This window comes from Micromonospora sp. NPDC048930 (assembly GCF_043197935.1).
GTDB lineage: Bacteria > Actinomycetota > Actinomycetes > Mycobacteriales > Micromonosporaceae > Micromonospora.
Genome location: NZ_JBICUB010000005.1, coordinates 450,452 through 494,936, shown reverse-complemented (window position 1 = coordinate 494,936; position 44,485 = coordinate 450,452). Strand labels below are relative to the sequence as shown.

Here is a 44,485-nt window from a genome sequence, read left to right as displayed (position 1 = left end):
GCCGCCCGGTACGACAAGTTAGCCGTCCGCTACGAGGCCACCATCCACGTCACCGCCATCAACGAGTGGCTACACGCACTTCGAGACACGCCCTAGTTCAACCGAACCAGTAGAGGCGTCGGCACCTTCGATACATGCTCAAGGCGGCCCGCAACGGGCCGCATGCGCCGCCGCCTGGGCGCGCGCCGGCCGCTGCCGCTGTCGCTCTGCGGCCGACACGCCGGATGCCCGGCGGCTGGCACGAAGGGCGGGAGGCCCGGAGGGCCGCCGCAGAACGGCAGGCCGTCGACGAGTGGTGTGGGTGAGCCGGCAGCCGGCCGGGCCGCGCGGCCAGCAGCCCGCGCGGCGTAGGGGAGCGCACGCCGGCCGCGTCGGCGAGCTGGCGGCGGTCGCGGGGTTGCGGCTACTGCGCCTCCGGCGGGCGCGCTCGGGCTCCGAGATGATGGCTAATCTATATCATTCATGATCGTCAGCCATGTGTCGCCATGGGGATTGTACTGAACTGGAAGTTGGTCGTGGAAGGCGCGCAGCATCGGGTACCCCAGCTCTGGCTCGACTGCCGCAATGTAGCAAGCCCAGCCCATCAGGCGCTGAGGAAACATGTCGGCGTTCTCTCCGCCGAAATCCGTCATATAAGTCTCATAGCCGAACTTTGAAATGATGTGCGCGATCCATCGCATGCGACGCTTTGTTGCGCGAGGAATGCGAGGACGATCCGCCGCCCCCACATAAAGCCCGGTCACGTACTGGGGGCCGCCCTTTCGCATGTAAGCGGTCTTGCTCGCATTAATGGACCAGCCGGCGTCGTCCAGAATTCTCTCGATGGCCGTGAAGTGACGATCAGTCACCTCACCGGAAAATGCCAGGTCATCTACGTATCGGGTAAAGGTCAGGCCCTCCGCTTCGGCGTACTGTGCGAGAAGCCGATCGGTGTCTTCGAAGACGAGATTCGACAAGAATGGTGACGTACTGAGCCCGATTGGAAGCTTGCCGGCTATAGTGACAACGCTAACGGCGAGGCTTGCTGCCTTCTCGTCGTATCCCTGGATTTGCAGAGCAGACTCTAGCTGCTCCGAATTGATCGAGGGGAAGAAGTCTTCAAGGTCGACACGCAGTATGCAAGATTTGTCAAGGTGTGCAGACGCGTTGCTAAGTGTCGACCGCCCCTGAACGAATCCATGCACGTGTCCGGGTGGGCTATACGGCAGCAGCGTGGAAAAGCTGCGATGGAGGCTTTTGGTGACCATGTCAAGCCCCGGACCGGGTGTGACTATCTCACGCAAGCCTCCACGCTTCTTGCGGAACGACTGAGTCTTGAAGAGGCGTCCCGAACCAGTGGGAAGGCGCTCGGAAAGCATCTCAAGTAGCCGAAGCGATACGCCTGAGTGTTGCGCGAGATCGTGGATCGAGAAAGGCATTATTCGGCCGCCCTTCAGAACAGAAGCAGGGCCGCAGTCCCTGTCCAAGAACTATGCTGCAACGCACGCGGACTCGCGCACAAAGTTGACTGCGGCCCTGCTTAAGCGGGAAGCTTACCACACGTCAATGAAGTGGCAGTTTGCGGCTGGAGATCAGGCCGCGTTCCAGAGAGTATAAAGTTGAGATAAACGGCTCAACTTCGCGGAAGCCTCGGTAGATCCGATCTGCTGGGTCCGTAATCTGACCCTTCCGGACCCACCTGCTTACCGCCATCATAATATAGTCAATGATAGCCATCGACATGGCCTGTGTTTTGGCCGCCATCACGACGTCAAGTCGAGGTAGGCGTACCGGGCGCCCGAGCTTCTCGTAAGCTCGACGGGCCGCAGTCTCAGGTAGCTTTGACACAACCTGGCCGAGGCTGTCGTTTTGCTCAATGTAACAGACCAATTCGGATCGTTCTCGATGGCGAATCAGTATGTCGCCTAGTAGGTGCTGGTACATAAACTCAAGCTTCTCTAATTCGGTGCCTCCGGCTCGAGGATTAGTCCTGTCAGTAATTACGATATACGCCCTAAAGGCAAGGTCTTGCATGAGTTCTAAGAAGGGAACCGAAATCTCGATCGGGTCGCTTGAGGCGTGAAATCCACGCTTCCGAAAGTCCTCGAAACTAGATAGCCCGTCAAGGCTCCGCCGAGCAGACAAGCGGCGGAAAAGCTCCTGGATGCGCTGTTCTATCTCCTCAGGGTCTTCGTGGATCTCGACCGCGCCCACGATCAGTGGCTGCGACGCGTTTCCATTCCCCGACTCGTCCATATACAGTTTCACGCTGTAGACCGGCTCAGCTTCCTAGATCCTCGACGACCATGCGAGCCCGGTACCGCCCTCGCTCGTCGTCCACGGTGCACTGCACGTCTGGGACGTGGCTGCGGAGCTGATCGAAGAGGTCCCGCAGCCCCGCAACGGCCCGTAGTCACCGAGTTCCACAGGATGGGGACCTCCAGCCTTCTTCGGTGCTTCCCTTATGCGGTCGACATGTTGGTAGAGCATCCACGGCGCTTGATAGTGAGCAGGCCGCTCCTACGCCGTCATCAGCGCTAGAAACCGCTTGTCGTGATCTCCGAAGCGCTCTCCAAGGTGCTGTGCCGCGTCCTGGAGCTCGACGTCAGCATGGGCTCGTCGTCGTAGTCACGCGTCACGTCAGTCACATGACCCTCCACCGGTCAGTCCTGGCGGCACTATGCCATGATCTGGCTCGGGCGGGGCGCCCGCGGGCGGCGAACTGGCCCCACACCAAGTGACGAGAATCCGACAGATGCTCGGCGGGTTGCAAACGCCGTCTGCATCACTCGCGACATGGTTCCTCCTGGGTTCAGAGCCACCTCGGGCGTCGGAGGCGCATCCTGCCCCGCATCACCGTGTAGGCGTCAGGGTTTTCGAGGAGAAGCCGGAACTCCTCCTTGAGGAACTCGCGTCGCGACGATGCCATGTCGTTGCAGGCGTCGAGCGCTGGCTCCCATCCGACCGCCGGCAAATAGAACTCACCGTGGTTGAAGATCGTCAAGGACGGCGGTACAGCGAGAACCTTGTACCCGTTATGACGCTTAGCGACCGTCGAGTAAAGGACGCTGTGCTTAGTGGGTGTCAAGCTGTCGAAGGAGAGGAGTCGTTCATCCTCACGGGCCAACTCGGCGCGCTTTTCCCGACGTCGTCGGTCAGCGTTGTAATCCCCGCTACGTCCGTAAATTAGGACGAAACGAGGACTGAGTTTCCGGTCCCTGAGTTGTGACGGAAGTTCATAGTAGTCGAGGAACGCCGCTCGGTTGTTCCCGCGGTTAAACCAAGCCCGCCACTCGGCCAGTTGTCCTTGCGCATGTGTAAAGTCGCTGTGGATCTCTGCGCGGTCGCCGTAAAACCACCGCTTATGCGGCGTCTCGATCTCAATCAAGATAGGGAATATCTCAGTGCTGTGAGTGGCCAGCCACATGAAGTCCGGCTCGCGGTCACTCAGCCCGGGAAGCTTCGGTTTCGAGATCACTGCCATCGGAAAAGGCGAGTGACCTGAATCCACGTCAAGGGTGTGGCTGCCTGGCAGGAGCGACGGGTGACGCTCTAAGAACGTATGAACCAAGCGCTCATCCCTCGACGCGTCATCATCCAGGAGCGCATCCCACCGCTCCATGAGCAAGTCATTATAGATCTCTTCGCTTGGCCGGTCCGGCCCGGTCAGCTCGCTCTGTGCCAGATAGCCCGGCAAGTGGCCCACAAATGGCTCTCGAAAGTCGGTAGCCACATCGGAGCGTGCGGCGTCAGTCACGGTTGTAGCCCGATGCTGCTGCGGTTGCTGAGGTGGCTCACTGGACGTGGCCCGCCCTCGCCGCGTTACTGCCGGTCAGTCTCATCGTCAAGAAGAGCATAGTCCTTGCGTAGCTTGACGAGGTGGTATGTGGGTGCTTGCTCAATGCCGAGGTGGTTAACGCGCCTTTCTTCACGGACTCGCACAGCAATGTTTTCTCCGAGTCTGAGGCCGAGCTGGACAAGTCGTTCTTCTCCATCGACCTGAACCTCATAGCGCTTCGAATTCCGGGCGGGAGTGACTTTGACGTCGAACCGACCGGACAGATCAAGCTTTACTACGCGACCTGAGACGTCAAATAGGCGCGTAACTGATTCGACTTCCCACATCTGCCGGATGTGTTGACGCGCGCGTTGAGAGAGATGTGAATTGCGATGCCTACCGGTCGCCGAGCGCCAGCCTACCTCTAATTCGAGATCGTGGTTGTCAAGGGCAAGTGCGAGAGAACGCAGCCCGCGAACGAGACCCTCGTGTCGTGCGAAACGTCGGAGGTCTCCTTCCTCCTCGGCCGTTGCGTGAAGGTCTGTGATCGTCGAAAGGATTTCGTCGAGCGGGTCTACCGTAAGGTCCAGTTGCTGATCGTCGGGGCGTTCTTCTTGCGTCGATGGCACCAAATGCATGACGGCGCTGCCTTTAGAAACGCCGGCCAGTTCGAAGGAGACGGCACTTCGCACCGCGTTGGCTTCCGCAGCTCCATTCACTTCCTGCGAGAAGGCGTGGAAGAGCTCGTAGGCGATCCCGATATCAAGGCGGCCAGTATGTACCGTATTGCCCACGACGCGGAGTTGCAGACGACGACTGAGTCGGGCATGAGGATCATGATCGGTGACCGCGTCGTACAGGTGGCGGTCAAGGATCTCACTGGGGGACTCTTCGACGTCTGGTCCTTCGTTGTACTCCGCCCAGAGATCGTCGACTCGTGCGCGATCGACCTGGATGTGGCGATCGAAGGCTGAGCCCTCCTGCCTAGTCACCGCGCACCACCTCCAGGTAACCCCGCCGCCACTCACTAGTCTCCACGGTTGGTGCTTGCTTGTCCTCCCCTGCCTGGCGGAGTCGACACCACCAGTCGTCAAAGCCGCCGCGCAGTTGCTGGTACTCGGCCTGCTCCGGCTCGAACCCACCAGGGAAGGGGCTCCGAAAGTATGTGTACTTGATGATGATGGGAGACACCCTGAAGTCTTTTAGGGCTTTCTCCCGCGCAGACAGCGACTTCAGGGGCCTGCTCGCGCCTAGGCCCATCCGTGCCGCCCTAGCGAGTATGTCTGCTTCAACGATCAGGGTGACGTCGATGTTGCTGGGGTTGATCTTGTCGCTGATGAAGCTGCCGGCCAGCCACAGGCACTTCAGCAGGTTGCGTCCCTCGCAGGCTGCGTCGATCTTTTCCTCTAGCCTGCTCCACAGCTCCAAGTATGTTTGCAGGCCCTCCCAGCAGGGCCGACGGCTCGTAGATTCGGCAAAGACCGGGGCGTCTACGAAGGCTTCCTGGACCTCGGTCATCGATGCGGGGTGGCGACCTAGCGGCAGGTGTCCGTTCGGGCCGAAGGCTGGGACCGGCATGAGCAGGCACGGCTCCTTTCACCGCGGCGAAACCAGCCGCCGGAACGTATCGCCCCAGCCACACGCTGTAAAGACCGTTGACCATGATCTTGCAGACTCTCGCCGACTCGACCCGTATGGCCGCCGCTGTTGGCGCCACAGGCCGCCTGATCGACTACCCCGGGGCCCCGACCTGGATGACGGACGTCATGGGGTGGCCCGGCAGGCACTAACCATTCCTAAACCGCGTGTTGTAGCTTCGGCATCTATCGGTTGCCAACGGGGGGCCTGAGTCCCCAGCGCTGCCCCTCACGGACGCCCCTCGCCTGCGACCACATCACATGCCTGTCGTGCATCAGGATGGACCACCCTTCCTGTGCTGTACGCGTCAGCTCTCCGACCCGAAACTGGCCGAGCAGATGCGCGAGCAGCTCCGCCCTGCCGATGCCGCCTTCCCCGTTAGAGAAGGGCTCGACCAGGGACGGACATGCGAGGATCGGCAAGCGTCCGTACCCGGCCCAGTCAACATGCGTGTAGTCGACCATCTGCGCAGCCCAGGCTGTGTACTCACGGGTGTCCCAGGAGTGCCGGCAGGCCAGCTTGAACTCGACGCCGAACGCGATATCCGGGTCGCGCCAGAGGTCGCGGTCGCGTGGGCACAGGACCGCGTCGATGCGGACGGCACGGCCGCCACAGTGTCGCCCCGGCACCTCCCGCGCGATCGTGAACCACTGGGCGAGTTCGCCTAGAGCCCACGCCGAGAGTTCTTTCTCCGTTTTGTGAGCGGGGGTGGGCAAGCGCCTCTTGAACATGCTCAGCTACCTTCGTTCCCGTCGCGGGTCTAGGGGGACTCCTCGTAACTCTCGCGCCACAGTCAGCACCGTAATTGGCGCCTCCGACAAGACTGACGTGGGCGGGCTACGGAGCAGGACCCTGTGGCTGTTGCCGCGCGGGGCGTGGACAGCAGCGCTGACAGCAACGAGCCCGGACGAAACAGCCGTCGGGCACCGATCGTGAACAGTGGCCCGAGGTGACGAACGTGGGCGGCCGGCGGCGGACGAACCGCACAGAGCCTGTTAGCGAGATGTCAGGGCCTCACCGAGGGGCCGCTCCCACCTTCAAACGTCTGCTTCGCGTCGACCAGCCCGCACCGTCGTCGGGAACCCGATCACTGGCAACCTTCGAGTAGTAGTAGGTCCGCCGCGACGGCAGCACACGCACAGTGCCCAGGTCCTTTGCGCGCATAACCCATAGGCGGTCGCCGCAGCCTTGGCAATGCTGGGCCCACCGTGCGTGCGGGTCGGCGTCGGCCGGTTCGATGGGCCGTAGTTGAGCTTGCAGATCCCACCGGTCTCGCACACCGTAGTCTTGGCCGTCGTCTGCGGTTATCGCGCCGACGTGCAGATGCCCCGAAGCCGCATAAAGCTCTGCCCACTCCCGGACCGTGTGCTCCACCGGCAGCCGGAATATGCCCTTTTCGCCGGGGCTGAGGACTACTTCGCCGACCAGTTCGGCAGGTAGTGGGAGCACCGCGATCTTGGCTTCGCCGACAGTCCCCGTCGTGTTGATAACGAGTTCCTCTGAGCTGACGATGACATGTCGGGAGGAGTGATTTACAACTTCTATGTCGAGAAGCACTGCCCAGCGGAGATCACCGTCGTCGGGGCGGGTCGTAGAGTGCTGTGGGGTTGGCGGCGGCTGCGCTCCAGGCTTGGTGAGGCACCAGGGTTTCAGGAAGGGCCCACCTTCAATCGAAGCGAGTGACCAGCCAAAGTCACCTGCTGGGTCTGTGCGCTGGCGTACGTCGGGGACCACAGGCTTGACGACAACGGTGACCTCCGGGGCTCGCTGGTCCAGCACGTTGCGGGTAGCGGCCCTGCTTGCAGCCCTACTAGCGATGACCGCCGCCCAGGCGGCGACAACCGCAGCTAGCGCCGACAGGATGGCCGCAAGGGCAGAAGCGATGTCCCACACAGTCGCTCACCGTACGTCCTTTCCGGACGCTGCTGCGCAGCAGGGACCGGGGTGCAGACTGCTAGAAGCAGCAAGAAGGCAGCAGAAGCCGCAACCGACTCCGGTAGCGGTCATCAACAGATGGTCCGGCACAGCAAACGTACCGCGGCAGTTCGGCAACGCTTCACACGAGGTGACGACGTCTGTCCGGCTCCCCGCCGGGAGTCGGCCTGGCATCGCCCGCCGATATCCCGGGGCAGCATCAGGCCCTTCTCGCCGATAGGCTCATATCCATTTCCATCATGGAGGAATCATGGGCGACTTCAGCTGGTGGAACGTCGTGCCGTCCACGGTGGGCGGTCTGATTGGTGGCGGCTTCGCTCTTCTCGCTGGGGCCCTAGCAGGCCGACGCGAACGGAGCAAGGCTCGTGAGGCTCACGAACGTGAGGGCCTTCTTAGCGCTCGTCTTGTTCTCCTGCGCCTTGAAGAGCTCTATATCAAGTACCGCAGCGGAGAGAAGCCGGGTGAACTGACCGAGGAGGGTGAACAGAGCCAACATGCCCTCCTTCGAGACCTAGAGACCTTGGCCGCGTCCCTGAGGACGACGCACGTTCGTGAAGTGCTGGAGTTTGCCGCACGCGCCATGGGTCATAGCGGCATTACAACATTCCAGGGTCACCACAATTGGCTCGTGACTCGCAACGTCTGCAGCTATGCGATTGACGTGATTTCGGCAGAACTGCGCAGCTCGCAGTCGCCAACGACCCCGGCCTTTGTCGAAGTGTACCGATCCGCCATGGACGAGGCCGACGAGATCGCCATGCAGCAGTACGAACAGTGGGAAGCCGAGCAACGACGAGGCCAAAGCGATCGGAGCTAGAGCCAACCCTTGATCGGGCGGCAGCCGGTGGGGCGTGGGGCTGCGCTACCTCACGCCTCACAAGGTCATCGGGCACACAGCGGGCACAACTGACGCCGACAAGGGCTGTCAACCGCCGTAAGTCAACGGCAGACGCCGCCCAGGTCAGGACGCCGATCCGCCCGATCCGAGATAATTTAGAGACCGCCGGAGGGGTTCAGGGTTCGACTCCCTGACCCAGAAGCCGTGGCCCCAAGGCCGATCCACGACGGTCGAGCAGGTGTGCTGCCTAGGTGTGCCGAGTCCCACCTGATACTTGACGTTTCCGTCCCAGCTGATGCTTGACGTGGTGGCCTAGACAGTTAGGTCGACCTTGCGGGGTCAGTAGGTGTCGATGGTAGGGGCTCGTGGGAGTGCATGGTCCGGGTGGATGAGCGAGGGCGTGCTGGGTCATCCGTAGGCGTACTCGTCGATGTCGAGTTCCGCGCGGGTGCGTCGCAGGAAGTCCAAGGCTCTGGCGTCGAGGTGCCAGCCGAGGAGCTGGTGTTGCCCGGGTAGCTTCTCCAGTCCCTCGACTGGGCTGGTGAGATCTTCGTCCTCGCCATCGGGGTGTTCGAAGACCCGTACGACTTGCAGAACGCTTGAGCCGGGGCTGCCCTCGATGTGGTCGAGTTCGGCGGCCAGTTCACCGATTCGGTCAGCATGGGCGTGCAAGCGATCAAGAATCTGGTTGATCTGCTCGTGCACCGTCAAGCCGGGCTTCCGGCAGACGATCCGCCAGGTGTGCGAAGCGGGTATGGGCGGCTGGGTCCGGCGGCTGCCGAGGATCTTTACCTCGTCGGGCTCAATGCCTAGGCGGGCGGTGATGTCGGCGGCCGGAACCTGGCGGGAGGCCAGCGCGAAGTAGACGTACTGGTGCACGCGCATGGCGGGACCCTATCGACGATGACGGCCGAGTGGCGCTGTCATTTAGCGGCAGCAAGCAGAACGCCCGGCCCGACATCATGTTTGAGCTGCATGTTCGACCTTTCGAGGGCGGTGGGCTTTGATGCTGCGGACCGGTTGATCGTTGGTCCGCCGGAATGTGCGGGGGCCATCGTCGCACTCGACGGTGAGGGTGGTGTCGGTGACGTCGATGGCGACGGTCTTGCCGGCGTGGATCCGGCCGAGGGCGATCTTTTGGCCGACGACCATGATGACTCCGCTGTTGGAGGCCCGCCGCTGCACCCGGGTGGGTCCGGTGGCGGGTTGTGGGGGTGGTCCGGCAGGCCGGGCACCTCGCAGCCGGAGGATCTCCTCGCCGGTCAGCGGGTTGGGGCGGGTGCGTAGTAGCTGGTGGGTTTCCAGGTCGAAGAACGTCAGGGTGGTGGCGTCGACGCGGATGCCGACGCGGCGGCCGCCGAGGATCTCGGCGGCGAGGACGATGTGCTGGCCGAGGGAGATGCTGCCGCTGCGGCTGACGGTTCGTTCGACCTCCACCACGCCGGGGCGGTCTGCCGTGTCGACGGGCAGCGGCGACGGTCCGGCCGGACGGCCGCCGGTGCGGGCCAGCGTGGCCAGATCGGTCACCGACAGGTGTGAGCGCACGGACTTGATCCGGGCGCCGGCGATGAGCAGGTGGATGACGTCGGTGTCGGCCCAGAACGTCACGGTGACGCCGGAGCGGGCCGGGCCGAGCCAGAACTGTTTGCCGGCGACTTGCAGGTTGCCCGAGGGCGGCACGACCCGGTCGAACTCGACCGGCCCACTGCGGTAGTCGACGGCTGGCTGCGGCGGTTCATGGTCGTCGACAGCCGCCATCGCGGCCAGGTCGACGGGCGAGGCGATCGGGGCGGGGTCGCCGACGGCGTCGGCGAGGAAGCCGGGCAGCTTCACCGGCATCAGCTGCTGGTCCGGGCCGGTTGCGGGGCGGAACCGGTCGGCAGGGAACGCCATGTCCAGGGCCTGGTGCGGCCGGTTGGTGTTGTATTCGTGCCGGAACGCATCCACCGCGGCCTGCGCTGCCGCCAGGTCAGCGAACACTCCGGCGTCGTCCAGCAGCTCTCGGCGCAGCGTCTGGTGAAAGCGTTCGACCTTCCCCGTCGTGGTCGGTGAGGCGGGCTGGGTGAGCCGGTGCACGATCCCGTTCTCCCGGCAGATCCGGTCGAACAGCACCTCCCCGCCCTTGCCGAACCGGTCGGTGAACTGCTTGCCGTTGTCCGTCAACAACTCCTCCGGCACCCCGAACCGTGATAGCCCTTCGGCCAGGGCCAGACACACCGTACGGCCGGTCGCCCGGCGGACCACCTTCGCGATCACCGCGAACCGGGAATGGTCGTCCACGCCGGTGACCACCTTGGCCTCGGTGCCGTCAGCGAGGGTGATCCCGCCGACGATGTCCATCTGCCACAACTCCATCGGCCGCGACCGTTCCCACCGCACATAGTCGGCTCGACCACGGCGGCGTTTGACCGCCACGTGCAGCCCGTGCCGGGCCAGGATCCGATAGACCGTCATCCGCGACGGCACCGGACCCGGGCAGCCGTTACGGCCCAACTCGAACGCGATCCGCCGCGCACCCCACCGCGGGTGTTCCCGCCGCAGCTCACACACCGCCGCCTCCACCTCCGGCGACGCCTGATGCGGACACGAGTCCGGCCGATGCGACCGGTCCTGCAACCCGGCCAGACCAGCATCGTCATAGCGACGCAGCCACGCGTGAACGCTCTGCCGCGTCACCCCCATCTGCGCGGCAATCTCGCCAACCCGATCCCCGGCCTTCACCGCGAGCACCGCCCGATACCGCTGCTCCACCACCGACATGTGCATCAGCGCCAATCCCGGCCTCCGACCTCGCGATGCCCGCAAACATCACGCGATCAACAAGCCGAACACGGCCACTGTCAAGCATCAGGTGGGACGCAGGTGTAAAGCATCAGCCGGGACACGACATGTGCTGCCTAGGTGTTGTTGCCGATTTTCTCTGTTCTGGATCAAGACGCCGCGCTCCGCGCGGCGCGGGGGCGGTGAGCCGGCCGGCGGCAAGCCGCCCCGGCTGCCTTCGGCGCCGGGGCGGAGAGCCACCGACTGCCGCCGGGCCGCCGCCCCCGAACCGCCGATCCAGTCACGGCACGATCACGGCCAGACGGTATGGAGGCCGAACAGGTCGGCCTGGTCGACGGTTGGGGCTTCCGGCTGCCGCGCCAGTCCAAACCCCGGGACTGGCTTGCCCCCGGCCCATCTCCCGCAGCCGGCCATGCCCCCGGGCGAAGCCCCTCAGCCATCGCTACACGCACGGTCCGCACCAGCATGAGGAAGAACCCAGCGCCAGCGCTCACAGCCTCAGAAGAGCCATCAGGAGGCAAGATCGACCCGCCCACGATCCGCCCACAACCAGTCGTGAACTGCTGGACGCAGCCGGACTCCGTCGGACAAACGACAACGGCCCCCGATCAGCATCTCTGCTGGTCAGGGGCCGTTTTCGCACCTGGTGGCGGGTAGAGGATTCGAACCTCTGTAGCTTTCGCGACGGATTTACAGTCCGCTCCCATTGGCCGCTCGGGCAACCCGCCAGGGCGTGCCACCACGTCGTAACGCGGCAGCGGAAGCAAGGATAGCGGTTGCCCCCGGGGCCGCCGCAACCGGGTACCGTCAGGGGGTCCCACCGCTGGTCAGCGGGGGACGGAACAGGACAGACCGCCGGACAGCAGGAGCATGAGCATGGCAGCGAACCCGTCCTTCGACATCGTGAGCAAGGTCGACCGGCAGGAGGTCGACAACGCCCTTCGCCAGGCGGAGAAGGAGCTCGCGACCCGGTTCGACTTCCGCGGCACCGGCGCCGAGATCTCCTGGTCGGGCGAGGAGGCGATCAGCCTCCAGGCGGAGACCGAGGAGCGGGTCCGGGCCGCCCTGGACGTCTTCAAGGAGAAGCTGGTCAAGCGGAACATCTCGCTCAAGTCGCTGGACGCCGGCGACCCGCGTTCGTCGGGCAAGGTCTTCAAGATCGACGCCAAGGTGATCCAGGGCATCGACTCGGACAAGGCCAAGGCGATCAGCAAGAAGATCCGCGACGAGGGCCCGAAGGGAGTCCAGGCGCAGATCCAGGGCGACCAGCTCCGGGTCACCGGCAAGAAGAAGGACGACCTCCAGGCCGTCATCGCGCTGCTCAAGGGCGAGGACTTCGGCGTCGCCCTCCAGTTCACCAACTACCGGTAAGGGAATCCCGGCCGGCCTGGTCATCGGGCCGGCCACGCCTTGTCACCTGGGCAGACGTCGTCACCAGTGGTCGTCGTTGGTCGCTCACGATCGGCCTCCGACGGCCTGGTGACGGCCTGAACCCGGGCCTCGTCGACCAGTCCCGAGCCGGCGCCCGCCTATGGGCTCGGCTCACCGTTTCGTGCCGTGCACGCAGTTCTGGGCAGGATAATCGCCGGCCACGATGAAGTCCTCACAGGTGAGGAAGCGGTCATTGAAGTGGCCGAAGAGGAAGCCGATCAGCGCGACTGTGGCGACGATCGCCGCCAGGGCGACTTTGAGGCGGCGGCCCGGGAGGGTGAAGTAGCCGGGCGCGAGCAACCGCAGGACGATGCCCGCGATGAACGGCACCACCGCGATCGAAGCGACGATCAGCACGCGCTCGACGTCCTGTGCCACGGCCCCCCGGAGCGGTACGGCGAGTCGGAGGAGCTGGAGCGTGATCGGGGGCAGGAACAGGAGCAGCACCCAGGGGTGGGTGTGCACCCGGCGGGGCAGCAGGAGAGCGCTCAGGAGCACGACGAGGGACAGCACGAACAGTTCCTGCCGGCGGTAGTAGAAGATCGTCCGGTGCGCGCCGAGGTTGAACGCGACGTCCCAGGCCCACAGTGAGCCGCCGAACGCGATCGCGTAGAAGCCGCCCAGCTTCCGCTCCGCCGTCCCCCGTAGGAGGTCGTCTCCCTCGGTGAGCTCTCGGGACTTCTCGGCGGCTCGCTTGGCCGGACCCTCTCCGCTCATGCGCCTGCCTGCCGTGCTCACGCCCAGCCGGGACAGTTGGCGTCTCCCGGCACGGCGGCGAGGGAGCCCCGAGGAGCGGACGGGCGGCTGGGTCCCCGCGACCTCTATGCCCGTAACGAGGGCGAGGCGCTGTGCGCTTCGGTTCGGGCCAGCTGCGGCCGGCCCCGGGTCGGGGCCGGCCGGCTCAACGCGAGAACACCAGCAGCAGGATCACCGTGAGGATCGCGCTGATCAGGATCGAGCCGAGGCAACCGATCCGGTTCGAGAAGAAGAAGAACATTTCCGGCGGTTACCCGTCGGGACGGGATTGATCCGGCCTGGTCAGCCGGCCACCGCGTGCTCGGCGCGTACCGCCCGGGCCTCGGCGCGGGCGATCGGGCCGGCGGGCAGCGCGGCAAGGGTTGCTCCGACGGCGACCGCCGCCCCGGCGAAGAGGAAGGCCCAGGGCACCCCGCCGGCGCGGTCGACGATCAGCCCGGCCACCGCGCCGCCGGCCGCGCTCGCCGCGACCGACATGGTGACCACCCAGGTGTACGCCTCGTTCAGCATGCCCGCCGGGGCGATCCGGCCGACCAGGGTGTTCTCCAGGGTCAGCGCGGGAGCGATGGTGGCCCCGCCGAGCACCAGGGCGACGCCGAGCGCCAGCGGGCCGGGCATCGCCGCGAAGACCGCGAAGCTGGCCGCCACCGCACCGAGCAGCCAGGCGAACTGGCGGGTCATGTTGACCGCCGGCCGGCGTACCCCGAACCAGAAGCCACCCACGGCGCTGCCGATGCCCCAGACGGCGAGCAGCACGCCGGCGAGGCTCTCCGGGTCGTCGGCGGTGGCGTTCCCGGCGAAGGCCGGGACGATCACGCCAGCGGCGCCGAACGCGATGCCGAGGCTGGCGACGCAGAGCAGCAGGGCCGGGAAGCCGCCGACCCGCAGCGGCCCGAGCCCCCGGGCGTGGTGCTCGCGGGGGTGCGGCCGCCAGGCCCGCATCACCCGGCCGAGCGCGACGGCGGTGGTGCCGACCAGGGTGACCAGGGCCGCTCCGACCAGCGCCGCGGCCGCGTCGGCGACCAGCACGAACGCGGCGACCAGCAGCGGGCCCAGCACGAAGACGACCTCGAAGAGGGAGGTCTCCGCGGCGAGCGCGGTGTTGCGTAGGTGGGCCCGGCCGGAGGCCGGGGTGGTGAGGTCGTTCCAGGCGCCCCGGATGGCGGCGGTGAGCGGCGGGTAGGTGGCCCCGGCGACCCCGGCGGCCAGGTAGATCAGGGCCAGGTCGCCGGCCCCGGACCGGCTGGCCCCGAGCAGCCCGAACAGGGCGAGCGGGTGGGCCACGGCGGTGGCCAGCAGCACCGGGGTGGGGCCGACCCGGTCGGCGATCCGCCCGGCGACCGGGCTGAGCGCGGCCCCGGAGAGGGCGTAGATGCCGCCGGCGACCGCGGCGAGGGAGTACCGGTCGGTCACCTCCTCGACCACGAGCAGGAGCGCCAACGGGGTCATGCCGATCCCGAGCCGGCCGATGATGCCGAGGACCAGCAGCATCGGCGCGCCGGGGATCCGCCAGACCCCCAGATACTGGCGCAGTGCGGCCAAGGGTGCACCTCCGGTGCGGACAGGTAACGGGTGGAATCTGTTCCGACCCTAACGCCCCGGCTCGCCGCGGCGCCGATCACCCGGTGCCGGTTACCGCCTCCTGAGACGACTCCGCCCGCGTCCGGGACGGACGCGGGCGGAGTTCGTGGTCGGGTCAGCGCTGGAACTGCACCGGGCCGCTGTTGCGGGCCATCTGCTCCAGCCGGGCCACCCGCTGTTCCATCGGCGGGTGAGTGGAGAACAGGGCGGCGATGCCGCCACCCCGCTTGAACGGGTTGTCGATCATCAGGTGGGCGGTGCTGGTGAGGTTGCCCTGCGCCGGCAGCGGGCGCATCTGCGTACCCATGTGGATCTTCCGCAGGGCGCTGGCCAGCGCCAGCGGGTCGCGGCTCAGCTCGGCGCCCGACTGGTCGGCCTGGTACTCCCGGCTGCGGCTGATCGCCAGTTGGATCACGGTGGCCGCGATCGGGCCGAGGATCAGGGTGAGCAGCAGCACCGCCGGGTTCGGGGCGTCCTCGTCGTCGGACGAGCCCAGCGGGATGAACCAGGCGATGTTCGCCAGCGTGGTGATGATGCCGGCCAGGCCGGCGGCCACGCTGGAGATGAGGATGTCCCGGTTGTAGACGTGGGACAGCTCGTGCCCGATCACGCCGCGCAGCTCGCGGTAGTCGAGGATCTCCACGATGCCCTGGGTGACGCAGACCGCGGCGTGCTGCGGGTTACGTCCCGTGGCGAACGCGTTGGGCTGCGAGGTGGGGCTGACGTACAGGCGGGGCATCGGCTGGCCCGCCTGGGTGGAAAGCTCCCGCACCATCCGGTACAGCTCGGGGAACTGTGCCTCGCTCACCGGTTGCGCCCGCATCGAGCGCAGGGCGAGCTTGTCGGAGTAGAAGTAGGTCACGCCGTTCATCAGCAACGAGACGACGACGGCGATGACGAGGCCGCCGCTCCCGCCGAACCAGTAGCCGACCGCGAGGATCAGCGAGGTCAACAGGCCGAGCAGCGCTGCGGTCTTCAGACGGTTGTGATGCACGATCGCTCCTTCGGTGCGCGGACCCGCGCGGGACCCGCTGACCGGTTCAACACCACCGGTACCCGTCAACCATCCTGCCCATGGCTGAAAGTTGGCTGAGGATTTCTGTGCGCCGGCTGTGCCGGTGGTGCATCGACGGACAAACCGCTCAGCGTGCCGCCATGTCCAGCACCAGTTGCGGGGCGAAGCCGACCAGCACGGCCAGCGCGGTGGCCACCCCGAGGGCCACGACCACCAGCCGCGTCGGGCGGGCCGGGACCGGGCCGGGCGCCGCGTACAGGCTGGCGGCCAGCCGTAGGTAGTAGGCGAGGCCGAGCACCGCGTTCACCGCCACCACCAGGGCCAGCCAGCCGGCGTGCCCGGCCAGCAGCGCCCGGACCACGGTCACCTTGGCGAACAGCCCGGCCAGCCCGGGCGGCAACCCGGCCAGCCCGATCAGGGCGAGCGCGAAGGCGCCGCCCACCCACGGGTGGCGGCGGGCCGCGCCGCGCAGGTCGTCCAGCGTGCCGCCGTCGCCATCCGCCGGCCGCAGCGCCACCACCGCCGCGAAGGCGGCCAGTTCCAGCAGCACGAAGAAGACGGCGTACGCGACGGCCGCCGCGTACGCGCCGGCCCGGGCGTCGGCGGTGCGTCCGCCGGCCAGCGCCAGCGCGCCGAGCGGGGCGAGGATGTAGCCGGCCTGGGCCACCGAGGACCAGGCGAGCAGCCGGACCGTCCGCCGCTGACGCAGCGCGACCAGGTTGCCGACGGTCATGGTGAGCACCGCCAGCAGCGCCAGCACCGGACCGGTGACGGTGGCCGGCAACGCCCGCTGCACCACCGCGAGCAGGGCCACCACGCCGCCCAACTTGGAGGCCGTCGACAGGTACGCGGCCACCGGCAGCGGCGCGCCGTCGTAGGTGGCCGGGGCCCAGGCGTGGAACGGCACGGCGGCCACCTTGAACGCCAGCCCGGCCACCATCAGCGCCACCGCGACCGTGGTCAGCGGCAGGTCGAGCAGGTCCGCCCGGGCGGCCAGGGTCGCGCCGAGCCGGTCCAGGTGCAGCCCGCCGGTCACCGCGTAGAGCAGCGCCGCACCGAGCAGGGTCAGCGTCGTCGCCACCACGCTGACCACGAAGAAGGTCACCGCCGCCTCGGCGCCGGCCAGGCTGGCCCGGCGGAGCCCGACCAGGACGTACAGCGGCAGGGTCAGCGTCTCCAGCGCCACGATCAGGGTGATCAGGTCACCTGCCGCGCCGAGCACCACGCCGCCGGTCAGCGCGCAGGCGAGGAGAAAGCAGTACTCCCCCACCGGCGTCCGGCCGGCCCGCAGCAGCGGCCCGGAGATCGCCAGCACCCCGAGGGTGAGCAGCGCGAAGACCACCGCCACCAGGGCCGCCCGGCCGCCGTACACCCAGGAGCAGTCCGCCCCGACGCAGAAGGTGCGCCGCTCGTCCCCGGCGCCGACCAGGGCCGCGCCGAGCGCGGTGGCCGCCGACCCGGCCGCGGCCACCGCCACCGTCGCGGCGGCGCGGGCCACCAGGAGATCGGCCAGGAGCACGAGGACGGCCGTGCCGCCGGCCAGGTACGCCGGCAGCAACGCGACGTGGTCCACGCTCTGCACGAGATTCACCGGCGCTCCCCTTCGTTCCCGACCGCGGGGCGCCGCTCCGCCGCGCTCCGCACGCTCACTTGAGCACTCCCAGCAGCGCGTCGACCGGGCCGGAGGCGTACGACAGGACGAGGGCCGGGACCAGGCCGACGGCGAGGGCGAGCAGCACCAGCGGCGCCCAGGCGGTCAGCTCCGCCCCGGCCAGCCCCGGCGCGACCCGGGCGACCGCCGGGCTGGGCCGGCCGTGGGTGACCCGGCGCAGCAGCCGCAGGAAGTACGCCGCCGTCAGCGCCCCGCCGAGCGCGGCCAGCACCGCCAGCGTGGTCCAGAACCCACCGCCCCGCCGGACGGCGGCGACCACGGCGAACGCCTCGCCCCAGAAGCCGGCCAGGCCGGGCAGGCCGAGCGAGGCGACCGCCGCGAACCCGAGCAGCCCGGCCAGCCGGGGCGCGGTCTCCCGCAGCCCGGACAGCTCGGCGAGCGAGCCGCTGTGGGTACGGTCCTTGACCGCCCCGGCCAGGAAGAAGAGCAGCCCGGTGATCACGCCGTGCGCGATGTTGCCGATCAGCGCGGCCTGCACGCCGGTGGCGGTGAGCGTGGCGACCCCGAGCAGCACGAAGCCCATGTGTCCCACGCTGGAGTACGCGATCAGCCGCTTCAGCTCGTCCTGGGCCAGGCAGACCAGGGCGCCGACCAGGATCGCCGCGACGGCGAGCACCCCGAGCGCCGGGGCGGCCCAGCGGGCACCCTCCGGCGCCACCCCGACCGCCACCCGGATCAGGCCGTACGTGCCCATCTTCAGCAGCACCCCGGCGAGGATCACGCTGCCCACGGTGGGCGCCTGGGTGTGCGCGTCCGGCAGCCAGGAGTGCAGCGGCCAGAGCGGGCTCTTCACCGCGAAGGCGAGCGCGAGCAGGGTGAACGCGGCGAGCTGGGTGCCCCGGGACAGCCCGGCCCCGCCGGTCAGCGTCACCAGGTCGGCGGTGCCGGCGGCGGCGACCACCACGTACACGCCGACCAGCAGCAGCACCGAGCCGAGCAGGGTGTAGAGGGTGAACTTGCGGGCCGCCCGCCGGCGGTCGTCGCCGCCCCAGCCGGCGATGACCGCGTACATGGGCAGCAGGACGACCTCGAAGAAGAGGAAGAAGAGCACCAGGTCGAGGGCGAGGAAGGTGCCGAGGATGCCCACCTCGACCACCAGCAGCAGCGCGACCAGCGCCCGCCCGCTCCCGCCGCCCTCGGGCACCCGCCACAGCGTGTAGCCGCAGCAGAGCAGGGTCAGCAGGGCGGTCAGCACCACCAGCGGCCAGGAGATGCCGTCCACCCCTAGGTGGAAGCGCAGGTTCAGGCCAGGCACCCAGGGCAGGTCCAGCTGGTGCCAGGGCTGCACGGCCGGGCGCGGGCCGTAGCCGAACCAGCCGTGGTCGCCGCCGAGCAGCGGCAGGGTGGCGAGCAGGGTCAGGCCGGCGGCGACCGTGCCGGCCAGGCGACCGGCCCGGTCACCGGGGACGAGGGCCGCCGCGACCGCCCCCAGCGCCGGCAGGGCGAGGACCGCCACCAGCAGGAACTGCCCGAAGCTCATGAGGCCACTCCGATCAGGGCGACGGCGAGGCCGATCAGCAGCGCACCGGCCAGCACGGCGGTCGCCGCCCGGGGCAGCGCCGCCCGGTGCAGGGCGGCCAGCCCGCCGCCCAGGCCCACGGCGGCGCGCCCGCTCCCCTCGACCAGTCCGTCCACCCCCAGCTCGTCCACGGCCCGCACGGTCCCGGCGAGCGCGGTCGTCGGGCGTACGACCAGGGCGTGCTGGACGTCGTCGAGCCGGAACGCCCGGGCGAAGACCGGCCGCAGCGGACCCAGGAAGCGGGCCGGGTCGGCGGCCGGGTCGCGGCGCCAGCCGGCCCAGGCGACGCCCGCGCCGATCAGCAGCAGCACGAACGGCAGCAGCAGGTTCGGCGCCAGGTGGACCAGTTCGACGGCCTCCCCGGTGGCGTCGGCCGGCACCCGGAGCCGGTCGGCGAACCACGGCGCGAAGGCGGCCAGGCCGAGCAGCGCGGCGGGCACCGCCAGCAGCAGCACCGGCCAGCGCAGCACGGCCGGCGGGTCGTGCGGGTGGGCGAGCGGGATGCGGGTGGCGCCGAGGAAGGTACGCAGCAGCAGGCGGGTCGCGTACCAGGCGGTGACCGCGACCCCGAGCAGGCCGGCCAGCCAGACCAGCCAGCCGACCCAGGCGGGCGCGGGGCCGGTGCCGTCCAGTGCGGCGGCCTCGGCGGCGGCGAGCACCCCGTCCTTGCTCCAGAAACCGGAGAGCGGCGGCACCCCGGCGAGCGCGCCGAGACCGACCACCATGCACCAGAAGGTCACCGGCATGGCCGACCGCAGCCCGCCCATCCGGGACATCAGGGTGGTGCCCACGGCGTGGATCACCGCGCCGGCGGCGAGGAACAGCAGCGCCTTGAACGCGGCGTGGGTGAGCAGGTGGAACAGGGCCGCAGCGGGCGCGCCGACGGCGAGCGCCCCGGTCATGTAGCCGATCTGGGAGACCGTCGACCAGGCCAGCACCCGCTTGATGTCGTCCTGCGCGGTGGCGGCGAACGCGCCCAGCAGCAGGGTGACCGTGGCCATCACACCGAGCACCGCGAGCGCGGCCGGGGCCTGCGCGAAGAGCGGGAAGAGCCGGGCCACCGCGTACACCCCGGCGGCGACCATGGTGGCCGCGTGGATCAGCGCGGAGATCGGGGTGGGGCCGGCCATCGCGTCCGGCAGCCAGGTGTGCAGCGGGAACTGGGCGCTCTTGCCGGCGACCCCGGCGAGCAGCAGCAGGCACGCGGCGGTCAGGGTGCCGGTGGAGTGGTGGTGGGCGAGCACGTCGGCGATCCGGAAACTGCCGGCGGAGACGCCGAGCAGCGCGATCCCCAGCAGGAAGCCGACGTCACCCACCCGGGTCACCAGGAACGCCTTCATCGCGGCGGCCGGCGCCTCGGGCAGCCGCCGGTCGTGGGCGATGAGCAGGTAGGAGCAGATGCCCATCACCTCCCAGCCGACCAGCAGCAGGATCAGGTCGCCGGCGACCACCACGGTCAGCATCGCGGCGGTGAAGAGGCTGATCTGCGCCGCGTACGGCGGGTAGCGGTGGTCCACCTCCACGTCGTCGTGCGGCCCGCGCTTCAGGTAGCCGATCGAGTAGACCTGCACGGCCAGGGCCACCGCGGCCACCGCCGTGGCCACCAGCACCGCCACGCCGTCCAGCCGGTACCCGAGGGTCACCTTCAGCCCGCCGAAGTCGACCCAGCTGGTGGCCGCCTCGACCGGGTGGTCCACCCGGACCAGCAGCAGCACCGCCGCGACCAGGGCCACCGCCGCGCCCGCCACGCCGAGCGCGATCGCCGCCCGCCGGGCCGGGTCCTCGCCGGTCCCCGCGCCACGCGGCGACGGCGGCAGCAGCAACCCGAGCAGACCGACGAGCAGGGGTACGCCGGGCAGCGCCGCCGCGAGCAGTCCGGTCACTTCGCCCCCTCCGGCCCGTCGGTGCTCCGCCGGCTCGACGGCACCTCCCCGCCGCCCGCGGTCGTCGCCGCGCCGCCGGCCGGGGCGGCGGCCACCGGCACCGGCGGCTCGGTGAGCGGCACGTCGTCCACGGCGACGCTGGCCCGCAGCCGGTAGAGCTGGAGCACGATGGCCAGCCCGACGCCGATCTCGGCGGCCGCGAGCACGATCACGAAGAGCGCGAAGACCTGGCCGGAGTGCGGCAGCTGGGCGCGGACCGTGGTGTCGGCGGTGACCAGGATCAGGTTGACCGCGTTGAGCATCAGCTCGACGGCCATCAGCACCAGGACGGCGTTGCGGCGGCGCAGCACGCCGTAGACGCCGAGGCCGAACAGCAGCGCGGCGGTGACGTACGGGACGACCGGTCTCACGCGCGCCCGCCCTCCTCGCCGACCGTGACGGCCGGTTCCGGCCGGGCCGGGCCGGCACCGGTCGCCGGGCCACCCGGGCGGCCGCGCCCGGCCGGCCCGCCCGTCGGCGCCGGGCCCGGGCGGCCGATCTCCGGGCGGGACAGGACGATCGCGCCGACAAGGGCGGCGAGCAGCAGCAGCGAGAGCACCTCGAACGGCAGCACCCAGGAGCGGAAGACCTGCTCACCGAGGCGGTCGGCGGTGCCCGCGGCGGGCAGGTCCACCCGGGACCAGTGGAACGCGTCGACCAGCAGCACCGCCAGGCCGAGGCCGCTGCCGCCGCCGACCAGCGCGGCCGGCCAGCCCGGCCGGTCCAGGTCGTCCGAGGCGCCGATCGGGGCCCGGGTCAGCATCACCGCGAAGAGCAGCAGCACCACCACCGCCCCGACGTAGATGAGCACCTGCACCCAGGCCACCAGCTCGGCGGTGAGCACCAGGTAGTCGCCGGCCAACGCGCCCAGGCAGACGACCAGCCAGAGGCCGGCCCGGACCAGGTGCCGGGTGCCCACCACCAGCACGCCCGCACCCACCGCGACCGCCCCGAGGGCGAGCAGCAGCACGTCGGCACCGGTCATGACGGGCTGCCTCCCTGCTCGGCGCCGGGCTCGGGGCGTACCCCGGGCGGACGGGCGGCGGGCGCCGCGGCCTTGCGGGCGGCGGTCGTCTCCTCCTTGGAGGGATCGCCGTGCGGATCGTGGGCCGGCGGCGGTGGCACCGTGGCCATCCACTCCCCGAGGTGGTCCTTGTCGTGCAGCAGGTCCTTGATGTCGTACTCGGCGTACTCGAACTCAGGGGACCAGTAGAGCGCGTCGAAGGGGCAGACCTCGACGCAGATGCCGCAGTACATGCAGAGCGAGAAGTCGATGTCGAACCGGTCGAGGACGTTGCGCTGCCGGGGGCGGGCGGCGCCGGGCACCGCCACCTCCTCCTTGTGCGAGTCGATGTAGATGCACCAGTCCGGGCACTCCCGAGCGCAGAGCATGCAGACCGTGCAGTTCTCCGTCAGCAACGCGATCACGCCGCGCGAGCGCGGCGGCAGCTCGGGGGCGACGTCCGGGTACTGCTGGGTGGTCGAGCGGCGGGTCATCGTCCGCAACGTGACCGCCAGCCCCTTCACCAGCCCCTCGCCGGGCACGCCGCTCCGCTCGCTCACGCCGTCGCCTCGCTTCGCTCGCCGACGCCGTGCGGCACCCGCGCGCCGAGCTGGCTGATTCGCTCGCTCCGCTCGCTCATGCCGCCCATCCTGCCCTGTGCCCCCGGCCCGCGCGACCACCACCCGGCTCTCGGCGGCCGCGGGTGACCCCGACCGGTCGGCGGAGGCGCCGGTACCGCCGATCCGATGGGCTGGTCCGCCGATCGGCTCGACCGCACGCTCCCCAGGTCAGCGGGATATCGAGGGCTTTGTTGATCATCTATGCTGCGGCGGCCGACCAGCGTAGAGGGAGCACGGGGAATGAGACTCAGCAAGAGGTGGACGCGGGCCCTGGCCGCGACCGCCGTCGTCGCCGCCGTGCTCGTGGGTGCGCCGGCCGCGCAGGCCGTGGCGACCTACACGCTCACCGGCACGGTGACCGACCGGGCGACGGGCGCCCCGGTGCCCGGCGCCTGCCTCGACCTGTACACCAGCCCCTACCGGCTGCTCGCCACCCGCTGCGCGGACGAGCAGGGCCGGTATCTTCTCCCCGGCGTGACCGCCGACTTGAGCCCGAAGCTCCGGGCGCGGGCGACGGGCCACGCAGAGGTGTGGTGGCCCTCCGCCCCCGACTACTACAACGCCGGCTACCTCACCGCCTCATCGGCCAAAAACGGCGTCCTGACCGCCGACCTGGCGCTGGCGGATGCGGTGGGTGGGTTCGCCGGCCGGATCACCCAGCCGGACGGCAGCCCGGCGTACGCCTCCGAGGTCACCGCCGTCACGGTGGACGGCAAATGGAGGGCGAAGGCCCCGACCGACAGCGATGGCCGCTACCGGCTCGGCAACCTGCCGGTCGGCTCGTACCGGCTCGGCATCGCCCCCCAGGAATACGCCCCGCGCCAGTGGGTGCCCGGCACGACCGACCCCGCCGCCGCCACCGCTTTTCAGGTGACCGCGGGCTCGACGACCACGGTCGACGAGCGCTACCTGGTGGCGAACAGCACGTTCGAGGGCGGCGTGCTGACCGGGACGGTGACGGCGGCGGCGACCGGCACGCCGATCACCGGAGCCTGTGTCACCGCCTTCGCGGCCAACCGGGGGAACGAGGCTGGACAGGCGTGTACCGACGCCACCGGCCGCTACCGGCTCGCGGTCGCCGCCTATGCTTCGTACAAGCTGCGGGTCAGGGCGGACGGCTTCCCGGAACAGTGGGCGCCGAACGCGGTGGAAAGCCGCAACGCGCCGTCGTACACCGCGCAGTACGGCAAGGACGTGGTCGTCGACGTCGCCCTGCGGGTGGGTGGCGGCACGGTGCGCGGCCAGATCACCGACTACCCCGGCGCGACCCCCGCGCTGACCAACTCGGTCCGGGTGTTCGCCGTCGACAACTCCTGGTCCGCCTGGACCGAGGCGGTCGACGGCCGGTACCAGTTCGACCGGGTGCCGCCCGGCGACTACCGGGTCGCGGTCAAGCCACTCGACCGCACCATCCAGTACCACCCGGGCAAGTCGCTCGTGGCGGAGGCCACCGTCGTGCACGTCGCAGACGGCGAGGTCACCACGGTGGACGAGCAGCTCCTGCCGCCGGGTGCGGTCGAGGTGACCCTGGTGGACGCGGTGACCGGCGCGCCGGTGGCCGGGTGCGTCCGGCTCGCCCTGGCCCCGGCGCAGGCCTGCGCCGACAGCTCGGGACGGGTCACCTTCCCGAAGGTGTGGGCCACCGGCGCGTCGCCGGAGACGGTGACCGCCGTACCGGGCCCCACCTACTGGCAGCAGACGGTCGGGGCGGTGCAGGTGGTCAGCGGCGAGACGACCCGGCTCACCATCCCGCTGGAACCGGCCGCCGCGCTGGAGACCACGGTGGTGGACGCGACGACCGGTGCCGCGGTGCCGAACGCCTGCGTCCGACCGGTCAACGCGGCCAAGCTGGCCACCTCCGCCCTGCGGCAGCAGGTCAGCCAGTACACCGGCTACTGCTCCGACGCCGAGGGCAAGGTGCGGATCGGTCCCCTCCCGGGTGGCGTCGTGCAGCTGCTGGTGACCCCGCCGGTGCCGTACGGGACGCAGTGGTACACCGAGACCGGGGGCACCGGCGACCGGCGGCTCGCCACGGCGTACCCGCTGAAGGCCGGACGAGCACTGACCGCGCCGCCGGTCCGCCTCGACCAGGCCGGCTCGATCACCGGCACCATGCGGGACGAGTCCGGCGGCGCGGTGAAAACCTGCGTGCAGGTCTACGGCGACCACCCGGACCTGGCCTACGGCACCCTGCCCAAGCGCTGCACCTACAACGACTCCGACCAGCAGCCCGGGCAATACAAGATCACCGGCCTCGGGCCGTACCGTTGGCCGATCTTCGTGGCAGGCGCGAGGTCGACCTCCGACACCGCCCTCGCGCCAGCCTGGTCGGGCAACGCCGCCGACCGGTTCGCGGCGGCTCCCGTGCAGGTGACGGCCGGCGCCACGGCGACGGCTCCGGGCATCGTGCTGGTGAAGGGCGCCCGGATCCGGACGTTCAACCTGGGCAGCGCCGGCGGGCAGGGAACGGTGGAGGCATTCCACCCGACGACCGGTGACCGGGTGGCCTTCCTGGACGTGGTCGACTCGTCCGGGATCGGGCTCCCGGCCGGGCCGGTGCTGCTCTTCTACCGGCCCGTCGCCGGAACGCCCTGCTGGTACGTGGCGCCGCGCAGTGCGCCGCGGACGCACAACAGCCAGGGCCCGACGCCGATCACCCTCGCCCCGGGGCAGGTGATCGACACCCTCCGCCTGGTGCCCGGCGAGACCTGCATGCCGGTCCAGACGGCCATCCTGCCCCGCTGACCCGGCACCCCTGACGGCCCGGGCGGGCCCGACCCGGCACCACCGGTCGGGTCGTACCGGCCCGGCCGGCCGTTTCGCACCGCGCGCTCAGGCCGGCGGCAGCATTTCCACACCGAGTTGCTGGAGCACCTGGAACAGCTCGTTGACGCTCCACACGTCGACGATCCGGCCGGCCTCGTCGAAACGCAGGAAGGACGCGCCCGAGTAGCTGACCACCCGGCCGGTGGGCGGCACGGGGCCGAACTGCCCGGCCTGGGTGCCGGCGGCCCGCCAGTGCACGGCCACCCGGTCACCGGCGGCCACCAGCTCGACGATCTTGTAGCGGAGGTCGGGGAAGGCCGCCCGCCGGTCCCGGTGCCAGGCCAGCGTGGCCTCCGGCCCGGTCCCGCCCAACCCGGGGCAGTCCGCCGCGATCAGGTCGTACGCGCTCTCCTCGCGGCCGGCGTTCCACACGTCGGCGATGAAGCGTCGGGCCGCCGCCTCCACATCGGTCACCGCGGCAGCCTAGCTCCGCTCGGCCTGACGGGAACGGCCGGAGCGACCATGATGGGAGCGGACGACACGACACTCTCGGGAGGCGGCGTGGGCAGCAGCGACAACGAGATCCTGGACCGCACGGGCGGCAAGTACGTCGAACCGGGCGGCGAGTTCACCCGGGACCAGCGCTACATCGCCACCCGGATCACCGCCGACGGGCGGGACGGCTGGCCGGTGGAGCCCGGCCGGTACCGGCTCGCGGTGAGCCGGGCGTGTCCCTGGGCGAACCGGCTGATCATCGTCCGCCGGCTGCTCGGGCTGGAGGACGCCCTCTCGATGGCGGTGGCCGGCCCGACGCACGACAAGCGGAGCTGGACCTTCGACCTCGACCCGGACGGCCGGGACCCGGTGCTCGGCATCGAACGGCTGGCCGACGCGTACTTCAAGCGGTTCCCCGGGTACGACCGGGGCATCACCGTGCCGGCGCTCGTGGACGTGCCGACCGGGCAGGTGGTCACCAACGACTACGCCCAGATGAGCCTGGACCTGTCGACGGAGTGGACCGCGTACCACCGCCCCGGTGCCCCGGAGCTCTATCCGGAGCGGCTGCGAGGCGAGATCGACGAGGTCAACGCGGTGGTCTTCGCGGACGTGAACAACGGGGTCTACCGGTGCGGCTTCGCCGGCAGCCAGGAGGCGTACGAGCGGGCGTACCACCGGCTCTTCGACCGGCTGGACTGGCTGAGCGAGCGGCTGGCCGGGCAGCGCTACCTGGTCGGCGACACGATCACCGAGGCCGACATCCGGCTCTTCACCACGCTGGTCCGGTTCGACCCGGTCTACCACGGCCACTTCAAGTGCAACCGGCAGAAGCTGACCGAGATGCCGGTGCTGTGGGCGTACGCCCGGGACCTGTTCCAGACCCCCGGCTTCGGCGACACCATCGACTTCGACCACATCAAGCGGCACTACTACGAGGTCCACCGGGACATCAACCCGACCGGGACCGTGCCGCTCGGCCCCGACCTGTCGAACTGGCTCACCCCGCACGGCCGGGAGGAGCTGGGCGGCCGCCCCTTCGGCGACGGCACCCCGCCCGCACCGCCGCCGCCCGCCGAGCGCGTCGACCCCGCCCACACGCCGCTGCGCTGAGCCCAGGCCAGGCGTTAAGAGGGGGCCCCTGCTCTACCGCAGGCGTTAAGAAGGGGCCCTTCCTTACAGCGCCAGGCGGACGGCGGCGGTCAGGACGAGCTGGGCCAGGGCGAGGGGGACCAGGACCAGCCAGCAGAGGCGCTGGAGCTGGTCCTCGCGCAGCCGGGGGTAGGACACCCGCAGCCAGATGATCACGAACGCGACGGCGAACACCTTGAGCAGGGTCCACAGCCAGCCGAGCTGGGCGTCGGCGAACGGGCCCTGCCAGCCGCCGAGGAAGAGCACGGTGGTCAGCGCGGCGATCACCACGATGCCGACGTACTCGGCGAGCAGGAAGAACGCGAAGCGCAGGCCGGTGTACTCGGTCATGTAGCCGAAGACCAGCTCGGAGTCGGCCACCGGCATGTCGAACGGGGGCCGCCGGATCTCCGCCAGCCCGGCGACGAAGAAGACCACCAGCGCGGGGGCCTGCCAGAGCAGCCACCACGGGCGCCACGCCTCGACGATGCCGGGCAGGCTGAGCGTCCCCGCCGCCATCGCCACCGAGGCGGCGGAGAGCACCAGCGGCAGCTCGTAGCCGAGCAGCTGGGCGGCGCCACGCAGCCCGCCGAGGAGGCTGTACTTGTTGGCCGAGGCCCAGGCCGACATCAGCACCGCCAGCACCCCGATGCCGACCACGGCCAGCACGAAGAACAGGCCGATGTCCAGCGGCTGCCCGACCAGGTCGCCCGGACCGAGCGGGATCACCAGCAGGGCGAGCAGGTACGGCACCAGGGCGACCGCGGGGGCCAGCCGGAACACCGGCCGGTCCGCGTCGCGCGGGGTGACGTCCTCCTTCTGCACGAACTTGATCCCGTCGGCGACGAGCTGCGCCCAGCCGTGGAAGCCGCCCGCGTACATCGGGCCGAGCCGGCCCTGCATGTGCGCCATCACCTTGTGCTCGGCCTGACCCACGATCAGCGGCAGGGTGAGGAACGCGACCAGCACGCCCGCCACCCGGAGGACCAGCTCCAACCAGGCGGGCATCAGGACTCCCCCTCCTCGGGCGTGGCGCCCGGGGCGGGCTCCTGCCGCGGCGGCCCGGTCGGTCGCTCACCCGGCGTCGGCCGGGCGGCGCCCGCCCCACCGGCGGGCCGCACCGGGCGTTCAGCGGAGGCCGGACGGGCCGGACGCGCGGGCCGTTCCCGGGCCGGGCGGGCGGGCGTACCCCCGCGCGGGCCCTCGCCCACCCCGGCCGCGCCGGCCGGCGTGGGGACGGTGCCCCACTCCCCCGGCGCCGGTACGCCCGGCGGGCGCATCGGCCGGCGGCCGCCGCCCGCCTCGGACTCGCCCGGCTCCTTCGCCCCCGGCCAGGGCTTGGCCGCCCGGGAGGCGAGCACGAACTCCTTGCGCAACGGGTGCCCCTCGAACTCCGGCGGCAGCAGCAGCGGGCGCAGCTCGCCGTGCCCGTCGAAGGCGACGCCGAACATCTCGTACGTCTCGCGCTCGTGCCAGGCCGCGCCGGGGAAGAGGTCGACCACGGACGCCACGGTCGGCGTGTCCCGGGGCACCCGGGTACGCAGCAGCAGCCCGTGCCGGTGCCGGGTGGACCAGAGGTGGACGACGACGTCGAAGCCCTCGGCCAGCTCGTCGACCGCGGACAGCCAGTCGAAGAAGTCGAGGCCCAGCTCTGCGTCGTCGCGGACCGCGCGGACCGCGTCCCGCCAGCTCGCCGGCGGTACGTCGACGGTGGCCCGCGCGTACCCCTGACCGCCGGAGACCGACGCGGTGGCCTCCCCGGGCGCGAGCAGCGTGACCACCCGCTGGCCGACCTCTTCCGGAGTCATGCCGCTGATCCTAGGGCCTCGTCCGGCGGGCCCGCCCGAGCGAGCCGCGGGCGCGGGCGGCGTCCGGCACGCGGGTGTCGTGCCTGGGGCCACCCGGGTGCCGCCTGCCGATCCGCCGCTTTGCCGGGCGCACGGCCGCCCGGCGGGGAAAGATGAGCACCGTGCGTGCTGTGACTGTGACTCCCGGCGTCCCCAACTCGCTGCGCTGCGATCCCGACTGGCCGGAGCCGCCCGCGGAGGAGGGGGCGATCCTGGTCGAGGCGCTGGCGGTCGGCATCTGCGGCACCGACCTCGAGATCATCTCCGGCGCCTACGGGGAGGCACCCCCCGGACAGGAACGGCTGGTGCTGGGCCACGAGGCGCTGGGCCGGGTGCTGGAGGACCCGACCGGCACCCTCCGGCCCGGTGACCTGATAGCCGGCATCGTCCGCCATCCCGACCCGGTGCCCTGCTCGAACTGCGCTGTGGACGAGTGGGACATGTGCCGCAACGGGCGGTACACCGAGCACGGCATCAAGGGGCTCCCCGGGTTCGCCCGGGACCGGTGGCGGGTGCAGCCCAAGTTCGCCGTCGGCCTGGACCCGGCCCTGACCAACGTGGGGGTGCTGCTGGAGCCGACCAGCGTGGTGGCGAAGGCCTGGGACCACATCGAGCGGATCGGTCGCCGCGCCGAGTGGAAGCCGCAGACCGTGCTGGTCACCGGGGCCGGGCCGATCGGCCTGCTGGCCGCGCTGCTGGCCACGCAGCGCGAGCTGTCGGTGCACGTGCTGGACCGGGCCACCAGCGGGCCGAAGCCGGAGCTGGTCCGCTCGCTCGGCGCGACCTACCACACGTCGCCGGTGAACGAGCTGGACTTCGAGCCGGACGTGGTGGTGGAGTGCACCGGCGCGCCGGTCGTGGTGATGGACGCGATGTGCAAGGCCGGGCCGACCGGGATCGTCTGCCTCACCGGGGTGTCCAGCGGCGGCCGGACCATCGACTTCGACGCGGGGGCGCTCAACCGGGCCCTGGTGCTGGAGAACAATGTGGTCTTCGGCTCGGTGAACGCCAACCGGCGGCACTGGGAGCTGGCCGCTGAGGCCCTCGCCCGGGCCGACCAGGAGTGGCTGAACTCGCTGATCACCCGCCGGGTGCCGGTGGGGGCGTACGCCGAGGCGTACGCCCCCGGGCCGGAAGACATCAAGGTGGTGCTGGAGTTCGCGACCTGAGCGGCCGGACGGCCCGCCGGTCAGATGCCGGGCAGCCGGCCGTTGCGGAACAGGTCCACGAAGAGCTGGTGGTCCTCCCGGGCCCGGATCCCGTACGCGTGCGCGAACTCGACCAGGTAGTCGACGAAGCCGTCCGCGTCGGCGTCGACCACGGCGACGATCGACTCCTCGGTCGAGTAGTCCACCAGGTCGTGGCTGGACTCGTCGTCGGCGACCGAGTGCATCCGGGCCACCGCCCGGCCCAGGTCGGTGAGGACGCCGCTCAGCTCCTCGGGCTCGTTCACGTCGGCCCAGTCCAGGTCGGCCGCGTACGGGGAGACCTCGGCGACGAGCTGGCCGGCCCCGTCCAGCTCGGTGAAGCCCAGCCACGGGTCGGCGTGCGCCTGCAGCGCCCGCTGCGACTCGGCCGTCCGGTGCCCCTGGTGCCGGAAGTACGACCGGACCCGCTCGTCCTCGATGTGCCGGGCCACCGCCGGCACCTGGGCCTGCTTCATGTAGATGACGACGTCGTTCTCCAGCGCCTGGGTGTGCCCCTCCAGCAGGAGGTTGTACGACGGCAGCCCGGCCGAGCCGATGCCCACGCCCTTGCGCAGCACCACGTCCTTGATGTTCGCGGCCACGGGGCGGAGCCGGGCGGTCGCGGCCGGCAGCGTGCCCAGGTAGTCGTGGAAGGCGGTGGCGACCTTCTCCCGGGTCTCGGCGTCGATCTCGAAGACGCCGTCGCCGAGGGAGAAGCGGCGCTCGTAGTTGTCGATGGTGGTCTGCGTGGCCAGCAGGTCGACCCGGGTGTTCAGTCGGGCCTGCTGGAGCACCCGGCGCAGCACCCCGTCGGCGTTCTCCAGGGTGATCGAGCCGATCGCGTCGTCCCCGCCGGCGGCGATCGCCCGCAGCTCGGTCAGGTACGACCGGGCGAAGCCGGCCACCAGCTCGCCGATCACCCGGTCGGAGAGCGCCTTGGCGTAGCCGAGCAGGGCCACGCTGGCCGCGAAACGCTTCAGGTCCCAGGTGAACGGCCCGACGTACGCCTCGTCGAAGTCGTTGACGTTGAACACCAGTTGCCCGGAGCCGTTCATGTACGTGCCGAAGTTCTCCGCGTGCAGGTCGCCGTGGATCCACACCCGGCTGGTCCGCTCGTCGAGGAACCGGTCGCTGGCGAAGTCGCCGCGCTGGTCGGCGTAGAACAGTGACGCGCTGCCCCGGTAGAAGGCGAACGGGGAGGCGGCCATCTTGCGGAACTTGCGGCGGAAGGCCGCCGGGTCGAGCGCCATCGACGCGCCGAACTCGTCGGTCAGCACGTCGACGATGAAGGCGGAACGCTTGTCCGCGGACTGGGTCATGGTCCGCAGGCTAGACCCCGGCCGCCAGGGCTGCCCTCAGCCGGCAGGGGGACGTACCGGTGGGGCGGTCAGCGCCTCGACCGGGCGTGGCGCGGCGTCCGCCGGTGGGGCCAGGCGGTCCGGGCGGGGCACGCCACCCACGCCGGACTCCTCGGCGGCGATCTTCTCCTGGAGGCGGAGGATGCCGTGCAGCAGCGCCTCCGGACGCGGCGGGCATCCGGGCACGTAGACGTCGACCGGGATGAGCTGGTCCACTCCCTTGGTCACCGAGTACGAGTCCCAGTACGGGCCGCCGCAGTTGGAGCAGGCGCCGAAGGAGATCACGTACTTCGGCTCGGGCATCTGGTCGTAGAGCCGCTTGACCGCCGGGGCCATCTTGTCGGTGACCGTGCCGGAGACCACCATCAGGTCGGCCTGCCGTGGCCCGTGGGCGAAGGGGATGACGCCCAGCCGCATGAAGTCGTGCCGGCCCATGCTGGTGGCGATGAACTCGATGGCGCAGCAGGCCAGGCCGAAGTTGAACACCCAGAGCGAGTAGCGGCGGCCCCAGTTCAGCACGAACCGGATCGGCTCGCCGAGCACCGCCGGCAACTGCACCTCGGGCCTCCCTCACCTGTCCTCGACTTGACAGTCAACCACAACGTACGAGCGGCGACCCCGCGCAGCCGGCGCCGCCGTCCTGGCCGGCAGCTCCGGTGCGGCGCCGCCCGGCACGGTTCGGTGTCCGTTACCCGACCGTCGCCGGACCCGCACCTGCTGCAACCGTTCGGGAGGCCGTCGGGTGTCTTGCCCGTAACACCGCCGGCGGGAATCGTCGGCGGCAGCACGGGGATCCGGAGGAAGGAACATGACCAGGACCATCACCCGCCGGCTGCTGGCCGGCGTCCTGGGCGCGGGGATCGCGCTGCTCGGAGTGGCCGCGCCGGCCGCCGCCGCGCCGGGCGACAGCTCCGTGTCGATCGGCCGGCTGGTGCTCGAGCCCACCGATCGGGGGTACGCCGGCAGCCTGCCGGTGACCGTCACCCACCGGGGCGCGGAGGCCGCCTACCTCGACCTGAACATCACCGAGCCGGTGCCGGGGGCGTTCGTCGGGCTGACGCCGGCCGACCCGTGCTTCTACAGCAGCCCGCGGCCGGTACGGACGATCTACTGCCACGTGCCGGACGGCGCACTCCAGCCGGGCGAGCGACGCCAGTTCACGGTCGACTTCCGGGTCCTCACCACCCCCCGCCCGTACGCGATGGCCACCTCAGGCGGCCAGCTCACCGTCAGCACGGGGGACCCGAACCCGGCGAACGACAGCGCGAGCTTCACCGCCCTGTTCCGCTCGACCACCGGCTCGCTCGGCGAGCCTCAGCCGTACGTGCGGGACACCCGCACGGACGCGTCGGTGACCGCCGGACCGGCCACCCTGAGCCGGGCGGAGGACGGGAGCTGGTTCGGCCGGGTGCCGGTGACGGTCCGGGTCGCCGGGGACGCGGCCCACGACGCGTACTGGCTCGCGCCGACGCTGCCGGCCGGGGTCCGCCTCGCCGGCATCGAGCCCGAGGACGTGTGCGCGGCGCACTGCACGGTGCCCGGCGGCCAGTTCATGCCGGGCGAGGAGCGCACGGTGTGGCTGCTGGTCCGGGCGCCGGCCGACGTCGCGCCCGGTGACCTCGGGTCGGGATCGGTGCGGCTGTACGCCACCTTCGGCTGGGGCGACGAGCTGACCGACGTCGACCCCGCCGACGACACCGCCACCTTCGACGTCACCGCCGTCGCGGCCGGCTGACGACCATGACCCAGGCAGAGGCGCGGCCGCAGGTGACCCTGCGGCCGCGCACGCCCACCTCCCCCGCCGCGGGAACACCGCCGGCCCGACCGACGATCGAGGTGAGCGCCGCGGTGGCGGAGGATGCCGGGCCCGGATTCGACGAGGTCTACCGCCGCCACTTCCAGCCGCTGGTGGTGCAGCTCCACGCGTTCGTCGGGGACATGGGCGAGGCGCAGGACCTGGTGCAGGAGGCGTTCAGCCGGGCCTGGCCCCGCTGGCACCGGATCGCCCGGTACGACGACCCGGTGGCCTGGGTCCGCAGGGTGGCCTGGAACGTGGCCGCCAGCCGGTGGCGGCGGTTGCGTACCGCCCGGCTGTTCGGGCAGCGGCAGCGGCCGGAGGTGGTGGACGGTCCCGGCCCGGAGCGGGTCGCGCTGGCCGCCGCCCTCGGCACGCTGCCGGTCAACCAGCGGCGCGCGGTGGTGCTCCACTACCTGGCCGAACTCACCGTCGCCGAGATCGCCGAGGACTGCGGGGTGGCCCCCGGCACGGTCAAGTCCTGGCTGCACCGGGCCCGGGCCACGCTGGCCACCCGCCTCACCGAGGCCGATCCCGAGCAGCCGACCGGTGGCCGATCCCCGGCTGCCGGCGGCCCGACCGGAAGGACGGCGGACTGAGATGGACCAGCGGAACCAGCGTGCGGACCGGCTCGCGAACGCCTTCGCCGAGCTGCGCGCCGCGAGCCTCCGGCAGGTCGCCGAGCCCGACCCGGACGAGCCGCGCCGCCGGGCGTACCGGCGGTTGCGCAACCGCGCCGTCGTGCCGGGCGTCGCCGCGGCGGTGGTCGTGGCGGCCGGCGCGGCCGGACTCGTCCGGCCGTTGGCCGCGCCACCCCCGACCGTCGTCACCGGGAGTTCCCCGGCCACCGAATTCCCCTCGGCCTGGCCGGACACCGGGTCGGCCGCGCCGCCGTCCACCGGCTCGGCCACGCCGACGCCCGCCCGGTCGGCCACGCCGAGCGCCACCTCCGCCACGCCGAGCCCGGGGCCGACGACGGCCTCGCCCAGCCGGTCCGGCCCGAGCCGCACGCCGTCGCCGTCCTCGACCCGGTACCTCGACCTGTCGATCAGCATGCCGCGCTCGGTCACCCTGGAACCCTCCGGCGGCGCGTACGCCGGCTGGCTCGACGTCCGCATGGGCAACGCCGGCACCCGGGCCTACGACAGCGGGGACCTGATCGTGGTGCTGCCCGTCGAGGCGACGATCAACCTGGACGGCACCAACATCGGCGGCTGCTTCAACCAGGGGCAGACCGAGGACACGAAGACGATGTTCTGCACCGGTGACGGGCCCGTACCGGCCGGTGGCACCCGGTCCTACCGGATCGGCGTGCGGGTGAACATCGCGCCGAGCGGGCAGGCGCGGACCCTGACCGGCCTGACCCTGACCGTCCGGGCGAATGTGGACGGCGCCTTCCCCACCGACCGCACCCCCGCCGACAACACCACGCGCACCGACCTCCAGCTACCCGCCGGGTGAGCCGGCGGTGGGGCGTCCACCGGGCGCCCCGCCGCCGTCACCACGTCGGGCGCTGCAGCAGGCCGACGAACTCCGCCAGCAGACGCTCGCGCAGCGCCGGTGGCGCGGCGTCGAGCAGGGTGTTCACCACCGCCATCCGGTCCGTCACCGGCCCGGCGCCGAGCCCCAGGCCGGCGGCGAGCCGGGCGACCAGCTCGGGGGTGAGCGCCGCCGGCGTCAGGCTCCCGGCGAGCGCCCGCAGCTCGGCCGGCAGCTCGACCGGCCCGGCCGCCCGGGCCGCCGCGACCGCCTCGGCGAGCGCCGGGCCGAACTCGGCCACCCGGGGCGCGACCGCCGCGGTCACGGTGAGGTGCACGCTGGCCGGCAGCCCGGTGTACGTGAGCTGCGGCTGGGTGTGCCAGCCCCGGGCGGTCAGCTCGTCGACCAGCACGAACAGGTCGAGCCCCGGGTCGTCGCTGCTGAAGCAGACCACGGTGGCCTCCGGCTCGGCCAGCAGCCGCAGGCCGTCGACGCCCCGGACGGCGTCGGCCAGCCCGGCGACCGCGTCCCGGGTCAGCGCGGCCAGCCGCAGGTAGCCGTCCTCGCCCAGGTGGCGCAGGGTGGCGTACGCGGCGGCGATCGGCCCGCCGGAGCGGGTCGAGGCGATCACCGGATTGATCATCGTGTACCCGGGCCAGTCGGCGTACGCGAAGTACTGCGGGGCGCGCAGCGCCGGGTCGCGGTGCAGCAGCACCGACACCCCCTTCGGCGCGTACGCGTACTTGTGCAGGTCGACGGAGATCGAGGTGACCCCGTCGACGGCGAAGTCGAACGGCGGCACCGGCGCGCCGAGCCGGCGCAGCCAGGGCAGGGTCCAGCCGCCGAAGCAGGCGTCGACGTGGCAGCGCACCCCGGCCGCCGCCGCGACGGCCGCGATCTCCGCCACCGGGTCGACCACCCCGTGCGCGTACGACGGGGCCGAGGCGGCGACCAGCACGGTCTCCGGGCGGATCGCGGCGGCGACACCGGCGGGCGACGGGCGCAGGGTCACCGGGTCCACGGGCACCGGGTCGAGGGCCACCCGCAGGTAGTGGGCGGCCTTGGCGAACGCGGCGTGCCCGCTGGCCGGCACCACGATCCGCGGCCCGGCGAGGTCGGGGCGGGCGTCCCGGGCCGCCTTCACGGCCAGCATCAGCGACTCGGTGCCGCCGCTGGTGACGCTGCCCACCACCTCCGGGGCGGCCGTGCCCGGGCCCCCGCCGAGCAGCCGGGCCGCCGCCGCCACCAGGGCGTTCTCCATCGCCAGCAGGGACGGGAAGGCGGTCGGGTCGAGGCCGTTGACGTGGGCGCTCTCGGCGTACGCGGCCTGCGCCAGCTCGTCCAGCCCGGCCACACCCGGGTCGTAGACGTACGCGAACAGCCGCCCGCCGTGGGTCGGCCGGTCGGCCGCCCGCAGGGCGCGGATCTCGTCGAGCACCCGCGGCGCGGGCACCCCCTCGGCGGGCAGCGCGCCCGTACCTTCCTCGGTCATCGGCTGGTGGCGCCCTTCTCGTCGGGAGTCAGCGGGTCGGTCGGGACGCGGGCGGCGGGCACGCCGGCTGGGCGGGTCACCGCGGCGAGGCGGGCGGCGGTGAGGTCGTAGCCGCGCAGCAGCAGCACCGGCACCGCGACCAGCAGGGCCGGCAGCACGGTGAAGCCGAGCAGGACGCCGAGGCGGGCGGTCGCGGGCTGGGTGGCGGCCACCCCGGTGGACGAGGAGACGTACCCGGAGAGTTGGAGGACCAGGCCGTAGATGCCGGGGCCGAGGGCGAGGCCGAAGGTCTCCCCGGCGGTCCAGAGCCCGGTGAACACCCCGGCCTGCCGCCGCCCGGTGCGCGCGGTGTCGTACGCGATGCAGTCCGGCAGCATGGCGAGGGCGAAGACCTGCTGGCCGGCGTACCCGACGCCGATCAGCGCGACCACGGCGTAGACCCCGGCGGCCGGCAGCGCCGGGGACGCGACCAGGGCCAGCGCGCCGGCCGCGAAGAGCAGCGACGCGGCGACCAGCGACGCCCGCTTGCCGACCCGGGCGCCGACCCGGGTCCAGAGCGGCATGACCAGCAGCGCCGGCCCGACGAAGCACGCGAAGAGCAGGGTCGGCCCGGTCTGCGGGTCGCGCAGCACCTGGTCGGCGAAGTACTTCACCCCGGCCAGCACGGTGGCCACCCCGGCGGACTGCACGACGAAGCAGACCAGCAGGAGCCGGAACGGCCGGTTGCGGCCGGCGACCGCGAGCTGGGCGCGGAGGCTGGGCTCGCTCTCCCCCACCGCCCCGAGCGGCGCCGAGCGGGTGCCGAGGAACGCCCCGACCGTGCCGGACACGATCAGCCCGGCGACGAAGAGACCCATCCAGCGGTGTCCCGGCACGCCGTCGCCGCCGCCGGTCACCACCGCCGGGGCCACCGCGCCGGAGACCAGGATGGCCAGCGCCAGCAGCGCGATCCGCCAGCTCATCAGCCGGGTACGCTCCGCCGGGTCGTCGGTCAGCTCGGCCGGCATCGCCACGTAGGGCACCTGGAAGAAGGCGAACGCGGTGGCGGTGGCGAGGAAGGCGACCGCCACGTACGCCCCAGCGGCCGGCCCGGCCCCGAACGGCGCGGCGAAGATCGAGGCGAAGAGGGCGGCGAGTGCGAGCCCGCCACCGAGCAGGTAGGGCCGGCGGGCACCCCAGCGGGACCGGGTCCGGTCGGAGATCCGCCCGGCGACCGGGTTGACCAGCACGTCCCACGCCTTGGGCAGGAGCACCAGCAGGGCGGCCACGCCGGCCGCCACGCCCAGGGTGTCGGTGAGGTACGGCAGCAGGAGCAGCCCCGGCACGGTCCCGAACGCCCCGGTGACCAGGGACCCCAGCGCGTACCCGACGTGCACCCGGCGGGGCAGGCTGCCGCCCGTTCCTGTCATGGAGCCGAATGCTACTCACGTTATGGCGGAGGTCACATCCCCTCCTCCGGCGACCAGGCCGCCGCCATGTCCACCCGTTCTCCCCGCAACGGGCAGCCCTCGGCCCGCAGCCGGGCCCGCGCCTCCCGCTCGTGGCCGGGCGGCAGCCGGCCGGCCGAGTTCACCACCCGGTGCCAGGGCACCCCGCCCCCGTGCCGGGCCATGATCGAGCCGACCAGCCGGGCCGAGGCCCGTCCCGACCGCTCGGCCAGCGCGTCGGCCACCGCCCCGTACGACATCACCCGGCCCGGCGGGATCCGCTCGACCAGGTCGAGCACCGCCTCGACGTACTCGTCAGGTGTCACGAGCTGCCACGATATGGGAACGCGACCGGGCCCTGCTGACCCGAGCACGCAGAATGGTCGGGTGCGCGAAGCAGTCACCTCGGCCCGCCGGATCGTCGTCAAGATCGGCTCGTCCTCGCTGACCACCGCGGCGGGCGGCCTGGACGACACCCGGGTCGACGCCCTGGTCGACACGCTCGGCGCGCTGGCCGCCGCCCGGCGCGAGGTGGTGCTGGTCTCCTCCGGCGCGATCGCCGCCGGGCTGGCCCCGCTCGGGCTGCCCCGGCGCCCCCGCGACCTGGCCACCCAGCAGGCCGCCGCCAGCGTCGGGCAGGGCCTGCTCATCGGCCGGTACGCGGCCAGCTTCGCCCGGCACCGGCTCACCGTCGGGCAGGTGCTGCTCACCGTCGACGACGTGACCCGGCGGGCGCACTACCGCAACGCGTACCGGACCCTGCGCAAGCTGCTCGACCTGAAGGCGGTGCCGATCGTCAACGAGAACGACACGGTCGCCACCGAGGAGATCCGGTTCGGCGACAACGACCGGCTGGCCGCCCTGGTCGCCGCCCTCGTGGACGCCGACCTGCTGGTGCTCCTCTCGGACGTGGACGCCCTCTGGACCGGCGACCCGACCCGGCCGGGCAGCACCCGGATCACCGAGGTGCACGGCGAGGGCGACCTGGCCGGCGTGGACGTCGGTAGGGCCGGCCGGGCCGGGGTGGGCACCGGCGGCATGGTGACCAAGGTCGAGGCGGCCCGGATCGCCACCGGCTTCGGCATCCCGGTGGTGCTCACCGCCGCCCCGCTGGCCGCGGAGGCGCTGGCGGGCGAGCCGGTCGGCACCTTCTTCCACCCGAGCAGCCGGCGCCCGGCCGCCCGGCTCTTCTGGCTGGCGCACGCCACCGCGCCCCGGGGCCGGCTGCACCTCGACCCGGGTGCCGTGCAGGCGGTGGTGGGCCGGCGCAAGTCGCTGCTCCCGGCCGGGATCACCGCGGTGGACGGCGCCTTCACCGCCGGCGACCCGGTCGACCTGGTGGACGCCGAGGGCGCGCCGGTCGCCCGGGGGCTGGTCAACTACGACGCAGTGGAGCTGCCGGGGCTGCTCGGCCGCTCCACCTCCGAACTCGCCGCGGCCCTGGGCCCGGCCTACGAACGGGAGGTCGTCCACCGCGACGACCTCGTACTGCTGTGATCCGGGACGAGTGCCCGTCCCACTGATGCCTGAGGAGTGCAGGATGAGCGTCGTTGAGCAGGCCCGACGGGCCCGGGACGCGGCGGAGGCCCTCGCGGTCGCCACCCGTACGGTCAAGGACGCCGCGCTTCACGCGATGGCCGACGCGCTGGTGGCGCGTACCCCGGAGATCCTGGCCGCGAACGCGACGGACCTGGCGGCCGGGCGCGCGGCCGGGCTGACCGCGGCCGTGCTCGACCGGCTGGCCCTCGACGAGGGGCGGGTGGCCGGCATCGCCGACGCGCTGCGCCAGATGGCCGCGCTGCCGGACCCGGTCGGCGAGGTGGTCCGCGGCTCGACGCTGCCCAACGGGCTGGAGCTGCGGCAGGTCCGGGTGCCGTTCGGGGTGGTCGGCATCATCTACGAGGCCCGGCCGAACGTGACCGTGGACGCGGCCGGGATCTGCCTGAAGTCCGGCAACGCGGCGCTGCTGCGCGGCTCCTCCTCGGCGGCGCACTCCAACGCGGCGCTGGTCGCGGTGCTCCGCGACGCGATCGCCGGGGCCGGCCTGCCGGCCGACGCGGTGCAGCTGCTCGACGCCACCTCGCGCGACTCGGTGAAGGAGCTGATGCGGGCCCGGGGCCTGGTCGACGTGCTGATCCCGCGCGGCGGCGCGTCGCTGATCCGGACCGTGGTGGAGGAGTCGACCGTGCCGGTGATCGAGACCGGGGTGGGCAACTGCCACGTCTACGTGGACGCCGCCGCCGACCTCGCCAAGGCCGTGGCGATCACCCTGAACGCCAAGACCCAGCGCCTCTCCACCTGCAACACGGCCGAGTCGCTGCTGGTCCACGCGGACATCGCGGACGCCTTCCTGCCGGCGGTGCTCACCGCCTTCGCCGAGGCCGGGGTGACCGTGCACGGCTCCCCGGAGGTCGCGGCCCACTCCGCCGCGGTGGTCCCGGCCACCGAGGAGGACTTCGCCACCGAGTACCTCTCCGCCGACATCTCGGTCGCCGTGGTCGACTCGCTCGACGCGGCGGTCGCCCACATCCGGCGGTACGGCACCGGTCACACCGAGGCGATCGTCACCGACTCGCAGTCGGCGGCCCGCGAGTTCGTGGCCCGGGTCGACGCCGCGGCCGTGATGGTCAACGCCTCCACCCGGTTCACCGACGGCGGCGAGTTCGGCTTCGGCGCGGAGATCGGCATCTCCACCCAGAAGCTGCACGCCCGGGGTCCGATGGGCCTGCCCGAGCTGACCAGCACCAAGTACGTCGTCACCGGCGACGGCCACCTCCGCTGACCGCGCCCCCTGGGCGGCCGGCTCCCGAGCGCCGCTCGCGGATTGCGGCAGGGCGGGGCATCCCCGGGGAGGGATGCCCCGCCCTGCCGCATCCCGAGTGGATCACGCCGGCGCGGCGGGGCAGCCGTTCAGGCGGTGGGTGCGGCCGGCTCCGGCGGCGCGGACTCCGGCGGCGGGCCGGCGGGCTTCGGCCGCGGCAGCGGCACGACCGGCGGCGCCAGCGGCTCGACGTCCGCCGACGGCTCGACCACCCACGGGGTGGCCGGGGAAGCCGGCGACTCGTCGGCCGGCGACGGCCCGGCGACCCACGCAGTGAACGGGGACGCCGGCGCGGCCACGTCCGCCGGCGGCTCGACGTCCGCCGACGGCTCGACCACCCACGGGGTGGCCGGGGAAGCCGGCGGCTCGTCGGCCGGCGACGGCTCGGCCACCCACGGAGTGAACGGGGAATCCGGCGCGGCGACGTCCGCCGGCGGCACCGGTGCGGCGGGCGGCGGCGGAGGCGCGACCTCCGGCGGGGGGACCGGGCGCGGCGCCGGCACCGCTGGCGGGGACGGCAGCGCGGCGGGTTGGGGCGACCGGAACACGGCGCCGGAGGCCGGCGCCTCGGGGCTGGTGGGCCGGCAGGCGCGGATCGCCCGCAGGGTGGTGTGCACGTCGAACTGGTGACCGTCGTCGCTGTCCCAGCCGCCGTCGCTGCGCTGGGTCTCGGCCAGCCGCTTGCGCGCCGAGACCAGCAGCCACTGTTCCTCGCCCACCTCGACCCGGCGCAGCGTGGCGGCCAGCCAGGCCACGTCGGCCGGCGACATCTCGGGGATCCGGTCGGCCAGCACCGCCTGGATCCGCGCCGACTCGTAGAACATCTGTTGGCGGTGCAGCACGGCCGCGCTCAGCCAGCCGGCAGGGAGGAAGGACGGCCAGCTCCCGTCCGGCGCGAGCTGCGCGGCGAGCGCCTGCGCCGCGGCCTGCACCACGCCGGCGTACGCCCCGCCGACCCGGTGGTCGAGCGGTCCGGCGGCGCGGGCGTCCAACCCGGCCACGGTCAGCCAGAACCCGGCGTTGGCGGTCAGGTAGAGGCGGGCCTCCGGGTCGCCCGGGGTGGCCCACTCGGGGGCGAACCCGGCCAGCGAGGGGTCCTCGTCCCAGCCGCCGTCGGGAAGCTGCCGGGCGGCCAGCCAGTCCAGGGCGTGCCGGGCGGCCGGGCGGCCCAGGCCCCCGAGGTCGTCCAGCTCGGACAGGCGGAAGCAGGTCGCGTCGACCGAGGCGACGTCACCGTCGAGGAGGGCGGGCCAACCGCCGCCGGGTGCCTGCCCGGCCTCGGCCGCGTCGAGCAGTTCGTCCGGCACCGGGGTACCGGTGCGCAGCCGGGACAGACGGGCGCGGTCCACCGCGTCCCCATGCGCCACGACGAAGCCGATCGCGGCATCCAAATCGACCACGGCAGCCACGCTACCGGCGCAAACGCGGTTACGCCTCGGTAGCTCGGTCAGGGGTGGCCCGGCCCACCGGCGGGTACGCGAAGGGCCCTCCCGGCCACCGGGAGGGCCCTTCCGCGCGGGCTCAGTACGCGGGCAGCGACGGGTCGATCTGCTTGACCCAGGAGAGCACCCCGCCCTGGACGTGCACGGCGTCCTTGAACCCGGCCGCCTTCAGCGCGGCGAGCGCCTCGGCGGAGCGGACGCCGGACTTGCAGTGCAGCACGATCTGCTTGTCCTGCGGGAGCCGGGCCAGCGCCTCGCCGGAGATGATCTCGCCCTTGGGGATCAGGGTCGAGCCGGGGATCCGGACGATCTCGTACTCGGCGGGCTCGCGGACGTCGATCAGGAAGATGTCCTTGCCGGCGTCCTGCCACTCCTTCAGCTCCAGCGCGGTGATGGTGGAGTCGACCACCGCCTCCTGCGCCTCGACGGAGACCGCACCGCAGAAGTCCTCGTAGTCCTCCAGCAGGTCGGTGACCGTCGGGTTCTCGCCGCAGAGCGCGCAGTTCGGGTCCTTGCGAACCTTGATCTTGCGGTAGCTCATCTCCAGGGCGTCGTAGACCATCAGCCGGCCAACCAGCGGCTCGCCGATGCCGGCCAGCAGCTTGATCGCCTCGTTGACCTGGATCGAACCGATGGACGCGCAGAGCACGCCGAGCACGCCACCCTCGGCGCAGGACGGGACCATGCCGGGCGGCGGGGGCTCCGGGTAGAGGCAGCGGTAGCAGGGGCCGTGCTCGGCCCAGAACACCGACGCCTGGCCGTCGAACCGGTAGATCGACCCCCAGACGTACGGCTTGCCGAGCAGCACCGCCGCGTCGTTCACCATGTAGCGGGTGGCGAAGTTGTCGGTGCCGTCGACGATCAGGTCGTACTGGGAGAAGATCTCCCGGACGTTGTCCCGGTCCAGCGCGGTGTCGTGGATCTCCACGTTGACCAGCGGGTTGATCTCACGGATCGAGGCGGCGGCCGACTCGGCCTTGGACCGGCCCACGTCGGAGACGCCGTGGATGATCTGCCGCTGGAGGTTGGACTCGTCGACGGTGTCGAAGTCGATGATGCCGAGCGTGCCGACGCCGGCGGCGGCGAGGTACATCAGGGCCGGCGAGCCGAGACCACCGGCGCCCACGCAGAGCACCCGGGCGTTCTTCAGCCGCTTCTGCCCCTCGACCCCGACGTCCGGGATGATCAGGTGGCGCGAGTAGCGACGGATCTCGTCTACGGTCAGCTCGGCGGCGGGCTCGACGAGCGGGGGCAACGACACGGTGGACTCCCCGGGATCGGCGGTGGGACCGCGCCATTGTCGCTCGCCGTGGTGGGGATTGGCCATGATGAGGGACACGTCGCCCGACATGCGGGAGCGGGAATAATTCAGAGCCCGTCGATGGGCTCCCCCTCGTAGCGCGCCCCGTCCAGGTACGGCCAGGCGTTGGCGACACAGCCGTCCAACCCGTACGTCTGCTGCTGCATCACCGGGGCGGGCGCGCCGGGCCGGGGGCAGGCCTGGTGGAACTGGCCGAACTCGTGGCCGACCTCGTGGTTGATCACGTACATCCGGTAGACCTCCAGCGGCGCCCCGTAGTCCGGCACCGACTCCATCCAGCGGGCCAGGTTGATGATCACCCGCCCGGGCAGCCGGCAGGAGGTGTACCGCTCGGTGCTCAGGCCGCCCTCGGCGCACATCCGCTCGGACGTGGCCGGGGTGGCCAGATAGACGGTGAAGTCGGCGGCGGCCGCCACGGACACCCGCTGCACCCGCAGGTCCCGCGAGGCGATCCAGCTCCGCGGGTCGCCGAGGACCGCGTCCACGGTGCCGGCGAACTCGTCGACGTCCTGGCCGGCGCCCTGCTCCACCTCAACCCGGTAGCGGCGCAGCGGCCCCTCGTACCCGCGCACCGGCGAGTCGCTCCCGGCCGCGACGAAGCGTCCGGAGCCGGCGGTCGGATACCCCCTCGCCTCCGCCCCGCCGTCGTCCCCCAGCCGCGCGCTGCGGGCCGCGGCCACCGGGGCCGCCGGCGGGTCGGTGGCCCGGCGGACCAGCCCGCTCAGGCCCACCGCGGCCCCGCCGGCCGCGAGCAGGACGACCAGGAGCAGGACGGTACGCCGCCGGCGACGCCGCATCCGGCGCAGCGCGGGGCGGACGGGCGCGGCGGGGTGGGCCGGCGGGCGGTCGAAGTCGAGCCGGACGGGCCGGACGGCCGGGGCCGGCGGCCCGGGCTCCGCCGGCGGGCCGGACTCGGCAGGCGGGTCGGAAGGGGACGACGGCGTCATGACATCAGCGTGCCATGCAATTCGGGCATTTAGTCGCTTTTGCCGTTAGCTCCGCGAAATACTTCTCATCGCCACGATCAGGGCTTCCAGGTCGGCGGGCCGCTGTACCGTCGCCCGTTCAGGTACGGCCACGGGTTCGGCCGGCAGCCGCCGAGGAAGAGGGTCTGCTGCTGCATCACCGGCGCCGGCCGGCCGGCGGCCGGACAGCCCTCGTGGTGGTGCCCCAACTGGTGCCCGACCTCGTGGTTGATCACGTAGAGCCGGTACGTCTCCAGCGGCAGCCCGGCCGCCACCAGATGCGGCGCCGAGGTACGCCAGCGGTCCAGGTTGATCACCACCTTGCCGGGCACCCGGCAGGAGGTGTACGGCACGCCGCCCTTGCGGATGTCGATGCCCCCACGCCGGCACAACCGCCCGGCGGTGTCCCGGGTGGCCAGGTAGACGGTGAAGTCGTACCGGGCCCCCGGAGCGACCCGCTGCAACCGCACCCCGCCACCGTCCACCCAGCT

Annotated in this window: 39 protein-coding genes, 1 tRNA gene and 1 pseudogene (1 of these 41 only partly in view); 10 read left to right on the top strand and 31 right to left on the bottom strand. The window is 71.6% G+C overall.

From position 1 onward, the window contains the following. Positions 1-446: 446 nt before the first annotated feature. The 7 genes from ACGFI9_RS16965 to ACGFI9_RS16935 form a co-directional block, all read right to left on the bottom strand. Positions 447-1,358 carry a reverse transcriptase family protein gene (locus ACGFI9_RS16965; RefSeq protein WP_393178887.1) on the bottom strand — a complete coding sequence of 304 codons (912 nt, stop codon included), beginning with the start codon at positions 1,356-1,358 and terminating at the stop codon, positions 447-449. Between the two features lie 184 nt (positions 1,359-1,542). Next, entirely contained in the window at positions 1,543-2,193 is a 651-nt protein-coding gene (locus tag ACGFI9_RS16960) for a hypothetical protein (protein ID WP_393178886.1), read from the bottom strand. Between the two features lie 598 nt (positions 2,194-2,791). Next, entirely contained in the window at positions 2,792-3,736 is a 945-nt protein-coding gene (locus tag ACGFI9_RS16955; RefSeq protein WP_393178885.1) for a Shedu anti-phage system protein SduA domain-containing protein, read from the bottom strand. Positions 3,737-3,801: 65 nt separating this feature from the next. After that, positions 3,802-4,749: a hypothetical protein gene (locus tag ACGFI9_RS16950; RefSeq protein ID WP_393178884.1), complete on the bottom strand. Its 948-nt coding sequence runs from the start codon at positions 4,747-4,749 to the stop codon at positions 3,802-3,804. Then, positions 4,742-5,335, bottom strand: coding sequence for a DUF6932 family protein (locus ACGFI9_RS16945; protein ID WP_393178883.1), 594 nt, complete (start codon positions 5,333-5,335; stop codon positions 4,742-4,744). The genes ACGFI9_RS16950 and ACGFI9_RS16945 overlap by 8 nt, the downstream gene beginning before the upstream one ends. A gap of 245 nt (positions 5,336-5,580) precedes the next feature. Further along, positions 5,581-6,126 carry a hypothetical protein gene (locus tag ACGFI9_RS16940; RefSeq protein ID WP_393178882.1) on the bottom strand — a complete coding sequence of 182 codons (546 nt, stop codon included), beginning with the start codon at positions 6,124-6,126 and terminating at the stop codon, positions 5,581-5,583. Between the two features lie 283 nt (positions 6,127-6,409). Then, positions 6,410-7,288 carry a hypothetical protein gene (locus tag ACGFI9_RS16935; protein WP_393178881.1) on the bottom strand — a complete coding sequence of 293 codons (879 nt, stop codon included), beginning with the start codon at positions 7,286-7,288 and terminating at the stop codon, positions 6,410-6,412. A 292-nt stretch (positions 7,289-7,580) separates the two neighbouring features. Between ACGFI9_RS16935 and ACGFI9_RS16930 the strand changes: the two genes are divergently transcribed. Then, a complete protein-coding gene (locus ACGFI9_RS16930) occupies positions 7,581-8,147 on the top strand; it encodes a hypothetical protein (RefSeq protein ID WP_393178880.1) in 567 nt (188 codons plus the stop codon). A gap of 429 nt (positions 8,148-8,576) precedes the next feature. Here the strand turns inward: ACGFI9_RS16930 and ACGFI9_RS16925 are convergent, their stop codons facing one another. From ACGFI9_RS16925 to ACGFI9_RS16915, 3 genes are all read right to left on the bottom strand, one after another. Next, on the bottom strand, positions 8,577-9,053 hold the full coding sequence (locus tag ACGFI9_RS16925) for a DUF4279 domain-containing protein (protein ID WP_393178879.1): 477 nt from the start codon (positions 9,051-9,053) through the stop codon (positions 8,577-8,579). Between the two features lie 75 nt (positions 9,054-9,128). After that, positions 9,129-10,928, bottom strand: coding sequence for an IS481 family transposase (locus ACGFI9_RS16920; RefSeq protein ID WP_393178910.1), 1,800 nt, complete (start codon positions 10,926-10,928; stop codon positions 9,129-9,131). 665 nt (positions 10,929-11,593) lie between these two features. Next, a tRNA-Tyr gene (locus ACGFI9_RS16915) sits at positions 11,594-11,677 on the bottom strand. Between the two features lie 148 nt (positions 11,678-11,825). Here ACGFI9_RS16915 and ACGFI9_RS16910 point away from each other — a divergent pair. Beyond that, positions 11,826-12,320 carry a YajQ family cyclic di-GMP-binding protein gene (locus tag ACGFI9_RS16910; RefSeq protein ID WP_393178878.1) on the top strand — a complete coding sequence of 165 codons (495 nt, stop codon included), beginning with the start codon at positions 11,826-11,828 and terminating at the stop codon, positions 12,318-12,320. A gap of 171 nt (positions 12,321-12,491) precedes the next feature. On the opposite strand, the gene ACGFI9_RS16905 is transcribed toward ACGFI9_RS16910, so the two are convergent. The 9 genes from ACGFI9_RS16905 to ACGFI9_RS16865 form a co-directional block, all read right to left on the bottom strand. Beyond that, positions 12,492-13,097, bottom strand: coding sequence for a hypothetical protein (locus ACGFI9_RS16905; protein WP_393178877.1), 606 nt, complete (start codon positions 13,095-13,097; stop codon positions 12,492-12,494). Between the two features lie 321 nt (positions 13,098-13,418). After that, entirely contained in the window at positions 13,419-14,678 is a 1,260-nt protein-coding gene (locus tag ACGFI9_RS16900; protein ID WP_393178876.1) for an MFS transporter, read from the bottom strand. Between the two features lie 154 nt (positions 14,679-14,832). Further along, positions 14,833-15,711, bottom strand: a complete 879-nt coding sequence (htpX, locus tag ACGFI9_RS16895; RefSeq protein WP_393178875.1) for a zinc metalloprotease HtpX — start codon at positions 15,709-15,711, stop codon at positions 14,833-14,835. A 148-nt stretch (positions 15,712-15,859) separates the two neighbouring features. Continuing rightward, positions 15,860-17,323: an NADH-quinone oxidoreductase subunit N gene (locus tag ACGFI9_RS16890; RefSeq protein ID WP_393178874.1), complete on the bottom strand. Its 1,464-nt coding sequence runs from the start codon at positions 17,321-17,323 to the stop codon at positions 15,860-15,862. A 55-nt stretch (positions 17,324-17,378) separates the two neighbouring features. Beyond that, positions 17,379-18,884, bottom strand: coding sequence for a NuoM family protein (locus tag ACGFI9_RS16885; RefSeq protein ID WP_393178873.1), 1,506 nt, complete (start codon positions 18,882-18,884; stop codon positions 17,379-17,381). Next, positions 18,881-20,806, bottom strand: coding sequence for an NADH-quinone oxidoreductase subunit L (locus ACGFI9_RS16880; protein WP_393178872.1), 1,926 nt, complete (start codon positions 20,804-20,806; stop codon positions 18,881-18,883). Before ACGFI9_RS16880 ends, ACGFI9_RS16885 begins: the two co-directional genes overlap by 4 nt. Continuing rightward, on the bottom strand, positions 20,803-21,216 hold the full coding sequence (nuoK, locus tag ACGFI9_RS16875; RefSeq protein WP_393178871.1) for an NADH-quinone oxidoreductase subunit NuoK: 414 nt from the start codon (positions 21,214-21,216) through the stop codon (positions 20,803-20,805). The genes ACGFI9_RS16880 and nuoK overlap by 4 nt, the downstream gene beginning before the upstream one ends. Further along, complete coding sequence (locus ACGFI9_RS16870) at positions 21,213-21,830, bottom strand: NADH-quinone oxidoreductase subunit J (RefSeq protein ID WP_393178870.1); 618 nt, start codon at positions 21,828-21,830, stop codon at positions 21,213-21,215. The genes nuoK and ACGFI9_RS16870 overlap by 4 nt, the downstream gene beginning before the upstream one ends. Continuing rightward, the gene (locus tag ACGFI9_RS16865) at positions 21,827-22,408 is read right to left on the bottom strand and encodes a NuoI/complex I 23 kDa subunit family protein (RefSeq protein WP_393178869.1); all 582 of its coding nucleotides are present in this window, start codon (positions 22,406-22,408) and stop codon (positions 21,827-21,829) included. The genes ACGFI9_RS16870 and ACGFI9_RS16865 overlap by 4 nt, the downstream gene beginning before the upstream one ends. Before the next feature lie 300 nt (positions 22,409-22,708). On the opposite strand from ACGFI9_RS16865, the gene ACGFI9_RS16860 reads away from it, so the two are divergent. Further along, positions 22,709-25,213 (top strand): carboxypeptidase regulatory-like domain-containing protein, encoded by a 2,505-nt coding sequence (locus ACGFI9_RS16860; protein WP_393178868.1) that lies wholly within the window; start codon positions 22,709-22,711, stop codon positions 25,211-25,213. A gap of 87 nt (positions 25,214-25,300) precedes the next feature. On the opposite strand, the gene ACGFI9_RS16855 is transcribed toward ACGFI9_RS16860, so the two are convergent. Further along, positions 25,301-25,708, bottom strand: a complete 408-nt coding sequence (locus tag ACGFI9_RS16855; protein WP_393178867.1) for an ester cyclase — start codon at positions 25,706-25,708, stop codon at positions 25,301-25,303. 87 nt (positions 25,709-25,795) lie between these two features. Between ACGFI9_RS16855 and ACGFI9_RS16850 the strand changes: the two genes are divergently transcribed. Beyond that, positions 25,796-26,842: a glutathione S-transferase family protein gene (locus ACGFI9_RS16850; RefSeq protein WP_393178866.1), complete on the top strand. Its 1,047-nt coding sequence runs from the start codon at positions 25,796-25,798 to the stop codon at positions 26,840-26,842. 63 nt (positions 26,843-26,905) lie between these two features. Here ACGFI9_RS16850 and nuoH read toward each other — a convergent pair whose 3' ends face one another. Further along, on the bottom strand, positions 26,906-27,868 hold the full coding sequence (gene nuoH / locus ACGFI9_RS16845; RefSeq protein WP_393178865.1) for an NADH-quinone oxidoreductase subunit NuoH: 963 nt from the start codon (positions 27,866-27,868) through the stop codon (positions 26,906-26,908). Further along, positions 27,868-28,668: an NADH-quinone oxidoreductase subunit C gene (locus ACGFI9_RS16840; RefSeq protein ID WP_393178864.1), complete on the bottom strand. Its 801-nt coding sequence runs from the start codon at positions 28,666-28,668 to the stop codon at positions 27,868-27,870. Before ACGFI9_RS16840 ends, nuoH begins: the two co-directional genes overlap by 1 nt. 161 nt (positions 28,669-28,829) lie before the next feature. Between ACGFI9_RS16840 and ACGFI9_RS16835 the strand changes: the two genes are divergently transcribed. Continuing rightward, positions 28,830-29,876 carry a glucose 1-dehydrogenase gene (locus ACGFI9_RS16835; protein WP_393178863.1) on the top strand — a complete coding sequence of 349 codons (1,047 nt, stop codon included), beginning with the start codon at positions 28,830-28,832 and terminating at the stop codon, positions 29,874-29,876. Positions 29,877-29,896: 20 nt separating this feature from the next. On the opposite strand, the gene ACGFI9_RS16830 is transcribed toward ACGFI9_RS16835, so the two are convergent. Both ACGFI9_RS16830 and ACGFI9_RS16825 read right to left on the bottom strand, forming a co-directional pair. After that, complete coding sequence (locus ACGFI9_RS16830; RefSeq protein ID WP_393178862.1) at positions 29,897-31,213, bottom strand: DUF2252 domain-containing protein; 1,317 nt, start codon at positions 31,211-31,213, stop codon at positions 29,897-29,899. A 36-nt stretch (positions 31,214-31,249) separates the two neighbouring features. Then, entirely contained in the window at positions 31,250-31,810 is a 561-nt protein-coding gene (locus ACGFI9_RS16825; RefSeq protein WP_393178861.1) for an NADH-quinone oxidoreductase subunit B, read from the bottom strand. A 250-nt stretch (positions 31,811-32,060) separates the two neighbouring features. On the opposite strand from ACGFI9_RS16825, the gene ACGFI9_RS16820 reads away from it, so the two are divergent. The 3 genes from ACGFI9_RS16820 to ACGFI9_RS16810 are packed head-to-tail and all read left to right on the top strand — an operon-like array spanning position 32,061 to position 34,508. Continuing rightward, on the top strand, positions 32,061-32,987 hold the full coding sequence (locus ACGFI9_RS16820) for a hypothetical protein (protein WP_393178860.1): 927 nt from the start codon (positions 32,061-32,063) through the stop codon (positions 32,985-32,987). A 5-nt stretch (positions 32,988-32,992) separates the two neighbouring features. Further along, positions 32,993-33,646 carry an RNA polymerase sigma factor gene (locus ACGFI9_RS16815; protein WP_393178859.1) on the top strand — a complete coding sequence of 218 codons (654 nt, stop codon included), beginning with the start codon at positions 32,993-32,995 and terminating at the stop codon, positions 33,644-33,646. Between the two features lies 1 nt (position 33,647). Next, on the top strand, positions 33,648-34,508 hold the full coding sequence (locus tag ACGFI9_RS16810; RefSeq protein ID WP_393178858.1) for a hypothetical protein: 861 nt from the start codon (positions 33,648-33,650) through the stop codon (positions 34,506-34,508). A gap of 37 nt (positions 34,509-34,545) precedes the next feature. Here the strand turns inward: ACGFI9_RS16810 and ACGFI9_RS16805 are convergent, their stop codons facing one another. From ACGFI9_RS16805 to ACGFI9_RS16795, 3 genes are read right to left on the bottom strand one after another with little or no spacing between them, the layout of a single operon-like run. Continuing rightward, entirely contained in the window at positions 34,546-36,018 is a 1,473-nt protein-coding gene (locus tag ACGFI9_RS16805; protein WP_393178857.1) for a pyridoxal phosphate-dependent decarboxylase family protein, read from the bottom strand. Further along, positions 36,015-37,427, bottom strand: coding sequence for an MFS transporter (locus ACGFI9_RS16800; protein ID WP_393178856.1), 1,413 nt, complete (start codon positions 37,425-37,427; stop codon positions 36,015-36,017). The genes ACGFI9_RS16805 and ACGFI9_RS16800 overlap by 4 nt, the downstream gene beginning before the upstream one ends. 32 nt (positions 37,428-37,459) lie before the next feature. Beyond that, the gene (locus tag ACGFI9_RS16795) at positions 37,460-37,771 is read right to left on the bottom strand and encodes an MGMT family protein (protein ID WP_393178855.1); all 312 of its coding nucleotides are present in this window, start codon (positions 37,769-37,771) and stop codon (positions 37,460-37,462) included. Positions 37,772-37,784: 13 nt separating this feature from the next. On the opposite strand from ACGFI9_RS16795, the gene proB reads away from it, so the two are divergent. Beyond that, on the top strand, positions 37,785-38,942 hold the full coding sequence (gene proB, locus ACGFI9_RS16790; protein ID WP_393178854.1) for a glutamate 5-kinase: 1,158 nt from the start codon (positions 37,785-37,787) through the stop codon (positions 38,940-38,942). 43 nt (positions 38,943-38,985) lie between these two features. Beyond that, a complete protein-coding gene (locus tag ACGFI9_RS16785; protein ID WP_393178853.1) occupies positions 38,986-40,227 on the top strand; it encodes a glutamate-5-semialdehyde dehydrogenase in 1,242 nt (413 codons plus the stop codon). A 620-nt stretch (positions 40,228-40,847) separates the two neighbouring features. Here ACGFI9_RS16785 and ACGFI9_RS16780 read toward each other — a convergent pair. The 4 genes and pseudogenes from ACGFI9_RS16780 to ACGFI9_RS16765 form a co-directional block, all read right to left on the bottom strand. Beyond that, positions 40,848-41,717 (bottom strand): annotated as a pseudogene (locus ACGFI9_RS16780) (hypothetical protein); the annotation flags it as partial. Positions 41,718-41,787: 70 nt separating this feature from the next. Continuing rightward, positions 41,788-43,035: an adenylyltransferase/sulfurtransferase MoeZ gene (gene moeZ, locus ACGFI9_RS16775; protein WP_393178852.1), complete on the bottom strand. Its 1,248-nt coding sequence runs from the start codon at positions 43,033-43,035 to the stop codon at positions 41,788-41,790. Between the two features lie 41 nt (positions 43,036-43,076). Then, positions 43,077-43,976 carry a DUF3152 domain-containing protein gene (locus ACGFI9_RS16770; protein ID WP_393178851.1) on the bottom strand — a complete coding sequence of 300 codons (900 nt, stop codon included), beginning with the start codon at positions 43,974-43,976 and terminating at the stop codon, positions 43,077-43,079. Between the two features lie 77 nt (positions 43,977-44,053). Next, positions 44,054-44,485: the 3' portion of a DUF3152 domain-containing protein gene (locus ACGFI9_RS16765; protein ID WP_393178850.1), read on the bottom strand. It continues 462 nt past the right edge of the window; the window shows 432 of its 894 coding nt (coding positions 463-894); its start codon lies beyond the right edge, outside the window; its stop codon occupies positions 44,054-44,056.

Bases quoted from the DNA above. Each gene is read 5' to 3' on its own strand.
- ACGFI9_RS16815 (WP_393178859.1), top strand. From the start codon at position 32,993: ATGACCCAGGCAGAGGCGCGGCCGCAGGTGACCCTGCGGCCGCGCACG.
- ACGFI9_RS16820 (WP_393178860.1), top strand. From the start codon at position 32,061: ATGACCAGGACCATCACCCGCCGGCTGCTGGCCGGCGTCCTGGGCGCG.
- ACGFI9_RS16905 (WP_393178877.1), bottom strand. From the start codon at position 13,097: ATGAGCGGAGAGGGTCCGGCCAAGCGAGCCGCCGAGAAGTCCCGAGAG.
- nuoH (WP_393178865.1), bottom strand. From the start codon at position 27,868: ATGCCCGCCTGGTTGGAGCTGGTCCTCCGGGTGGCGGGCGTGCTGGTC.
- ACGFI9_RS16770 (WP_393178851.1), bottom strand. From the start codon at position 43,976: ATGACGCCGTCGTCCCCTTCCGACCCGCCTGCCGAGTCCGGCCCGCCG.
- ACGFI9_RS16925 (WP_393178879.1), bottom strand. From the start codon at position 9,053: ATGCGCGTGCACCAGTACGTCTACTTCGCGCTGGCCTCCCGCCAGGTT.
- ACGFI9_RS16805 (WP_393178857.1), bottom strand. From the start codon at position 36,018: ATGACCGAGGAAGGTACGGGCGCGCTGCCCGCCGAGGGGGTGCCCGCG.
- ACGFI9_RS16885 (WP_393178873.1), bottom strand. From the start codon at position 18,884: ATGAGCTTCGGGCAGTTCCTGCTGGTGGCGGTCCTCGCCCTGCCGGCG.
- ACGFI9_RS16840 (WP_393178864.1), bottom strand. From the start codon at position 28,668: ATGACTCCGGAAGAGGTCGGCCAGCGGGTGGTCACGCTGCTCGCGCCC.
- ACGFI9_RS16785 (WP_393178853.1), top strand. From the start codon at position 38,986: ATGAGCGTCGTTGAGCAGGCCCGACGGGCCCGGGACGCGGCGGAGGCC.
- moeZ (WP_393178852.1), bottom strand. From the start codon at position 43,035: ATGGCCAATCCCCACCACGGCGAGCGACAATGGCGCGGTCCCACCGCC.
- ACGFI9_RS16830 (WP_393178862.1), bottom strand. From the start codon at position 31,213: ATGACCCAGTCCGCGGACAAGCGTTCCGCCTTCATCGTCGACGTGCTG.
- ACGFI9_RS16810 (WP_393178858.1), top strand. From the start codon at position 33,648: ATGGACCAGCGGAACCAGCGTGCGGACCGGCTCGCGAACGCCTTCGCC.
- ACGFI9_RS16940 (WP_393178882.1), bottom strand. From the start codon at position 6,126: ATGTTCAAGAGGCGCTTGCCCACCCCCGCTCACAAAACGGAGAAAGAA.
- ACGFI9_RS16800 (WP_393178856.1), bottom strand. From the start codon at position 37,427: ATGACAGGAACGGGCGGCAGCCTGCCCCGCCGGGTGCACGTCGGGTAC.
- ACGFI9_RS16870 (WP_393178870.1), bottom strand. From the start codon at position 21,830: ATGACCGGTGCCGACGTGCTGCTGCTCGCCCTCGGGGCGGTCGCGGTG.
- ACGFI9_RS16860 (WP_393178868.1), top strand. From the start codon at position 22,709: ATGAGACTCAGCAAGAGGTGGACGCGGGCCCTGGCCGCGACCGCCGTC.
- ACGFI9_RS16920 (WP_393178910.1), bottom strand. From the start codon at position 10,928: ATGTCGGTGGTGGAGCAGCGGTATCGGGCGGTGCTCGCGGTGAAGGCC.
- ACGFI9_RS16945 (WP_393178883.1), bottom strand. From the start codon at position 5,335: ATGCCGGTCCCAGCCTTCGGCCCGAACGGACACCTGCCGCTAGGTCGC.
- proB (WP_393178854.1), top strand. From the start codon at position 37,785: ATGGGAACGCGACCGGGCCCTGCTGACCCGAGCACGCAGAATGGTCGG.
- ACGFI9_RS16910 (WP_393178878.1), top strand. From the start codon at position 11,826: ATGGCAGCGAACCCGTCCTTCGACATCGTGAGCAAGGTCGACCGGCAG.
- ACGFI9_RS16930 (WP_393178880.1), top strand. From the start codon at position 7,581: ATGGGCGACTTCAGCTGGTGGAACGTCGTGCCGTCCACGGTGGGCGGT.
- ACGFI9_RS16965 (WP_393178887.1), bottom strand. From the start codon at position 1,358: ATGCTTTCCGAGCGCCTTCCCACTGGTTCGGGACGCCTCTTCAAGACT.